Source organism: Stackebrandtia albiflava, from assembly GCF_007994225.1.
Lineage (GTDB): Bacteria > Actinomycetota > Actinomycetes > Mycobacteriales > Micromonosporaceae > Stackebrandtia > Stackebrandtia albiflava.
Window position 1 is genome coordinate 1,163,142 of the sequence record NZ_VLLL01000005.1, and the last position, 55,360, is coordinate 1,218,501.

Sequence of the window (55,360 nt, forward strand, 5' to 3'; positions counted from 1 at the left end):
CCGTATCCTCCGCCGAGGCGGGAGACGACGCCACCACCGGGACACCCGAACCCGTCGGCGGTTCCTGAACCCACGCCGGACGCCGCTGCGCGTCGCCCTTGTCTGGTGTCGGTGGTGGTGTCAGTGTCGGCTCAGGGCGGTGAAAGGACGGGCCTCGATAGTTGCGGACATGACGCACAACAACAACACCACCGCCATCCGGTTCTCCGACACCGAGAAGAACACCATCCGCATCGCCGCATACGGCGCCGTCACCCTCATGGCCGCCGCCACCACCGCGAACGGGTCACCCCACAAGACCGCCACCCGCGGCAGCATCGCCCTGGCCTCGACCACCGGCCCCATCGGACACGTCCTCGCCGCCCACCCCAAGGGCAAAGACCTCGCCGGTAAATCCGTCGCCGCCATCGCCGACCGGGTACTACCGGCCCTCACCGAATCCATCACCCTGCTGCACGCCAAAGACCCCCACCTCGCCGACAACCTCCGCACCGCCATCACCACCGCCCTGGCCACCGCACAAGGCGACCAACCGGCCACCCCCACCACCACCGACATGATCGACCAGATCACCACCGCACTCGACGCCTGACCCAACACCACCGTCGTGCCACGGACCCCGGGAAACCCGACCGTGGCACGACGGCGTTCACGACCGGTTCGACCTCGTAGTGTCAGAGTGGTGTCCGCAAGGGTCGGCCGGAGAGTCGTCCGGCGCCGAGGAGAGGGGACGACAGTGCTGAGGGGAACCGTGTGCAGGATGGACGGTTGGAGCGGTTACGCGGTGGAGGACTGGCGTGGCTACGTGGTCCTGCTGTCGGCGTCGCTGTACAACGAGGCGCCGACCGGCAACGTGTTGGTCGCACCGATCAGCCGCACGTCCGGAGGCGTCTACAGCGTGGAGCTGGGCGCGGACGACCCGGTCGAGGGCCACATCCGGCTGACCGACGTCTTCTCCGCTCCGCTGTCCGAGCTGACCGATCCGCTGGCACCGTTGTGTTCGGTGACCCAGGAGCTGACCGACATGGAACTGCGCCTGCTGCTGGACCTGTAGTCGCCCACCGGCAGCGTCGGGTTCCCCGGGAACCGCGGTCGTGGCGCCGGGCCGTCAACCGGAGCCGTTGAGGCGGCGTACCAGCTCGGGTGCGTGAGTGGTGCGCAACCGAAGCCGGACCGTCCCCTCCGATCCGGGGCGGAGTACGTCGAGCGCGCAGGAGAACTCCACACGATCCGCCCCTGCCAGGCGGACGTCGATGCGGCGACGGACCGGGTCCCGGTGCGTGACGTCGATCCGCGTGCTCCCGTTGACGAAGATCACCAGGCGCCGCGAGGTGACGGCGACGGCTCCCGTGGCGCCCTGAAGCGTGACGCGGTGCCGGACCCCCGGTGCCCGCCGGACGTGGACGCGTAGCGATCCGTCGAGTCCCTCGGCCACGAGGGCGTCGCCCTCGGTGGACAACCGGGCGCGTTCCGCCTCGTGGAAGAGCCCCGGGCCGTACATGGAGCGCCACAACGGATTCATGTGTCGAGTCTACGGTGGATAACCCGCCCGCGGCGGACGTCACGACCTGGAACCCGGTCGACAGTGGGGGATTTTCGCCGCGCCGGGCGTCCACCGGAGTCGGCACGTCATCCGGTTCCGGCTGGGCACGGTCGCCCGGCGGAGACCGGCGGGGCGGCCCGATCGGCCACCCCGCCTCACACGTTCCGGCCCGGAACACACCCGTGGCCGGGTATCCGTCAGCCTACGGCGGTGCCCTCGAGTTCGACCATCAGGCCGGGAACCGCCAGACGCGTCACCTCCAGCATGGTGGTGGGCGGCGCCACCCCGGCGGCGGCCAACCGGCCCGCCAACCTGCCGTAGTGCGGAAAGAGGCCATCGACGTCGGTGGTGTAGACGTTGAGCCGCACGAGGTTCGACAGGGACATGCCCGCCTCGTCGAGTACGGCCTCCAGATTGGCGACGGCCAGCGCCAACTGTGCGGCCATGTCACCGGGGTGTTGCGGTTCGCCGTCGGCGTTCATCGCGGTCTGTCCGGAGCAGTACAGGGTGCGGGAGTGCCCGGCGACGATTTCGCCCTGGTGGAATCCCATCTTCTCCGACCAGTTCCACGGGTTGACCGCCGTACGTTCGATTGTCACTTCGTCTCCATTCGGTTCTATCGGGGTCGCGTGAGTCCATCGATCGGTGGCCACCGGTGTCGACGTCGCGTGGTCACCCTCCCAGCCATTCATGACACCTCCTGTCACGTATTGGGTAGGGTTTTCGAATGCGTGCCGACCGGTTGGTCTCCCTGGTGCTGCTGCTCCGGCAACGCGGCCGGTTGTCGGCGACGACGCTCGCCCGTGAGCTGGAGGTGTCCACCCGTACCGTGCTGCGTGACATCGACGCGCTGTCGGCGGCCGGTGTCCCGGTGTACGCCGAACGCGGCCGGCACGGCGGCTTCTCACTGCTTCCCGGATTCCGCACCGAGCTCACCGGCTTGAACCACGACGAGGCGCTGGCCCTGCTCGTCGCCGGATCACGACGCGGCGCCCAGGCGTTCGGGCTGGGTTCGGCGCTCGCCTCGGCCATGCTCAAGGTGATCGACGCGTTGCCCGAGAGCCACCGGGACGCCGCTGCGGGACTGTCGGAACGGCTGCTCATCGACCCGGAGACCGACCTGCTCTCCCGCCGGGCGCCCGCCGATGAGGTGCCCGACGCCGTGGTGGCGGAGATCCGGCGCGCGGTGCTGGCCGGGCGCCGACTGCGTATCCGCTACGCGGCGGTGGACCGGCCCGCGAAATGGCGCACTGTGGACCCGATCGGCCTGGTCACGGTGCGCGACCGGGGTTACCTGCTGGCGACCAGATCAGGGGCCGACCGTACCTACCGACTGTCGCGAGTGTCCGCGGCGCAGACACTTCCCGAGGCCGCGCGGCGACCCGACCGGGTCGACCTCGACCGGACCTGGCGGGAACGCAGCACCCGATTCCGCACCGGCGGTGATCAGATCGCGGCGCTGGTGCGGATGGACCCGCTGCGACGGCGGGAGTTGGTGGACACCGCGTTGGCGGTCCTCGACGAGGAGACCGACGCGGACGGTCGGTTGCGGCTGGAGGTCACCTTCCAGGACGCCAGGCATGCCGAATGGGCGTTGTGGCAGCTGGCCACCGATGCGGAGGCGCTCGCACCGCAATGGCTGCGGGATTCCCTCCGGGACCGTGCCGTCACGATCGCGACGCGCTACGGCGCGGCCGTTTCGGTTGACGGGTGACCTCGGACCGTTCGGCACTGCGTGAACGAGGGTGCCGAGAACCTGCCGGAGCGCGGTGAGACGGATCTAGCCGGCCTGCCAGCCCTCGGCCTCGCACGCCGCCGTGAACGCGTCGGTGCCCGCCTCCCAGCCGTCCGACTTGATCATGCCCTCCAGTTCCCCGCCGGCGGTCGCGATCGACTCCACACTGCTCGACTTCGCGTTGTCCACCACCTCGGTCAGTACCAGCTCACGCTCCGACTCGGGGGCGCCCTCGTCCAGGAAGCCGGCGAGATCGTCGCACGCCGACTGGCCGTACCGGTCGAGTTCGCCCGACGGCTGCTCTCCGGAGCACGCCGACAGGGCCAGAACGGACAGGGCCATGACAACCACATAACGCATACCTGTAAGACGCACTCGGGGGACCTGATGGTTGCCTCCGTCCACAGACATCTATCCGAAAAGGTGTCCCGGATCGCCGGAGGAGGGCGGGCCTCGTCGGGATCCCCGTGGGCATCGGTCCACAAGCGAGGATCGCCGGTATGGGGCACCGCGGACGGGACGGCGCCGGCCCGATGCGGTTACGCGCCGGGCCCTGCGGTGCACGTCACGATGACACCGGCGGCCGTCACAGTTATCGTTTTCGGAGCGTCGCGTGCCGGTGGCGGACGGATCGTCAGGCATGGAGGCGCCGTACTGAAAGGGTGGCAACCGCCATCTCCATCACACGACCGAACATCTCAGATCGCATCACCGTATATCCGGCCGACGACCGCTTCGCCGGTCCCAGGCCGTCGATCCTCGTCCTTCCCGGTGGCGCGTACCGGGAACACCCGCCACACGAGGGCGAGGGTTACGCGCGTTGGCTCGCCGGGATCGGGCTGCACGCCTTCGTACTGCACTACCGGCTGTTGCCGGAACGGCTGCCCGCGCCCCTTGAGGACACCCGGGCCGGTCTCGCGTACATCCGCGACGGCGACCACGGCCTCGACACCGGTCCCGTCGGCGTCATCGGGTCGAGCGCCGGCGGGCATCTGGCCGGGCTCGTCATGACCGGCACCGTCCTCTCGACGGAGAACGGCGTCGTGGATCCGCCACGGCCGGACTTCGCGATCCTCGCCTACGCCCTGGCCGACCTGGACCTCCTGCCGCCGGTGGCGGTCGAGGGGCTGCTCGGCGACCTCGTCTCCCTCAAGGACGAGCTGTCACCCGCCCGGCACGTGGACGCGTCGGTGTGCCCGACGTTCGTGTGGGCGACCGCCCAGGACCCGCCGGGTCTGCCCAACGCCCTGGAGTGGGCGCGTGCTCTGGCCGAGGCCGGGGCGCCGGTCGAACTGCACGTCTATCCGCGCGGTGGGCACGGAATCGGCCTGGCGGACGGTGTCGAATACGGCGGTCGAGGGCACAAGGTCATCGCTCACGAGCCTCACACCGCGACCTGGACCGCCGCGTGCGAGGCGTGGTTGCGGGCGGAGGGGTTCCTGGCGGCGGAACCCGTCACCTAGACGTCCGGGTCCCGGCCCCTTCCACGGGGACGGGATCCGGACGACATCGGTCGGTCACCGTCACAGCGGCGCGATACGTGACCGGTGACGTCGTTCCCGTACATAAAGCCCGGTGCCGCGTGCCGGGGACTGCCGGAGTGGCGAACGGCCGTGTGATCCTAGGATCGGTGGCATGACCCACGCGCAGCACTCGCCCGACGACCTCCCCGGAGCGGTGCCCCCGCCGATGCCGCCGCTTCCGGGTGACGGCACGTCCCCCCCACCGGCGAGCGACATGCCCGGCCATGCCGCACCGCAGAACCCGTACGGTGCACCGCAACAACCCGGTGCCGGGATGCCGCCGCAGTCCTACGGCACCCCTCCGCCGCCCGGCGGGATGCCGCCGCCGCAGTACCCGGCCCCCGGGCAGCCCGGCGTGCCACCACCACCCACCGGGTGGAATGGACCGCCCCCGCAGCAGCCGGGGAAGGGCACGCCCGTCGGCCTCATCATCGGCATCGTCGCCCTGGTGGTCGTGCTGTTGGGTGGTGGTGTGGTGGGAGCCGTATACCTGTTCGACCAGTCCTCCGACTCCGATACGAGCGGTGACGACACCCCCACCGGAACCAGTGACGTGACCGCGGTGGAGCAGGGGTTGACCGAGGGCACCGGCGACGTCGAGGTCGTCGTCTACCTGGACTTCATGTGCACCCACTGTGCGGACTTCCACGAGGCCCACGCCCAGCGCCTGACCGAGGAGGCGGGACGGAACTCGATCATCGTGATATACCGCCCGGTGGCGCTGCTCGACAGCTGGTCCGCCGGTGGTGACTACTCCACCCGTGCGGCCGCCGCGTCGGCCTGCGCCGCCGAGGAGGACGGGTTCACGGAGTACGCCGCGGCACTGTTGGCGGACGTGCCGGCCGAGGGAACCGCCGGCCTCGACGACGCGGCCCTGGCGGCCCTCGGAGAGCAGACCGGGTTGGGTTCCGGATTCACCGACTGTGTCATGGCCGGTACCTATCGGGTCTGGGCACAGGACGTCACGGCGAGCGCCACGGAGGCGGGCGTGGCGGGGATCCCCCACGTGACCATCGACGGTGTGGTCGTCGACATGGCCGTCCAGGAATTCGGTACCGCACTCGACGCGGCACTCGCATAGGGAGCGCCGACCACCGCACGGTGCGCGTCCACCGTCGTGGACGCGCACCGTGCGCCGTCATGTGGTGGCCAGTGCCTCGGTGGGGGACAGGCGGGCCGCGCGGATCGCCGGATACAGGCCGGCGATCACGCCGATCAGGACCGTCGCGACCGCGCTGCCGACCGTGGCCCACGGCGGCACCGCCACCGGCCAGTCCTGCAGGGTGGCGTAGGCCGCCGTCACCGCGGTGCCCAGTAGCACCCCGCCGACGCCGCCCAACAGTGACAGCAGCACCGACTCGGCGGAGAACTGCAGCCGGATCTGGCCCCGAGTCGCCCCGAGTGAACGCCGCAGTCCCACCTCGGAGCGGCGTTCCAGCACCGAGATGACCATCGTGTTGGCGACGCCGACACCCCCCACCAGGAGTGCGACGCCACCCAGGCCCAGAAGCAGCGCGGTGAACGCCTCGTCGGTGGCCTGCCTGGCGGCCAACGCGTCGGACGGCCGGGACACCAGGACCGCACCCGGCTCCTGCGGGTTGGCGGTCGCCGGGAGTAGTTCCCGGACCTCTGTGACGTCCTCGTCGGACGACCGGGTGTACACGACGGTGGGATGCCCGTCGAAGCCCAGATGGCGTTGCGCGGCCTGCCAGCCGACCAACGCCGCCGTGTCCAGTTCGGGCGCCAACGGTGCGGGCCGCAGGATCCCCACGACCGTGAACCACTCGCCGCCGATCAGGACGCTGACCTCGTGCCGCGCGTGGGCGATGCCGAGGCGTTCGGCCGCACGCGCACCCAGTACGACCGCCGGATACTCCGCCAGCGCCGCGTTGAGCCAGGTACCCTCCGCCAGGCCGGCTCCGACGGTGGCGGCCACGCCCAGTTCCGCCGCGTAGACGGACATTCCGCCGGACTGCTCCTCGGGGATGAGATCGGTGCGGTACACCTTGGCGTCGGGGAGCCTGCCGATCGCGGCAGCCCGGTCGACGCCCGGGATCCGGTCGATCATCGACACCGATTCGACCGGTAGCGGGATCTCCTCGCCGTCGATGCCGGTGCCGGCGGTGACGGTCAGCAGGCCGGTGCCGAGTGCCGCGAGCTGCCGATCCAGTTGGAGCCTTCCCGAGGCGGAGATCCCCACGACGGCGATCATCGCGGCGATCCCGATCGCGATGCCCAACGCCGACAGGAACGCCCGCAGCGGGCGGGTCCGCAGCCCGGCCGAACCGACCCGGAACACGTCTGCCGGCCGCAACCGGTGGTGAGAGGGTGGCGGTGCCATCACACCACCCGCCCGTCTCGCACGGCGACCCTGCGGGGCAGTCCCGCCGCCAGGTCCCGGTCGTGCGTGATGATCAGGACGGTGGTGCCGCCGGAGTGCAGTTCCCTCAACAGCGCCATCACGCCGTCCCCCGACGCGGAGTCGAGATTGCCGGTAGGTTCGTCGGCCAGGAGCAGCCCCGGCGATCCGGCGACGGCGCGGGCGATGGCGACGCGTTGCCGTTCGCCGCCCGACAGTTCGGTCGGCATGTGGTCCAGCCGGTGGCCGAGTCCGACCCGTTCCAGCCACTCGGCGGCGAGGTCGCGCCGCCTCCGAAGCGGGAGGCCCCGGTACAGCAGGCCGTCGGCGACGTTGTCGAGTACCGGTGTCCCCGACGCCAGGTGGAACTGCTGGAACACGAACCCGATCCGGTGGGCCCGCAGCGCCGACAATCTCCGGTCGGACAGCACACCGACGTCGTGACCGTCGATGCGTACGGTCCCCCTCGACGGCCGGTCGAGCGTGCCGATCAGGTTGAGCATGGTCGACTTGCCGGAACCGGACGGTCCCACGATGGCCAGCAGTTCGCCGGGTTGGACGGTGAGATCGACGTCGCGGAGTGCCGTGACGTCGCCGGGGTAGGTCTTGCCGACCCCTTCGAGTTCCACGATGGTCACGACGGCATCCCCACCGTCATCCCCGGAGCCAGTCCCTCACCGGTCACCTCGACACGGCCGTCCGCGAACAGGCCGAGTTCCACCGGCAACAACCGGGTCCGTCCGTCCGTGACGACTTCCACGGCGTATCCACCCTCCGCCGACGCCAGTAGCGCCGCCACCGGAACCGTCAACACGTCCTCCCGCCGCGACACCGCGAAACCCACCGACAGGACCGCCTCGTCCAGTCCGGTCAGTGCCTCCTCGTCCACCGCGACGGTCACCCTCAGCACCGTGCGGTCCTGTTCGGAGTCGTCCTCGGCGGTGTCCACCACCGATTCGGCGTCGACCACCTTACCGGCTATCGTGGTGCCGTCGGGCAGTGTCACCTCCACCGCGGTTCCGGTCTCGGCGACGTCCCGGTCGGAGGTGTCGAGGTCGACCTCCACGACCCGGTCGGTGGCGGTGTAACCGAACAGCGCGGTACCCGTCGTCAGCAGGTCACCGACGGCGGCCTGATGTGCGCCGACACGGACCGCCCCTTCGGCGTAGACGATCCGGCCGGGATCGACGGTGCCCGTCCGCCGCCATCCGAGGTCGCGCTGCCACGCCGTCACCGCCGCGGCGGTCGCCCAGTCGAAGGTGTCGTCGACGGTGAACCACTCGTACCCCAATGCGGCCAGATTCTCCTCGAACTGTGCGACGTCGTCGCCCTCGACACCGGGTTCGAGCGTGCGATACGCCGGAAGCGAACCGTGGAGCAGGACCACCGGGGCGTCGTCGACGCTGTACATGGCCTCGCCTCGGTCGACCACGTCACCGACGTCGGGCAGGCCGGTCAGCGTGCCGTCGATGCGGGCCGTGGCGGTGGTGGTCTCGCCGAATCCGAGCCGGCCCGACTCGGTGCGGGTCTCCACCAACGTCTGCCGGGTCACCTCGGCGGTCTCGGCGGGCGGATCGGCGGCGGTGCCATCGGCGGTGTTCCCGGGTGAGGGCGTCAGGTCGACACCGGTGGCCGCGGCGGCGGCGCCGCCCAGTGCGACGACCACGGTGGCGGCCACCGCCACCTTCCTGCGCCGTCGTCCCGGGGATCTGCGGCGGCTCATTCGCCGGCCCCCGGACCGCCGTCGCCCGGCGTACCGGGCATGAGGTCCCGGCACACCTCCTCGGCGGCCATGATGGTCGGGTCGTCCGGCGGGAACTCGTCACCGTCCAACGCGAACCCGCCGTTCTCGTCCGGGTCGGGGAAGTCGGGCACCCCGTTCTCGCGCATGCACCGGGCGTACTCGTGCAGCGCCTCCAACACCTCCGGGTCGATCTTCGGCGGCTCGCCGCCGTGAGGCAGGAACTCCTTACAGGCCTCCTCCGCCGCGCGCAGTGTCTCGTCGTCCACGCCGTCGGGCAGCGAGATGTCCGCACCGCCCTCCTCGTCGAACGTCGGGTCGGGCATGTCCACGCCGTGTTCCCTCATGCATTCTGCGAACGCCAGCGCCATCTCGTCGGCGTTGTCGGGAGTGTCGGCGAGTTCACCGGTGGAGCCCTCACTCGGTTCGGGTTCACCGCCGCAGGCCGTCAGCGCGGCCAGTAGCAGGAATCCGGTCGCCATCGCGATCCTCGTTCTCACGGTTGCACCTCTCGTCAGCGGCCGGCGGATCCCGGCCGTGTGCGCACAGTCCACCCGTCGACGTGTTGCGTGGACGTAACCGAGAACGGTGACGCCGACGCAACATCGGGCCGGGCAGGATGAGGTGATGCGGATTCTGGTGGTCGAGGACGAGCGGCTGTTGGCGGACGCGGTCGCCGATTGGTTGCGCGCCGACGCGCACGCGGTCGACGTGGTGGACGACGGGGCAGCGGCGCTGGAGAGACTGGGGGTCAACGACTACGACGTCGTGGTTCTGGACCGCGACCTCCCCGGGGTCCACGGGGACCGGGTGTGCGCCGAGATCAACGCCGACGTGATGGGGCCCCGGGTCCTGATGCTGACGGCGGCGGCGGGTGTCGAGGACCGGGTGAGCGGTCTGAGCCTGGGCGCCGACGACTACCTCCCCAAGCCGTTCGCGTTCGCGGAGTTGTCGGCGCGGGTCACCGCGTTGGGTCGCCGTTCCCGCCCGGCGGTGCCGCCGGTGCTGGAGCGGTCCGGGATCCGGCTCGACCCGTACCGGCGGGAGGTGTATCGCGACGGCCGGTACGTCCCGTTGTCCCGCAAGGAGTTCGGGGTGTTGACCGAACTGTTGCGCGCCGACGGTGCGCCCGTGTCCGCTGAACACCTGATGGAGAAGGTGTGGGACGAACACGCCGACCCGTTCAGCCAGGCGGTGCGAATGGCGATCCTGAAACTACGTCGCAAACTCGGCGCACCGGACCTCATCGTGACCGACAACGGAGTGGGGTACCGGATCCGGTGAACGCGAGGCTGACGATCCGTGCCAGGCTCACCCTCGTCTACGGCGGGCTGCTCCTGGTGGCCGGCGTCGCCGTGCTGGGCATCACCTACGCGCTGGTGTCACGGCGTGATCCTGAGCCGTCGCTGAACTCCGTCGACTCGCCGGTCACCGGGGTGACCGGTCCCAAGCACGTCGACGAGAGCATCGAGGACACCTGGCGGGGCGCCATGGACGCGCTCATGACCCAGGGCGCGATCGCGGTGCTGCTGGTGAGCGCGGTCGCCGTGGCCGCCGGATGGGTGGTCGCCGGCAGGTTGCTGCGTCCGCTTCACCGGATCACCGAGACCGCCCGCCGGATAGCCGACGCCCCAGCCGCCGACCGCGGTCTGCACGAACGCATCGGTGCCGTCGGCCCGGCCGACGAGATCAAGGAGCTGGCCGACACCTTCGATCTCATGCTCGCCAGGCTCGATCAGTCGTTCGACGGGCAGCGCAGGTTCATCGGCAACGCCTCACACGAACTGCGGACCCCGCTGGCGGTCAACCGGGCGTTGTTGGAGCTGGCGCTCCGGCGGGAACCGGACTCCTCGTCGGCGGCGCGGTTGGCCGAGACCCTCCTGGAGGTCAACGGCAGGCACGAGCGCCTGATCCAGGGACTGCTGTTGTTGGTCCGGTCGGACCGGGAGGTCACAGAGCCGTCTTATGTGGACCTGGCAGACATCGTCGACCACGTCGTGGCGACCGTCTCCCCGAACGGCCCGCCGATCGACTGCCGGGTGGCGGAGGCCGCAACGACCGGTGACCCGGTGTTGCTGGAACACCTGGTGCGCAACCTCGTCGAGAACGCCGCCCGGTACAACCGGCCGGTGGACGGCTGGGTGACCGTCACGGGAGGCACCGACGCGGACGGACGCGCGGTGTTGACCGTGGAGAACCCCGGTCCGGTGGTGGCCCCGTCGGAGGTGGCCACACTGTTCGAACCGTTCCGTCGTCTGGACCGGAGCGACTCGTCCAACGCCGGACTCGGACTGTCCATCGTGCAGGCGATCGCACGGGCACATCGGGGCACCGTCACCGCCGAGGCCCGCACCGACGGGGGCGGCATGGTATTCACCGTGGTCCTACCCCCGCCGCCGCCCGAGTGACGGCGGCGCGGCCCGTCCGGGCGGCCCGGTTCCGATCGGGGATCGGCGGACGGTGCGGGACGGTGAGTGGATCGCCTGCGGCGCCGGGTGTGCCGGGTACACGAGAGGTCAGGCGCCGGGTACATCGCCGTGCAGGACGGCCGGGTGCCGGACGGCCGCCGCCGACACCTCTCGCATGCCCAGCCGCGCGTAGTACGGCAGGAGTCGCCGGTCGCACGACAGGTCCACCGAGTAGAGGTCGTCGCAGTGGGCGAGGATCCGTCGCATCAACTCCGTGCCGATCCCCCTGCCCTGCCAGTCCGGCAACACCTCCAGCCAGGGGATGAACGCGGTGAGCACCCCGTCGCTGATCATGTTGACGAAACCGACCACCCGCGCGGCCCCGGTGTCCACCGCCAGTACCGCGCGGTGGCTGCCCCGCAGCACCGCCAGGTGTTGCGCCGGCGACGGTGCGCTCGGCCAGCCGACGAAGAAGCCGGTCAACGCGCCCTCGTCGAGGGTCATGACGTCCTCGGTGTACTCGATCAACGGTTCCCCCTCGGGTCGGGTGGCGGCTCGCCACCGCGGGTTCGCCCGCAACGGGTGAGGGGGCCGCCCGATCGTACGGGAGCGAAGCGGTGTGAACGCGACGCCGCCGACCGAGATGCCGCCACGGTCGGCGAGGTAGGTTTCCCGAGGCGGCGACCGACGGCGCCCGCCTCCGGAAGGGAACACCGTGGACCCGATTCTCTCGCAGGACCGCGCGGAGTTCACCGCGCTGCTGGCGGCGACACTGCGGCACGCCACCGAGTACGTGGAGGGACTGGACACCGCGCCGGCGGTGGCGCCGGTTACGACGCCGGAACCCGAGCCGTTGCCCGAGCGGGGGTACGGCCTGGCCGGTGCGCTCGACGCCTTCGCGCGACGGTGGGCACCGGGTTTCTCGGCCAGTGCCGGTCCGCGTTACCTCGGGTTCGTCACGGGTGGTGCGACTCCGGCGGCCGTCGCCGGAGACTGGTTGACGAGCGTGTGCGACCAGAACGCCGCAGGTGACGGCCGGTCGTCGGCGAATGCGTTGGAGCGCCACACGACCGCCTGGCTCGCCGAGCTGCTCGGACTGGATCCGGCGTTCTCGGGCAGTTTCGTCACCGGGGCGACGATGTCCAACATGGTCGGACTGGCCATCGCCCGGGAATGGCTTGGTGAACGCATGGGGGTTTCGGTGGCCGAGGCGGGCGTCGCGGCCCTCGGCGCCGTGACGGTGTTGTCGGGCACACCACATTCGAGCGTCTACAAGGCACTGTCGATGTTGGGTCTCGGTCGTGACTCGCTGCGGGTCGTGCCGACCCTCCGGGATCGGGAGGCCGTGGACCCCACCGCGTTGCGCGCCGAACTGGAATCCCTCGGCGGACGCCCCGCCGTCGTCGTCGCCAACGCCGGAACCGTCAACACGGCGGACTTCGACGACCTCACCGCCGTCGCCGCGCTTCGCCGTGAGTACCCGTTCTGGCTGCACGTCGACGCGGCCTTCGGAGGGTTCGCGGCCGTCTCACCCACCTACGCGCATCTGGTGAACGGCCTCGACCAGGCGGACTCCGTCTGCGTGGACCTCCACAAGTGGTTGAACGTGCCCTACGACTCGGCCGTCCAGTTCACCCGCCGTCGCGACCTACAGACCAGGGTCTTCCAGAACCACGCCGCCTACCTCGGCGATCCGGGCGACTCGCCCGACTTCCTGCACCTCACGCCGGAGAACTCCCGACGGCTTCGTGCACTGGCCGCGTGGTTCACCCTCACCGCGTACGGCCGACAGGGACACCGGGAGATCGTCGAACGCAACATCTCGGCGGCCCACCGGTTGGGCGAACTGCTCACCGCGTCACCCCGGATGCGCCTGTTGGCGCCGGTCGGACTCCACACCGTGTGCTTCACGCTCGCCGAGAACCCGACCGAGGCGAGGATCGCCGCCGTGTTGCGGTCGGTGGCCGAATCGGCGGAGACCTTCCTGACACCGACGCATCATCTGGAGATTCCGGCGATACGTGGTGCCTTCAGCAATTGGCGCACCACCACGGCCGATGTCGACCGGATCGCCGCAGCCGTGCGACAGGCCGTCGACGACCTGTCCTGACCGGGTCACCGGCACGCGCGGTACCACCCGATGGGTGTTCCGTTCACCGTCACCGGCGAGACCACCAGGTCGACGGCGTCGCGGCGGTGAAGCCCAGCGATTCGTACAACGGCCGTCCCAACCGGGAGGCGGTCAGGGTGACGGGCACCCGGGCGAGGTGAGCGAGCGAACCGAGCATGACCGCCCGGCCGACGCCACGTGAGCGGAAGGCCGGTGGGGTACCCACCCAGTAGTGACTCCCGTAGCCCTCGTGGACCACGGTGACGCACGCACCCGCGACCTCGCCGTCGATGCGGGCGACGAACACGTCGACCCCTGGCTGCGTGATGAGCGACGGCGGGAACATCTCCCCGGGCCGGTGGGGCTCGAACCTGGCCAGTTCGAAGCCGGCGATGACGGCCTGCTCGGCCGCGTACAGGTCCGCGGAGTCGCGGACCCGGGTGACGTCCATCGTGGGCGCGGCGGCGGGACCGGCGGGACGCAGCATGACGGGCATCTGCCAGTGCCGCATTCCGAGGTGACTCAGGTCCGTCGCGCTGAACGGGTCCTCGGCGTCCACCGGCCCGGACGCGCGGTGGGCGAGTGCGGTGATCTCGGCGACGGTGTCGGCGTCGAGGCCGGGTTCCTGGATGAGGACGCGGAGCCCGGCCCGTGCGTCCCCGGCGACGGCGAGGTAACCCGGGCGGCGGATCACCTCGTGGCCACGTGCGATACCGGTCGCGGCCCAGAAGGCGGCCGAGTTCCCGGCCTGGCGCCTGGGCGCGTCGTGGAGGGCGGGGGCCGCGTCCGCGTCGGAGATCTCGATCGTCATGGGCGGGCCTCTCAGCGCTCAGGGGGTGGGTCTACGGGGGTGGTCGGTGAACCGGTGTCGATGTCGGCTGTCACTGCCGGTTGACAGGATGCCGCCTTCCACCGTCCCGTGTCACCTCGGTGAGGTGCCGTGTGACACGCGTCGCGACCGTGACCGCGTGCCCGCCTGGTCCCCGTCACGTCCTCTCAATCACGCATGAGCCATGACAAGACGGACACGTGTGAGCAGCCATGCGGCACCGGGCGGTCTGGGCAGGCGGGGAGGGCGCGGCCCGGTGCGGACGCGCCCTCGGTCGTCCACAGGAGACGCCTCGTTCAGTCGGCGCGGTGTCCTCGACGGGACCGGACGAGCGCGAACGCGCCGACCGCCAGTGCCGCCACGCTCAACACGGCGGCCAGGTACGCCCCACCCCGGCCGTTGCCGGTGCCGATGCCGGCGTCGGATGTCACCATCACGACGGTCGCGAGGGCGATCCCGATCGTCCCGGCGGTCACCGCCACGGCAGCGCCTCGTACCCCGGAGGCCACCCCGACCCGTGACCGGGGGCGCGTGACCGCCAGGACTCCCACCACGATCCCGGCCAGTCCCGAGGCCGCGGCCACGAACGCCCCGATCCTTCCGGCGCTCATCGTGAGCAGACCGGCCGCCGCCAACAGTTCCGTGGACTCCATCTCGTTCTCCTCCTCGCAGCCGCGACGCCCGACGCGCCGCAGTCCGATCATGTCGCCGCAGGAGGCCCCGGACCTCCTGCCACGGAACGGGAAACGGCCTGCCACGCCTGCCGTGGAGCCGTGCCGCCTTCGCGGTACACCCTGCGGGCACTACCGCGAGCGCGGTAGTGCCCGCTCATCCGCAGGCGCGATTCGCCGGCGTCCGTACGTGGCTAAGGTGCGCCCATGGACAGGAGACGATGGGCGATGTCCCCGGGCGTCACCGACTGGGTGGTCACCGGCGGTGTGACGGTGGTGCTGCTCGTCGTGGGCGTGTCCACCGGTCATTCCGCCGTCGGTGCGGGCCTGCCGGGGTACGCCCTGCTGGCCCTCAGCGGCCTGGTACTGGTACTGCGCCGACGGGCGCCCGTGATGGTCCTCGCAGTGACGGGTGCCTGTGCTGTCGGCTACCAGGCGGTGGGGTTCGACGTCCCGGCGGTCGCGTTCCTGTTCGCGGTGTACGCGGTGGTCCGCGCGGGTCATCGGGTCGTCGCGGTGATCGGGTCCGTGGTGGTGCTGGCCGCCCTGCCGCTCGCGATACTGGCGTCCCCCGACGACTGGGCGGTGGGGGAGGCGTTCGCCCACGCCCGGCGCGCGTTGGAGATCGCGTGGCTGGTGGCGGCCGGGGCCGCCGGTGAGGCGCTGCGGCAGGCCGAGCGGCGGGCCGAGGAGGCGGAACGTACCCGGGAGGAGGTCGCGCGCCGCCGCGCCGACGAGGAGCGCCTGCACATCGCCCGGGAGTTGCACGACTCGCTCATCCACCAGATATCGATCATCAAGGTGCAGGCCGAGGCCGTGGTGCACGTCGCCCGGCGACGGGGCGAACCGGTACCGGCGGCGGTGCTCGCCATCCAGAAGGCCGGGCGGGAGGCGAACCGGGAGTTGCGCGCCACATTGGAGGCGTTGCGGGACGACGGGACCTCGCCGCCCCGGGGGCTCGGCGACGTCCCGGAGCTCGTCGCGGATGCCAGGGGTACCGGTCTCGCCGTGGAGTTGACGACCACCGGAATCCGATGCGAGGTTCCGGCGGCCGTCGACCGCACCGCGTACCGCATCGTGCAGGAGTCGCTGACCAACGTGAACCGGCATGCCGGGGCGTCCGGCGCGTCCGTGCGGATCGACTACCGGACCGACGCCCTGGTGGTTCGTGTCGAGGACGACGGGCGGGCCACCCCGGACGTCGTGGTGACGCCGGGGGCGGGACTGCTGGGAATGCGAGAGCGGATCACCGCCCTGGGCGGCAGTCTGCGGGCCGGGCCACGTGACGGCGGCGGCTTCTCGGTCAGGGCCGAACTCCCGGTGCGTCACGGATGATCCGGGTCCTGCTGGTGGACGACCAGCCGTTGTTGCGCAGTGGTTTCCGTGCCCTGTTGGACATCGAGACCGACATCGAGGTGGTGGCGGAGGGCGCCGACGGTGAGGAGGGCGTCGCCCTGGCGAGGCGACTCCTGCCAGACGTCGCGCTCATCGACATCAGGATGCCCGTCGTCGACGGGATCGAGGCCACCCGGCGCATCGCCGCGGATCGCGCCCTGTCGGGCGTCCACGTCGTCATCCTCACCAACTACGGTTTCGACGAGTACGTCTTCCACGCGTTGCGCGCCGGGGCGGCCGGGTTCCTCGTCAAGGACATCCTGCCGGAGGACCTGGTGCACGCGGTGCGGGTGGCGGCGCGCGGGGACGCGCTGCTGGCGCCGTCGATCACCCGGAAACTGATCGGCAGGTACGTCAGCCGCCCGCCACTGGTACCGGCGGGTACGGCGCTGGGGACGCTCACCAACCGGGAGCGGGAGGCGGTCACCCTCGTCGCGCACGGTTTGTCGAACGACGAGGTCGCCGGGGCCATGGCGATAAGCCCGATGACCGCCAAGACCCATGTCAACCGGGCGATGTCCAAACTGCACGCCCGCGACCGGGCGCAACTGGTCGTCATCGCCTACGAGTCGGGTCTGGTGACCGCGCCGGAGGCGTGATCGTACTTCGCATGGAGGCGGTATCGGCCCGGTCGCCGGTGGACGCGTATGGATAACATCGACCCTTCCATGAGGGCCGATGTGTGGAGTGGATCGTGCGTTCCCCGTTGAGTAGAACCGTGCTGGTCGGACTCGTGACCGCCACGGCGTTCCTCTTGACGGGGTGCGGCGGCACTGACCAGGGGACGCCCGAGGCGACCACGGACGCCTGGCTCGCGGCGATGGCCGAAGGCGATCACGAGGCGGCCTGCCTGCTCGTCGTAGAGGACGACACGACTCCGGCGTCACCTGGTACGGCCTTCTTCGCCGAGTGCACGGCGGCCTTCATGGCGTTGACCGCCGGTCGCGACTCCGCGGATTTCGAGTCCATGGTGGACATGGAACCCGTCGTCGACCACCACGACGAGGATTCCGCCCGGTTGGAGTTCAACGACGGCGAGGACGTGGTGCAGCTGCGCCTGATCGGGGACCGGTGGTACATCTCGGCGGTCTCGTGACGGTTCTGGGCGTCGGTCGCGTTCCCGCCGTCTCACGGCTGTGCATCCGCAACGCCCCACCACACGATGAGGGCACGGTGTGCGTGAAACCCTCGCGATATCCGCCTTCATGCGATGCGGGTGCCGGGGCCGGCCGCTAGGACCACGGCACGAACGCTCCCCGCCGTGGCCCGACCCGGGGTTTCGCGCCGGTTTCTGCGACCATGGCGTCGGCGGTCCGTGCGAGCTCCGCCAGCCGCTCGCGTGGCAGAAGCCGCATCGCCCAGAGGAGGTCACCGACCTGTGTGGGGGGTTCGCGGTACCTCCATTCCGATGACCGCGGAGAGGCCGGTCGGTGGGACGTCGAGGACTGCGGAGAAGTCACCGAGGACGTCGGGTGTGACCTCCTTCAGCCCCCGGGCGATGAGTCCGTAGGTCGATGGCGACCAGATTCGTCCGGTGACCGCGCCGATCGTCTTCGGAATGACGGACCAGCTCTGGCCACGGTTGCGCAGTAGGCGCATGAGGATGGCACCGGGACCGTCCTCGTAGTGTTCGTGTCGGTAGGGAACCCTGGGAGGCGGTCGTCTGCCCGGCGCGGTCCGCACGCTTTCCCGCAACGTGTCTCGGTGCCGCTCCGGCAGTACGGCGGCCTGGCCGAGGATGTAGTGGACATCCCAGGAGACGGCGTCCTCGCCCGGTGCCAGGTCCTCCGGAAGGGCGTCACCTGCGACGGCGAACATGTCCGCCGCGTGCCAGCCCAGCGTCGGCGCCAACCCCCGTAGCAGTGCCGGTGCCGGTATAGCTCCGGCGAGGACCCCGTCCAGTTCGCGTGTCGTCACCTCGGCGCGGCACGCGGCCGCCGCCGCCTCCAGACCCTCACGGTCCAGGAGGCGGCCCAGGCGGGTCGAGAAGGTCTCCGTCATCCGGCGATCCTACGGAGCAGGGCTCCGGACGAGAAGTGTGGCGCCAGAACGGATTCCCGCCCGCACACGCGGATCGGCCGAGGCGGGAGTCGTGAGGGGGGTGCGGTGGTGGTCTCGCGGTGCCCTCCGGCGGTGTCGCGACGGATGTGTGCGGTGCGGGGCGGCGGCCAGCAAGCAATCTATTGACATTCGATAGGTAATTGGCGATACTCGATAAATGTTGACTACCAATCGCGCGGTCGCCGCTCTCCGGGTGTTCTTGGTGCTGCTGTTCGGCATCCTCGTCGTGTTCCAGACCCTCTCCATGCCGGGCCAGTTCGCCCACATGGCCGAGCAGAATCCCGACGCCGCACACCTGCGGTGGCCGCTCACCGCTCTGGCGGTGTACTGGATCCTGTGTGTACAGGTGGTGGTCGTCGCCACCTGGAAGCTGCTGACCCTCGTGAAGAAGGACCGCATCTTCACCGAGTCGTCCCTGAAATGGGTCAACGCCATCGTGTGGGCGATAGCCGCCGCCTGGCTCGTCCTGCTCGGCGTGTTCCTCTACGTCGGTTTCCGTGCCGACGACCCCGGCATGCCGCTTCTGCTGTTCCTGCTGCTGGTGGGCGTGACCGTGCTGGGCCTGCTGATGATCGTGATGCGCGCACTGCTGCGTCAGGCCACCACACTGCGCACCGACATGGAGGCGGTGATCTGATGCCCATCGTCGTGCGCATCGACGTCGAACTGGCCAAACGCAAGATGAGCGTCGGCGAGTTCGCCGAACGGGTGGGCCTCACCCCCGCCAACGTCGCCGTGTTGAAGAACGGCCGCGCCAAGGCCGTCCGGTTCAGCACCCTGGAGGCGATGTGCCGCGTCCTCGACTGCCAACCCGGTGACCTACTCGAATGGGTGGACGAATGACCCCCACGACCGACCCGTTCCGGCTCGGAAGGAGCACATCGTGAGACACCTACCGGCGGTCCTGGTGGCCGCGCCACTGACCGCGCTCGGCGCCCTGGCCGTGATGTACGGGGAGGCGGACGATTCCCCCGGCCTCCAACTGATCGGAGTCCTGCTCGCCGCCGCCGCGGTGGTGATCGTGGTGCGGTCGGTCAGGTCCGCGCGGTGACCCGTTCGGCGGCGGATTCGGGCATGGAAAAACCCGCGAGGTGAAGGAGACCGAGATCTCCTTCGTCGCGCTGGACTAGATCGCGACACTCGCGGGTCCGGTGGTCGCGTGGTATTCGCTCGCCGTCGAGAAGCCCTATGGGCCGCTCCGCCGTCGGCGGTAACCGCGCCGGTCCGTTGTCATGGAACGGTGCGCGACGACTAACGCGCAACCACCTCACGAGTCCTGAAAGACTTCACTCTCGGACCACCTCCTTTCACGTGTGCCACGAAGGTACGCCGAGAACGGCGGAACCGCCAGTGATTTACGCGACCGATCCGGCGGAGCCGGTCGGAGCGGCCTACCACGCTCAGTCGCGCCGCCTCGTGGCGAGCCGCCGTATCCCGTAGACGGCCGCGCCCGAGGCGACCACGATCGCGCCGGTGACGACCGAGGAGGGCGGCAACGCCACCGCCAGCAGCAGGCAGCCGAGGAGCCCGATCACCGGAATCGGACGGAACGGGCCGCCCTCGTGTCGTGGCAGCGTCCAGGCGGAGGCGTTGGCCACGGCGTAGTACACCAGCACGCCGAAGGACGAGAAACCGATGGCGGCGCGCAGATCCGCGGTCGCCGCCAACACCGCGACGACCACCCCGACCGCCAGGGCGGCGCGGTGCGGCACCGCGTGACGCGGGTGGACGGCCGCGAGCACACCCGGCAGGTGCCGGTCGCGGGCCATGGCGAGGACCGTCCGCGACACACCCAGGATCAACGCGAGCAGCGAACCCAGCGCCGCCGCGACGGCCGCGACCCGCACCACGGGCACCAGCCAATCCGCGCCGGCGGCCTCGGCCGCGACGGCGAGCGGGGCGTCGGTCTCGCCGAGCCGTTCGGGCCCCAGGACCGCCAGCACCGCCACGGTGACCGCACCGTAGACGACCAGGGTGACGCCGAGGGCCAGCCCGATCGCCCGTGGGATCGTGCGGCGCGGATCGCGTACCTCCTCGCCCAGTGTCGCGATCCTCGCGTAACCGGCGAACGCGAAGAACAGCAGACCCGCCGCCTCCGGTACGCCCCCCAGCCATCCGGTCCCGGTCGCGCCCCACGACCATTCACCGGGCGGCGGCGCGGCCGACAGCGCGGCGGCCACCAGTGCCGCCAGTGTCGTCAGGACGACCGCCACGACGGCCCTGGTCAGCCACGCGGACCGCTGCACGCCCGCGTAGTCGACGCCGGTCAGGACGACCACCGCGATCACCGCCACGACGTGCGCGTGTTCGGGCCACGCGTACGCGCCGACCGTGAGCGCCATCGCCGCGCAGGACGCGGACTTGCCGACCACGAAGGCCCACCCGGCCAGGTGTCCCCAGAACTCGCCGAGCCGTTCCCTCCCGTAGACGTAGGTGCCGCCGGACTCCGGATAGTGTGCGGCGAGCCGTGCGGAGGAGGTGGCGTTGCAGTACGCGACCACGGCCGCGACGACCAGGCCGGCGACGAGCCCGCCGCCCGCCGCGCGCGCGGCGGGCGCCATCGCGGTGAACACACCCGCCCCGATCATCGCCCCGAGTCCGATCACGACGGCGTCGAAGAGCCCGAGGTCGCGTCGAAGTCGTCCCGGGGCGCCGCCGGCGGCTGGCGAATTCATGGCGGCTCCTCGACCGGGTCACGACGTCACTGCCGATAGACGATAGATCGACCGGCCACGACGGACGGAGGCGACGTGTCGCATCGACCCGCGAGGCCGGTCGGGAGCCCGCGTCCACCTTGCGGAGGCGACGGTGGAACCGCTACCCGGACCGGCCCGGGCGGGGCGGCGTCTCGTCCGGTCGCGCACCGAAGAACGCGACCAGCGCCTCGCTCAACGCCGTGGGCGCCTCCTCGGCCATGTGGTGTCCACATTCGAGCCCGCCGCCCCGTACGTCGTCGGCCCAGGTCCGCCAGACCTCCACCGGGTCGCCGTACAGTTCCTCCAGGTCGTCCCACCTCGACCACATCACCAGCACCGGGAGGCGCAGTCGCGCTCCGGCGTGCCGGTCGGCCTCCTCGTGCGACTGGTCGACGGTCAAACCCGCGCGATAGTCCTCCAACATGGCGCGGACCACCTGCGGATTCCGGGTGGCACGCCGGAACTCGTCGTGGTTCTCCCGGCCCATCCGCTCCGGGTCACCGCGGTACCACGCGTCGGGGTCGGCGTTGATCACCCGCTCGGGGACACCGGGCTGGGCGAAGAAGAACCAGTGCCACCAACGGGTCGCGAACTCCGCGGTGATGCGGCGCAAGTGCTCGCTGACGGGCAGGCAGTCGAGCATCGCGGCGCGGACCACCGCCTCGGGATGGTCCATGGCCAGCCGGAACGCGACCGCACCACCACGGTCGTGCCCGGCCAGGGCGAAACGTTCGTGAGCCAGACGCCGCATGACGGTCACCATGTCCGAGGCCACCGCGCGTTTGGAGTATCCGGCGTGGTCGGCGGTGAACGCCGGCCCCCGGGACCGGCCGTACCCGCGAAGGTCCGGGCACACCACCGTGAACCCCGCGGCCACCAGCGCCGGCGCGACCCGGTGCCAGGTCGACGAGGTGCGTGGGTGGCCGTGCAGTAGCAGCACGGCGGGACCGGTACCGCCGTGACGGACGAAGACGCGTGCCTCGCCGGTGTCGATCACTTCCTCGGTGAAACCGGTGAACATGTGGGCGCTCCCTTCCCGGAGTACCGGGGGCGGATACCCCGGGTGGCGCGCCCTCAACCGCGTCGCGCGGGACCCGGGGCGACGCCGGAGTCCGGCCGGTGATGCAGTGGCCCCATGAGCTATGTCTTCGACGTCGCCGGTGAGACGGTGTGGAGTCCGGCGTCCAGAGTCGGGGCGCTGTTCGTGGCGTTGAGCGGTGTGTTCGCGGAATACGCCGGGACACCCGCCGGTCTGCACGCCGAGGCGCGAGACTGGTACGAGATCGAACCGGACGTGTTCGCCCGCCATGTCGCCGCGCTTCTGGACGGTCCGGGCCGGAACCACCCCGTCTACGGACTGCTCGCGGAGGGTTACCTGGTCACCTGCGTGGCCCTGGCGACGCGCGCCGGGGTGGCCGTGACACCGACCCCGGCCTTCCCGGACATACTCGCGGCGGCCGAGGAGTGTCAGCGGCGGATGCCGCGTTGACACGGCTCGCCGGGCGTCGACGGAGCCGCCCGTTCTGTCAACATGGAGTGCGATGAGCGATCAACGGAAGGCGCTTCGGGTCTGGCAACGCGTCGCACCCCGGTACGACCGGTCGATGCGTTTCCTGGAGAGGTGGCAGTTCGCGGGTGGACGGGAGTGGGTGTGTTCCCGTGCCACGGGAGAGGTGCTGGAGGTCGCGGTCGGCACCGGCCTGAACCTGCCGCACTACCCGGCCGGGATCCGGTTGACCGGCGTGGACTTCAGCCCGGCGATGCTGGAGCGTGCCGAGGCGCGTGCCGCCGCCCTGGGGCTGGAGGTGGAGTTGCGTCAGGCCGACGCACAGCGGCTCCCCTTCGAGGACCGCCGTTTCGACACCGTCGTGTGCACCCTGTCGTTGTGCGGGATCCCGGACCGGGCGGCGGCGATCGGGGAGATGCGGCGTGTGCTGCGTCCCGGTGGGAGACTGCTGCTGTTGGACCACATAGGAAGCTCCTGGCCGCCCGTGTGGCTGGTGCAGCGGCTCTTGGAGGCCGTCACCGTCCGCGCCGCGGGCGAGTACCAGACCCGCCGCCAGTTGGGGGCGGTGCGCGACGCGGGTTTCGCCGTCCAGGAGCGGGAACGCCTCAAGGCGGGCACCGTCGAACGGATCGCCGCGGTCAAACCGGTGGACCCGGACGCGCCGGCGGCGTGAGCGGACCGCCCCGTGCGGACCACCGTGGTGCGGATGTCCCGGCCCCGCCCGGTGTCTCCGGGCGGGGCCGGTCACGACGACGCCGTCATTCGGTGCGCAGTGCCACGGCGGTGCGGGTGCGTGCCGCCCATCCGGCCGGCAGCAGGGCACCCAGTACGGCGATGACCAGGCCGCCGAAGCCGAGCAGCACCAGCTCGCCGGTTCCGTAGACGTCGAGTACGGAGTCGGGCAGCCGGTAGCCCGCGCTCACCCCCATGTCGGACACGATCGTCCGCTGTAGATACACGCCGAGCGGCAGCCCGATCAGCCCGCCCACGACGCCGGTGACCGTCACCGACGCGATGACCATCGTGACCGTCTGCCGGGGAAGCATCCCCAAGGCCTTGTGGATTCCGAGGTCGTGGATCCGGTCCCGCGTCTCCAGCACGACCGTGTTGAGCACCCCGAGGGCCACCACGGCCACCAACAGCAGGGTGAGGAGCGCCGTCAGCGCGTTGATGACCAGGACGAAGTCCGCGGCCTCCTGCTCGGCCGGCGACGCGTGGGCGTTCAGGTCCGACAACGCCGGGTTCAGGGCGGACGAGTAGTCGGCCGGATCGGTGCCGGCGGCGACGGTGATCCGGTACTCCATCACCGGTGCCGGCCCCTCCGGTGTCGCCAGGGTCGCCGCGTCGGTGAGGAGTTGCATCCCTCGGCTCTCGGTGTTGAACACCTCGCCGACGATCCGGACGGTGACGGCGGTCCCCTGATGGTCGAGGACCAGGCTGTCGCCGACCGCCTTACCGGTCGCGGTGAGGAACGGGGTGGCGGCGACGATCTCGCCCGGGCCGGAGATCCAGTCGCCGGACACCATCCGGTATCCGTGAGTGGAGTCGTTCTCGGTGAACCCGAGGACCTCGACCGATTCGGTCAGACCCGCCACGGACATCTCCGACCGTGCGACACCGGTGTGGCTCACGGTGCCCGGCTGGGCGGTGATCGCCGCCGTCACCGCCGTGTCGTCCAAGCCGGTCGGGCGGCCGTCCTCCATCGGCGGCGGGCCCATCCGTGCCACGGTCACGTCGGCGAGGCCCACGCCGGCCTGTATCTGGCCGAGCGAACCGCTCAGCCCGACCGCGAAGGTCACGGCGGCGGCACCGAACGCCACGGCCGCCACCACCGAGGCCGCCCGGCCGGGCCTGGCGAACGGCTGCGCCAGGCCGAGCGTGACCGGTCGCGGCAACGGCAGCCGCGACGCCGCCCCGGCCAGGAGGCGTCCCCGTCCACCTCGGCGGGTCCTTCCCATGGCGAGCGCGTCCACGGCACGCATCCGTCCCGCCCGGGAGGCGGCGATCAGCGCGGTGACGGCGACGACGACGAGGGAACCCGCGACCGCGAGTGCGTCGATCCACCACACCACCCCGGAATCGGACGTGCCGTACAACCGGTTCGTCTCGGCCAGCACGGGAACGGTCAACAGGTTCCCCGCGACCGTCCCCAGAGCCGCGCCCACCGCCGCGGGGATGACCGCCTGCGCCACGTGCGCCCACACGACCTGGGCCGGTGTGAACCCGAGCGCCTTCAACACCCCGATGCGCCTGGTGGACGACCCGACCGCGCCGGTGACGACGGTGGCGACGATGAGCACCGCCAACGTCACCCCGAGGACGCCGAACGCGATGAGGAACGGCACGAGCAGGCTCGCCTCCGCCGATGCGGCCTCTCGGGTGGTGAGCCAGGAGACGCTTCCCGAGACGGCGTCGCGCGGCAGCGCCGAGGTGACCGCGGCGAGTCCACTCTCCATGTCGGCGGTGGTGTCGGCGGAACCGAACCGGTAGAGCATCTGGTAGGCGTCCACCCGTCCGGACGGGGAGAGCGACGTGATCTGGTCGGGCCACACCCAGGCGCCCGCCGTGCCGCTGACCGATTCGGCCAGTCCCACCACGGTCAGCGTCGGGCCGTCCGGTAGGTCGGGGAACCGCACGGTCTCACCCAGCGGTGATCCCGTTCCCCGGTCGGCGTGGAACCCGGTCAGCACTATCTCACCGGGGCCGGTGACCCACCTGCCCTCGGAGAGGGTGACGGCGTCGACGTCCACACCGGGGTCGGCACGCCCCACGACGGTCAGCATCGACATGCGGTTGACCCGGCCGATCGTCGGCGCCGCGACGGTCGACGGGAACGGCCCGGCCGACGCGGTGACGCCCGAGGCACCGGCGGTCGCCGTCAACTCGGCCTCGGTCACCTCCGCGGCGTCGTACTGGACGGTCAGGTGCGCACCGCTCTGCTGGGCGAACGCCCGATCGAAGGGGGCGTCGGACGCGACCACGAGTGTCGTCCCGAGGACCACCGAGGCCGTCGCGATCAGCACGACCAGTCCGATGACCACGGTCTGGACCCGGCGTCGTCCCACACCGGACCCGACGACCCTCCCGACCGCGCTCATCGGACCGGCTCCGCGGCCGTGTCGGAGTCGATCCTGCCGTCGCGCAACCGGACGGTGCGGGTGGCGCAGGATTCGGCGAGGGCGTCGTCGTGAGTGACGAGCACTATCGTCTGGCCCTCGTCGTGAAGCTCGTTGAGCAGCTTCCGCACGTCCTCGCCCGAGGCGGTGTCCAACGCCCCGGTGGGTTCGTCGGCGAGCAGCAGGGCGGGCCGGTTCATCAGCGCCCTGGCCACGGCGACGCGCTGCCGTTCCCCGCCGGACAACCGGCCGGGGTGGGCACGGGCGTGCCGTGAGACGCCCAGGGCGTCCAGCAGTTCGGCCGCGCGGTGGCGCGCCGCCGTCCGGCTCATACCGCTCAGCCGGGCGGGCAGCATGACGTTGTCGGTGACGTCGAGGTCTTCGAGCAGGTGGAAGAACTGGAACACCATGCCGATCCGCGCCCGCCGGTACCGGGCGGCTCCGGCCTCCGACAGTGTGTCCACCCGCACCCCGTCCACGGTGACGGTGCCGCCGCTGGGCCGGTCGAGACCCGCCATCAGGTTGAGCATCGTGGACTTGCCGCTGCCGGACGGCCCGAGCACCGCCACGGACTCGCCGGCGGTGATGTCCAGGGACACCTCGTCGAGGGCGGGCGGGCCGCCGTCGTATCTGCGGCTGACACCGCGCAACTCGATCACCGGGGTGTTCATCGTGTCTCCTTCGTCCGTCGAGTCGGTCGGTGCGACGTTATGGCCGGTGCGGCCGGTCGCGCGTCGGCGGACGGAGGCATTTCCGGTACCGTGACCGGCGCGATCGCGACGGCCGGTAGTCCCCGCGGCGTAGTCCGGTGGTGTACCGGATGGGGCGTTCGGGCGGATGCCGGCGGCCCCGCCGTCCACGAGAATGAACGGGTGCGCAAGGTGTTCGCGGGACGGGATCCCGTCGCGGAGCTGGTCGGGTCGCTGCGGCCGTCCGGTCCGCCCCCGAGACCGACGGTGAGAGGCCGGCTGTTCGACGTCTCGGTGGCCGTGGTCCTGTGGCTGCTGGCGGTTCTGGCGGCGGAGGAGGACGACGCGCCGCAGCGGGTCGAGGGCGCCGACGCGCCTTCCGAGGTCCACACCGGTCGCCCGGAGCCGTTCCTTCCGATCGAGGAGGGGCCGACGGGCTGGCCTCTCCTCATGGTGGCGGTCGTCGCGCCCTTGGTGTTGCGGCGGCGACTTCCACTGGCGATGCTGTGGACGGTCATGGCGGTGGCGCCGTTCGTCGCCGACTACGACGCCGTCCTGCGGTTGTCGTTCTACTGCTGCGTCGTCACGGCGTACAGCGCGGCCGTGTACAGTCCACACCGGATCCCCGCGTTGCTGAGCCTCCCCCTGGCGGCGTTCCTCTACACCCGGACCGGGGAGTCGGCGGTGCCGACCATCCCCGACGACACCGTGCCGTTCCTGATCCTGGTGCCGATCGCGGTCGCGGCGGACGGCCTCCGTCGCTGGCGGAGACGCGCCGACACCCACCGGGAACGCCTCACGGCGATGGAACGTGACCGGGAGGCCGCGTTGCGGGCGGCGGCCGAGCAGGAGCGGGCCCGCATCGCCAGGGAGTTGCACGACGTGGTCACCCACAGCGTCAGCGTCATGGTGATCCAGGCCGGCGCGGCACGCAAGGTCATGGACACCACCCCGGACCGCGCGCGAGAGGCGTTGCTGGCGGTCGAGGCCGGCGGCAGGGCCGCCATGTCGGAGTTGCGGCACGTGATGGGGCTGCTGACGGCCGTCCCCGGCGAGGACGACTCCCGCGAGTTGTCGCCGCAACCCGACCTGAACCGGCTCACCGGCCTGGCCGCCCGGGTGCGGGAGGCCGGTACCCCGGTCGAACTGCTGGTCACCGGGGAACGACGCAGGCTTCCGCCGGGAGTGGAGCTGGCCGGATACCGCGTGGTGCAGGAGGCGTTGACCAACACCGTGAAACACGCCGCCGGCGCGGAGGCGCGGGTCGTGGTCGACTACGGTGCCGACCGTCTCCGGTTGGAGGTCACGGATTCCGGCGGCGACACCGCGACCGACGTCAAGCGGGGCGACGGGCGTGGGCTGCTCGGCCTGTCGGAGCGGCTGGGCGTCTATGGTGGCACCCTGGCCGCCGGCCCGCGTCCCCTGGGCGGTTACCGGGTCGAGGCCGTGATCCCCTTGGAGGTGCCGTGACCGGCAGCCGCGACGCGGGGCCGCCCCCGGCGGACGACCCTGTCGGCGGGACCCCGATGCGGGTGGTCGTCGCCGACGACCAGGCCCTGGTCCGGACCGGGTTCCGGATGATCCTTGCCGCCGACGGCATCGAGGTGGTGGGGGAGGCCTCCGACGGGGTCGAGGCGGTCGCCTCGGTGCGGCGCAGCCGGCCGGACGTGGTGTTGATGGACATCCGGATGCCCGAGATGGACGGCCTGGAGGCGGCCCGGCGCATCCTCGCCGACGGCGGCCCCACCAGGGTCGTCATGTTGACCACGTTCGACCTGGACCACTACGTGTACGCGGCACTGTCGGCCGGGGCGAGCGGATTCCTGTTGAAGGACGTGTCACCGGAACACCTGATCGCGGCGGTGCGCATGATCCGGGCGGGTGACGCGTTGTTGGCGCCATCCATCACGCGACGGCTGGTGGAGCGGTTCGTGGGTCGGGCGGCGGACGGCGCCCCGCTCCACCGTGACCTGGCCGCCCTCACACCACGGGAACGCGAGGTGCTTCGCCTGCTGGCCACCGGACTGAGCAACGCCGAACTCGCCGCGCACCTGCACCTGTCGGAGGCGACGGTGAAGACCCACGTGGCGCGGATCCTCGCCAAGTTGGGGTTGCGGGACCGGGTGCAGGCGGTCATCGCCGCCTACGAGACCGGGCTCGTGGCACCGGCCGCACGCCGGGACGGATGACCGTCACGGCGACCGCACCCGGCCTGTGGTTCCGCGACTTCCTGCTCAAGCGCGCGGCGGTGCGACGGATGCCGGTGTCGAGTACCGGCGCCCCGGCCACCGACGCGGGACTGCCGGTGTACGAGGACGCGACACGGTCGTGACCGCCGCCTCGGGTCGTCCGCGCGGTCCGCCCACCGAGCCGCGGCCGCGTGACCGGAACCGCCACGGTGAGACCCACGACGGTCGGACCGGGACGGGGAAACGGCTGGTAGGTTCGGGCGGTAACCGTTGTCATCCCCCTCTTTGGAGCGAACGGCATGTCACCCTCGGAGACCGTCGTCCACATCATCACCGAAGTGCTGCGCGTCGATGAGGTCGACACCACCGCCGACTTCTACGACCTGGGCGGTAGCTCGCTCCAGGCGATGCGGATCTGCCTCAGGATCACTCAGGAGCTCGGGGTGGAGGTGAGCCCCGAGGCGTTGCTCGACTGCGACGACATCGACGCGTTCATCGCGGGGCTCCCCGCTGCGGTGGCGTCCACCGATGCCGTCTGACGACTGGAACACCGCGCTCATCCACGAGGCGTTCTCCCACCGCGCGGCGCGGGATCCGGAGGCGGTCGCGGTGCGGCACGGCGCCGAACGGTTCACGTACCGTCGCCTGGAGTCCACAGCGGACCATTACGCCGCCCGGTTGGCGGGCCTCGGCGCGGGACGCGGCCGGGTCGTTCCGGTGTTGTTGGAGAAGTCGCCCACCCTCGTCGCGGCCCTGTTGGCGGTGTTGAAGACCGGAGCCGCGTACGCGGCACTGGATCCGCGCTGGCCGCGCGCCCGCGTCGCCGGGATACTCGACCAGATCCGGGCGCCGTTCGTGATCGCCGAGGATACCCCCGACCACCCGGTGCCGGCCTGGAACCCGTTCCACGAGACCGTTCCCGCCGTCGTCGATCCGGCACCCCGGGTCGGGGTCACCCCCGGCGAGGCGGCGTCGGTGTTCTTCACCTCGGGCTCCGGCGGCGTCCCCAAGGGTGTGATCTCCCCACATCGCGGCACCACCAGGCTCTTCCCCGGCGACTTCGCCGACTTCGGTCCCGGTCGGGTGATGGCCCAGACCTCGCCGGTGGCGTGGGACGGCTTCTCGTTGGAGGTGTGGGGGATGCTGACCACGGGTGGACGCTGCGTGATCCCCGAGGGCACCTACTTCATGCCCGACCGGCTGCGCCGCATGGTGACCGAGGACGGCCTGGACACGCTGTTCCTGACGACCTCGTTGTTCAACCTGTTCGTCGCGGAGGACCCGGAGTGCTTCACGGGGCTCAGGCAGGTCCTCACCGGCGGTGAGCGCGCCTCGGCGACCGCGTTCGCGGCGTTCCTGCGGACACATCCGGGCGTCGCGTTGATCCACTGCTACGGCCCGGCGGAGGCGACCGTGTTCACCACCACCCACCGGGTGACCGCGTCGGATCCGGCGCATCCGCTCGGCGTCCCCCTCGGGACGGCCGTACCGGAGACCGCCGTGCACCTCCTCGACGGCGAGATCTGCGTCTCCGGCAGCGGGCTGGGGATCGGCTACCTGGCAGACCCGGAGTTGACCGCCCGACGGTTCGGCACCGTGACGATCGCCGGTGAACCGGTGCGGATCTACCGGACGGGGGATCTGGGGGTGCGCGACCACTCCGGCACCCTCCACTTCCGGGGCCGAGTGGACCGTCAGGTCAAGATCGCCGGTCACCGCATCGAACCGGGAGACGTCGAGGACGCCGCGGCGAGGGTCCCCGGAGTGGAGGCGTGCGCGGTGCTGCCCGAAAGCGACGACACCGGGCGGCACACCGGGCTGGTGCTGTGCTGCGTCATCGACGGATCGACCACCCCGGCGGCCGTGCGACGGTCGCTGGCCGATGTGCTTCCCCGGTACCTCGTCCCCGACCGGGTGCTGCCGGTGGCGGCGATCCCGCTCAACCCCAACGGAAAAGTAGATCACGTGGCGCTGGCGCACATCGTCGCCGCCACGGGGAGGTGACGTGACCGAACACCCCATGTCGGCCGAGCAGGAGTCGATCTGGCTAAACGACCAGTTCGACGGGACGGCGTCGCGTTACGTCGAATCCTGGAACCACCGATTCGACGGCAGATTGGACGCCGACGCCGTGGCGGCCGCCCTCGACGGGATCGTGGCCCGGCACGAGTCACTGCGCAGCACCTTGACGTTGCGGGACGGGCGGCCGGTGCAGCGGGTGATGCCGCCCATGCCGGTGCCGCTGCGGGTCCGCGAGGTGACGGTGGACGGCGTCGACGCCGCGATGACCGAGGCCGTGAGCACGGCCGTCCCGTTGGACGAGGCGCCACTGCTGCGGGCCACGATGCTGCACGTCGACGACGGGCAGACGGTCCTGCTGGTGACGATCCACCACGCGGTGGTGGACGGTTGGTGCTTCCGGCTCCTCGACGAGGAGTTCGGCGAACGGTACCGCGCTCACCTGGAGGGGCGGGATCCCGGGATCCCGCCGCTGCCGGTGACGTTCGGCGAGTACGCCCGCCGGCAACGCGCCACCCCGCCCAGGCCCGAGGACGTCGACTACTGGCGGGAACGCATGGCGGGCGCACCGGCGGAATCCGCCGTGCCCGGCGACCGGCCCCGGCCGGTCGTGTTGAGCCACCACGGCGGTCGGGTCACGTTCCGGGTGCCGCCCAAACGGGTCGAGGCCGTGCGGCGGTTGTGCCGATCCGTGAAGGTGACTCCCTTCGTGGTGTACGCGGCGGTACTGAGCGTGCTGGTGGCCCGGTCCTCCGGTCAGGACGACGTGGTGATCGGCACGCCGGTCTCCCGGCGGGACGAACCCGACCTGCAGGACGTGATCGCCTGCCTCACCGACGTCATGCCGGTGCGGCAGCGGATGGCCGACGGGGACCGGTTCCGCGACGTCCTGGCGCGCACCAAGGCGGCGATGCGGGAGGCCATGCGGCACAAGGCGGTCCCCGGCATCACGTTGGTCCGCATGCAGGACGCGCCCCGGTCGCGGTCGATGTTCCCGATGTTCCAGGTGGTGTTGACGGTCGACGACGCCGACTCTCCCGGCCCGGGGCTGCCGGGACTCACCGCCGAACGGGTCCAGGTACACGGCGGAACGGCCAAGTTCGACCTGTTCTTCAACCTCGTTCCCGCCGGTGACGGGATGACGGGACTCCTGGAGTACTCCACCGACCTGTACGACCCGGCGACCGCCCGACGGATCGCCGACCGTTTCATCCACTTGCTGGAAGTGGCGGTCGCCTCGCCGGACGCGCCGGTGCGAAGCCTCGCGATCCTCCCGGAGTCGGAGTCGGTGACACTCGACGCGTGGGGCCGCGGCGACCCGGCGGGAACGGCGGCCCCGCTGCCGGAGACGGTGCGTGCGGTGGCGCGACGGCGGCCGGAGGCGGTCGCGGTCCGCCACGGTGACGTGGCGGTGACGTACCGGGAGTTCGACGCGGCGGTACGGCAGGTGGCGGCGGCGCTGCACGCCGGGGGCTTCACGGGGCGCCGGATCGGAGTCCACCTGGGACGTTCCGTCGACGCCGTGGTGGCCGTGGCGGGGGTGATGGCCGCCGGAGCGTGCGTGGTCCCGCTGGACCCCGGGTACCCCGCCGACCGGATCCGGTTCATGTCCCGCGACGCGGACCTGGCGTTGACCATCTCGGAGGACGTACCGGCCGACCGGCCGTCCGGGGACGCGCCGGTGTGGACGATGAAGGAACTGGCGGACGCGGTGGGGGACGAGCCGCCCGCGGTCGCCCCGGAGGACCCGGCGTACCTGGTGTACACCTCGGGTTCGACCGGTGTCCCCAAGGGGGTGCCGGTGTCCCACCGGCTGTTGTCGAACGTCGCGGACTGGCAGGGCCGGGTCTCGTCCCCCGAGGGTTCCGGCGTCACCGCGCAGTTCGCCCCGTTGAGTTTCGACGTCGCCTTCCAGGAGACGTACGCGACGTGGGCGGCCGGCGGGACCCTGGTCCTGGTCGACGAGTCGTCTCGCCGGGACCCGCGCCGGCTGTTCGCGCTGCTGAACCGGCACCGGGTGGCGAGACTGTTCCTGCCCTACGTGGCCCTGCAGCACATCGCGGAGTACGCGGCGGTGCACCGGTTGGAGTGCCCGACGTTGCGTGAGGTGGTGTGCGCGGGCGAACAGCTCTTCGTCACCCCGGCGATCCGCCGGTTCTTCGTCGCGCATCCGGAGGCGACGCTGGAGAACCAGTACGGTCCGTCGGAGACGCACGTCGTCACCCGGCACCGGTTGACCGGGTCCCCTCTCCGGTGGCCCGACCGGCCGCCGATCGGACGGCCCGTCCCGGGGGCACGGGTCCGGATCCTCGCCGAGGACCTGTCGCCGGTCCCGATCGGGACGACGGGCGAGTTGTGCCTCTCCGTGCCGGGCATGGCGGCGGGATACCTGCGATCCACGGCCGAGTCGGCCGGGCGGTTCTTCACCGACGGAGAGGGGAACCGCTGGTACCGCAGTGGCGACTTCGGACGGTACGGACCGGACGGCTTGATCGAGTTCGCCGGGCGGCGCGACCGGCAGGTGAAGATCCGCGGACACCGCGTCGAACCGGGGGAGGTGGAGTCGGCGGTGCGGGCACAGCCGGGCGTGTCGGAGGCCGCGGTGGTGGTCGAGGCGGGCACCGAACCGTCGGACGGCAGGCTCGTCGCGTACTTCGTGCCCGACGGTACGGCCGGCCCCGACGGCCGCGCGTTGCGCGCGAGACTGCGGGACGTCCTTCCCGGCTACCTGGTGCCGGCGCTGTGCGTGCCCATCGACGCCATGCCGTTGACCCCCAGTGGCAAGGTGGACCGCGCCGCCCTCCCGGGGACCCGCACCGTCCCGTCGTCGTCTCCCGCCGACCGGGCGGAGCCCCGCTGGACGGCGACGAGGTCGGCCGTCGCGGCGATGTGGACGGAACTGTTGGGCGGTTCGGACTACGGGCTCGACGACGACTTCTTCACGGTGGGCGGCGACTCGTTGTCGGCGGTGCGGCTCCTGGTGCGTCTCCGGGAGGCGTACGGCGTCCAGATCGGACTCGACGCGGTGTTCGCGTCGCCGACCGTCGCCCGGCTCGCCGACTTGGTGGACGGCCTCGGCGGCACCGCCGCGCACGACCCGGTGCCGGTGCCGGTGCTGGACCGGCGGGTCGTGCCGGCCGCCGACGTCCGGCACGGCACCGGGTGTGAGTCGGTGCTGCTGACCGGCGCCACCGGTTTCCTCGGCGCCTACCTGCTGCGCGACCTGCTGCGAAGCACCGACGCCGTCGTCCACTGCCTGGTCAGGGCCGCCGACGGGACGGAGGGAGTCGGCCGGTTGCGCGCCAACCTGTCCCGGTACGGGCTGTGGGACGACGCGACGGCCGATCGGGTCCGGGTCGTCACCGGCGACCTCGCCTCCCCGGCGTTCGGGCTGCCCGACGAGGAATGGCACCGGCTGACCGACGGCGTGGACCTGGTCGTCCACTCCGGAGCGGCGGTGAATCTGGTGCACTCCGATTCCCGGCTTCGCGCCGCGAACGTCTCGGGTACCGCCGAGGTGTTGCGGCTCGCCGCCGAGCGGCGCACGGTACCGGTGCATCACGTGTCGACCGTCGGGGTCTACGGGCACCGGTCGGGGAACGTGACCGACGGCGACCCGATCGCCGACGGCGGTGGACTGCGCAACGGATACGCGCGGACCAAGTGGGCCGCCGAACGACTAGTCTCGCAGGCGCGTTCCCGTGGCCTGCCGGTCTCGGTGTACCGGCCGACCCGCATCAGTGGGGACACCCTCGGTGGCGCCGGTCCGACCGGCGACTACCTGTGGTTGCTGCTGAAGGGCTGCCTACAGGTGGGAGCCGTCCCCGAGGGGCTGGGCGGCCGGTTCGACCTCGTGCCGGTGGACCACGTCAGCGGCGCGATCGTGTCCCTGGCGACCGGAACCGTTCCCGCCGGCCGGGACTGGCTGCTCTCGGGCCGGCGAACCGTCTGGTTCGACGAGATCGTCGACCTGACCCGCGAACTGGGCCACCGCCCCCGGACCGTCCCGCCGTCGCGATGGCGCCGCATGGTGGAGGCCGATCCGCGGAACGCGGCGTACCCGCTGCTCGGTGTCATCAGCGAAGGTGGCGGCGACGGGCCGCTGTTCGAGTCCGACGCCACCGCCCGGGCACTCTCGGGGACCGGGATCCCGGATCCCGTCGTCGGCACCGAACTGCTCAGGCGGTACCTCCGGACCTACACCGCCGACGGGTTCCTGCCCGCCGCGCCGTGACCTCCGGTCACGGGGATCGGCCGGCCACCGATAGGGTGCGGTGGGAGGCGAGATGGAACTGGGTGACTACATCGCGGCGGTGCCGGACTTTCCGGTACCGGGGGTGGCCTTCAAGGACATCACCCCGCTGCTGGCCGAGCCCGAGGCGTTCCGGCGGTCGGTGGACGGACTGCTCGAGCTGTGCCGTGACTGGCCGGTGGACCGCATCGCCGCGTTCGACGCCCGCGGTTTCCTGTGGGGCGCGCCGATGGCGTACCTGCGCGGTGTGCCGCTGGTGCCCGTCCGTAAGACCGGCAGGCTGCCACGTGCCACGGTCGGGGAGTCCTACCAGGGCGAATACGCGCCCGAGACGGTGGAGATACACGACGACGCGGTGACGGCGGGTGACTCGGTGCTGCTGGTCGACGACGTCATCGCGACCGGGGGCGCGATGCGCGCCGGTGTCCGGTTGGTCGAGCGGTTGGGCGGCACGGTGGTGGGCTGTGTGTCGGTGGTCCGGTTGACCGGGCTCGGGGCGGCGGAACAGTTGTCCGGGTACCGGGTCGCCTCGCTACGCGAGTATCGAGCGCCGCGCGGGTGACCCGCTGCGCCGCACGCACCGTCGCCGCCGTGATGTGCGAGTACGGCGCCTGCTGCCGGGGTGTCGGTGTCGTCCGGCGACGACCGGTCGAGGTGGTCGCGGGGTCGCCTTGGGTGGCCGTGAGCCCATCGACATGCCTCGAATAAGCCTGTATGACCGGATTTTTCCGGGCCTCAGACCACCCAAGCCGGGCCTCAGACCACCCAAGGCCGGGTACCGTCCCCGTCACGCCGGATCGGCGGGCGTCGGAGGCGGATGCACCGGCCCGGGCACCAGCCTGCCGGACTCCAGTGCGGTCTCGTCGAGGTCCACCAGCGTCGACGTGCCGTCGGCGTCGATCAACCGCCAGTACGGATTCACCGCCTCCTCGTGTGGAATCAGCGCGGAGGTGCCGACCTTGCGGCACAGGGTCGCGGCGACGGTCAGCTCGTCCCGCCCGCCGTTGCGTTGCGCGAATTCGTCACCGGCGCTGAGTACGCAGCCGAAGTGCGGGTCGTCCGCCGCCGGCCCGGTGATCAGCACCAGCGGCGGCGCTCCTCCCGCACGTGGCAGTGACGCGGACTCGACCACGACCTCGGTCGCCGCCACGCCGAACTCGTCCGCCAACGCCGCGACCAGCTCCCCGGGCCGGGTCGGGCTGGCGAAGTGGATCTCGTAGTCCATGGCAGGCTCCTAACGCCGGAAGTCCGGATGGCGGCGGAAGACCCGTAGCGCGGCGTCCCAGTCGGATCCCGTGATACCGGGCTCGAAGTCGGCGCGTCGCTCCGCCTCCGCCAGATCGCCGCGGTGCCGGATCATGATGAGCAGCGCCTTGTACTCCGGACGGCTCATCGGTTGGAGGCCCGGCCCATCCACGGGGAACGTCCGCCCGCCGTCCTTGGTGCCGTATCGGCGGCCGTTCACGGTGTGCGTGCGGCTCTGCGCGTCCCATTCGGACTCCCCGTCGCGGATCCGTGCCATGTCGGAATCGACGTCGACACCCGGAAGTATGACCGTATTGTGCCGTTTGGGCGCGTCCTTGGGTTGGATCTTCGCCAGCGTGTGGCGGCGGTGGGGCCGCCGCACGTCACGCGGGACCGCCGTCGCGGCCCTAATGGGCGGCACCACCGTGACGGTCGGTGGAACGGCGGTTAATCCCTGCGCCGATATCGCGATGCTGCGGGCCTCTGCGGCGGCCGCGGCGACGAGTGCCAGCCCGTTCACCGCGTCGGCGAGCCGGGAGTTGGCGGTGTCGATGGTCTTGACGGCCCCGAAGGCCGTGATGCCGTGCAACGTCTCGGAGGTCGAGTCGCCGGTCCGTCTGGCGGCGGCCAGTGAGAACCGGGTCGCCTCCACGGCCTTGAGCGCGTTGTCGATCGTGGCGACGTAGTCTTCGATACTGGTCATGTGGATCGGCCCCTCGTGCGGCGTGCGACCCCACCGTCATCCACTATAGGCCGCCCGGCCGTCGTTCGCACGCCGCCGAGTCGCGGGCCCGATGCCGGGAGTCACCGCGGGGTTCCCTGTGACGGCGGGATGTGGTGCCGGTATGGACCGGGCTGGCACGCTGTGCGGCCGTCACGAGAAAAGGAGACGTCATGCGGATGACCCGTGCCCTCGCCCTGTTGGGCGACGCGATGCTGGACCGCCTGGTACCCAAGACGACCGCCGCCGCGGCCTGTGTGTCCTGTGGGAACCCCGGCCCCTGCGGCGGAGCCGTGCGGGAGTCGGCCTGCTTCGGCGGCCGCTACCACGAACGTTGCTGCCTCTACGGCGGTGCGTGCGGCTCGTACAGTTGCGGTGCCTGGAAGTACTGCGGGGGTCTTTGCTGACATCCGCTCCACGGCGGCCGTCCGATGACGCCGACGGCCGCCGTCTCGTCTATCGTGGCCGGAGGTACCCGACCGTCGACGTGATGGGGATTCCCGATGGCCAGCATTGAAGACTTCGTGGCGGCGATCGACGCGGCGATCAGCGCCGTGAACGACGCCAAGAGCAGTATGGAGGCCGCCAAGAGCACCGGCGAGGAGACCGTCACCACCTTGCAGGGCGCCTCGGCGTACGGCCGTGCCGACATCATCGGCTCCGCGATCGGGAAACTCGACGAGGTGTTGGGGCAACTGGTCGCCGCCAACACCACCGCCGAGGAGACCAAGAACATCGCACTGTCCGCTCAGGAGTGAGCTGCGTCGTCTCGCCCGGGGTGCGACGGTCGCGGCCGGTCCCGGGCGGCACACCGGTGCTCCGGTGGAGCCACCTTCCGGTGGCGCGGTGACCTCACCGGTGCGGCATACCCCGTCGCCCGTCAGCCGAGTCGGCTGATCCGGCGCTCCGCGGCGGGAGCGCCGGTCGACGCCGAGTCGCCGTGCCACACCCTGACCCGCCATTCACGTCCGTCGGCGAGCGTCTCCATGAGCGCCAGGTCGTCGCACAGCTCCGCCGGCTCCCGGGTGTCGGAGACCGGTTCGTCGGCGACGACCGTCTCCCAGGTGTCCGTCTCGCGTGCCTGGCGCTCGATCCTGACCGTGTAGGTCGTCAACCGCCCCACCCCCTTCGTCGTGGTGTTACCCCGGTGCGGGTTGTGGAAACCGGTCAGGCCAGGCGCGCGCGCATCCGGGTGAGGGTGCGGTTGAGCATCCGGGACACGTGCATCTGGGACACCCCGATCCGCGCGGCGATCTGTGACTGGCTCATGTTGTGGAAGAAGCGCAGGTACAGCACGCAGCGCTGCTTGTACGGGAGGTCGGCCAGCATCCGGCGGACCGTCACCCTGCCGTCGGCGGCTTCCAGCGCGTCGTCGAGGGCCGGGACGAGGTCCCCGACCTCCACTTCGGTGGTCCCGTCCTGGGAGACCGGCTTGTTGGTGGACCGCAGCTGGTAGAGCTGGTCGGCGTGCATCGCCGTGTGGACCTCCGGTATGGGCAGCTCCACCTCCTCGGCGATGTCGTCGGCCGTGGGGGTGCGGTGAAGTCGTTGGGCGAGTTCGGGTTGGACGGCCTGGACGCGCAGTCGTGCCTCCTGGACGCGCCGGGGGACCCTGATCGCCCAGCCCTTGTCCCGGAAGTGCCGCTTCAGTTCGCCGTGGATGGTGGGTATCGCGTAGGCGGCGAAGGGACGTCCCATCGAGGGGTCGAATCCGTCCACGGCCTTCACCAGGCCGAGCCGGGCGACCTGGCGCAGGTCGTCGAGCGGTTCGCCGGAGTTCTCGTAGCGTCTCGCCAACCGGTCGGCCATCGGGATGCCGGCCTCGATGGCGTCGTTCCTGGCGGTTTCGCGTTCGTCGGGTCCGGCGTCGTCCGGTAGGTCGAGCAGCCGTTCCAGGTGTGCGGTGGTGTCCCTGATCGGGGGTGCGGAGGTCATCGTGACTCCCAAGGGGTTGTCGTCTCTCTGCCCTGCCGTGGCCCGCTTCATGAGCCGGTCGCCGCCCGGCGGAGTGCCCGACGACTCCGGGAGTCATACCGCGTGTCCCGGGCTTCTAAACATGCACGTGGGGTTAACGAGACGTACGGGTCGGTCTCGTCGGGACGTCCGAGCCGGTGGAGCATGCGCTCGGCGGCCGACAGGAGGGAGCCCGGTGCCACCGGATCGGTGCCGGAGCCCGGATGGAGGCGGGTGGCGCGGATGCCGGCGAGCCGGGACGACACCGTCGCCGTGTCCTCGGGGCCGGGAACGGTGTCGGGGTAGTCGTCGAGCAGGTCGGCGATCTCGTCGAGCAGGTCGGCGAAGTCGGCGGCGAAGTCGTCGGGGACGCCAGGGCGCCCGGAACGGAACAGGAGGTCGAGGGTCTCCACGATCGGCAACGTCTGATTCGAGACGGCGGCGAGCACGTCGAGTTCCGCCTGCCGGGATCCCGGTTCCGGTTCGGTGCGGTGTTCCGAGAGCCGCCAGCGCGGATTGAACCGGACGCTCTCCCGCTCGTGTGCGGCGGTGTCCTCCGCCCGGCGGAGGGAGTCCACCAGTTCACGTCTGTCGCGCCGCCACCGCGCGACGTCGGCGGTGTCGGGGTCGCGCAGTCCGGCGGCGACTCCGCGCAGGAGGCCGGTCAGGTTCTCGGCGGCCCGCGCGGTGAGGCGCCGAGTGCCCCTGACCGAGAGCGGGGGGAACACGAACACGTTGACGGCGGCGCCGATGCTCACGCCCACCAGGCTCTCCACCACTCGGAAGAACAGGTAGCCCGGGTCGTCGGCCGTGCCCGAGGTGATCATGAGCAGTGCGACCGCGCCCACCCATATGCCGCTGTCACCCAGGCGCCACCAGGTGCCCACCAGCATGCCGACGAACACGGCCAGGAAGAGCTGGAACACCGGGGAGGGGACGGTCGTCGCCACCGGATACGCGAGCAGCACGCCCATCGTCACGGCGGTGAGCTGCTGGAACAGGCTCACCAGTGAGCGGTAGACCGTGGTGGCGATGACGAACACGGCGGCGTAGGGCGCGATGAACGACTGCGGGGCGTGGATGTGCTCGGCGACGATCCAGGCGATGAGCGCCGCGACGGCCATCTTGGCCGCCTGCACGACGGTCTCCCGGTCGGGTCCGCGGTCGCGCAGTCCGTGCCACGCGCGGACCACCGGGGCGAAGCGGGACGGGGTGCGCATGGACTCCTCCACCGGACGTGGTCACCGTCGGTGGATACCCGTGGCCTCCTTGTTCACACATCCGGCGGCGCGCGTCACGTCTCGGGCTCGACGAGGGTCGCCTCGATGGGATAGAGTTAATAAACCGACCGTCGGTTTATTAACTGGGAGGTGTCATGCCGCGTCCCTTCGACGAGGCGGCCCACGCCCGGCGCCGCGACGGCTTCCTCGACGCCGCACAGCACCTGCTGCAGACCGTGGGCTTCGACGCCATGTCCGTACAGGACGTGCTGGCGCGGACCGGGGCCTCCAAGGGCGCCTTCTACCACTACTTCGATTCCAAGAGCGACCTGCTGGACGCCGTCCTCGACCGGATGTTCGAGGAGATGCTGGCCTCCGCCGCGCCCGCGATCCGGGACTCGGAACTCTCGGCGCTGGAGCGCCTCAACCGGTTCTTCGCCGGACAGGGCGCCTGGAAGACGGCCCGCCGCCCGCTCGTCCTGGCCGCCGCCCGCGCCTGGTACGGCGACGCCAACGCGGTGGCGCGCGTCAGGATGCGCAGGCGCAGCGCCGAGGAGTTCGCGAGACTGCTCACCGACGTGGTCCGGCTCGGCGTGGCGGAGGGCGTCTTCGACGTCGACGACCCGCGGGTAGCCGCACGGATGGTCTACGCGCTGCTCCAGGACTTCCACGACGGCCTCATCGACTGGTTCACCACTGACAGGCGCGCCACCCCCGAACAGGTCGCCGAGGTGATCGACGCCGTCGCCGGATACCAGACCGGGATGGAGCGCGTGCTCGCCGCTCCGCGCGGCGCGATCCACCTCGTCGACGCCGACACCATGCGCGACTGGCTCACCTGAACGACCACCACCCTCCCGAGGAGTTGAACTCCATGTCCTCGATCCCACTGCACCTTCCATTCGACTCGCCGGACGCGACCCTGGAGAACGCCGGCGGCAAGGGCGCCGCGCTCGCCGAACTCGCCCGCGCCGGACTGCCGGTACCGGGCGGATTCCACCTCACGACCGGCGCGTACCGCAGGTTCGTCACCGAGACCGGCGCCGCCGACCGGATAGCCGCCGTCCTGGCCTCGACGGACCCCGCCGACCCGGAGGCGACTCGACACGCGGGAGCCGCCATCCGCCCGTTGTTCGGCGACACCGCCGCGCTACCGGCCGACGTCCGCTCCGCGATCGCCGCGGGCCTGGCGGGACTGCCGCCCCGGGCGGCCGTCGCGGTCAGGTCCTCCGCCACCGCCGAGGACCTGCCCGACGCCTCCTTCGCGGGACAGATGGAGTCCCATCTGAACGTCCGCGGCGCCGAAGCGGTGGAGGCCGCCGTGCTCGGCTGCTGGGCGTCACTGTGGACGGACCGGGCGATCGCCTACCGGGCACGCCGTTCGCGGCCCGGCACCGACGACGTCGCCTCGGCCGTCGTGATCCAGCTCATGGCCGACGCCACCGCGAGCGGAGTCGCCTTCACCGCCGACCCCGTCACCGGCCGCCGGGACCGCACCGTCGTCAATGCCACGTGGGGGCTCGGTGAATCGCTCGTGGGCGGCGCGGTGACCCCGGACCAGTACGTATTGGACGGAGCCACCGGAGCCGTGGTCTCCCGCACGATCGGGGACAAGGCGGTCGAGACGGTGCGCACCCGCACCGGCACCGAGGAACGCCCGATCTCCGATCGCCGCCGCCGTGCCGTGGTCCTCGACGACACCGCGCTCAGCGAACTCCATCGGTTGACGACCCGTGTCGCGCGACTCCACGACCGCCCCGTGGACGTGGAGTGGACTCGGCACGATGGTGGGTTCCAGATCGTGCAGGCCCGGCCGATCACCAACCTTCCGGAACCACCTCCCGCGCGGGAGGAGTGGAACGACAGCCTCCTCGGCGACCACCTGTGGACGTCGGCCAACCTGGGCGAGGCGATACCGAGCGTCATGACCCCCATGACCTGGTCGTTCGTCCAGATATTCATGAGCGAGGCGATGTCGCTGTCGCACGTCGGACCGTACCGGCTCAGCGGCAACATCGGAGGCAGGTTCTACCTGAACCTGTCGGTCTCCAACGCGGTCGCCGACGCACTCGGCCTGAGCGGCATGGTCCGCACCGGTTCCGTTCAGGCGTTCGGGCGGTTCCCCGGCGGGGTCACCGCCCCGCCGTTGCCGCTGTCGCGATGGCGGATACTGCGGCTGGCCATGCCGTCGATGACCCGGTTCGTACGTGGCGTCGCCCGGTACCAACGGAACTTCGACGCCATGGTCGCCGCCTTCCCCGACCGCTGCCGCACCACTCACGCCCGCATCGCCGCCACCGACCGACCGGGGGAGCTGCGCGGCCTGTGGGACGACGAGATCCGGCCGCTGCTGGTCGACGGCGCGAAGCTGTTGGCCGCCGGCAGCCGGCTCAAGGGCGCCGCCCAGTTCCGGGTGCGCGCCTGGCTGTCCCGGCTCGTCGACGAGGCCGACACACATGCCCTGACGACCGGCGTCCACACCGACACCGACGGGCTGGCCAGCCTGGGACCGCTGTTGGGGCTTCGGCAACTGGTCGACGGGGTGATCGACAGGGAGACCTTCGACCGCACCTGGGGACACCGCTGCCCCGACGAGTTCGAGGTCTCCGTGCCGCGACCGGCCGAGGACCCGGCCTGGGTGGACCGTGCCCTGGCGGGAATGCGGGACGCGCCACCGGTGACGGAACTGCTGAACCGGCAGGCGACCGCGCGGGAGGAGGCGATGCGCCGGTTCGCGGCCCGGCATCCCCGCAAGGTCGCGACACTGCGGCGCCGGTTGGCCGCGGCGGCCGTGAGCGCCCGGGGAAGGGAGACCGGCAGGTCGGAGGTGATCCGGGCGTTCTGGGTGCTGCGACGCTTCGTGCTGCGCGCCGCCGAACTCACCGGTGCCGGTGACCGGGTCTTCCACCTGCGGCTGTCCGAACTGCTGGCACTGCTGGAGGGCGACGAATCCGTCCTCGACCGGGTTCCGGCCCGTGAGGCCGCCTACCGGCACTACCGCGCGCTACCGGTGTACCCGACCTTCATCAGGGGCGCGTTCGACCCCGACTCGTGGGCGGCCGATCCCGGCCGGCGGGCCGACCTTGCCGACGCCACCGGTGAGGCCGTCGTCTCCGACGGCGAGATCACCGGCGCGGCCGGTTCACCGGGCAAGGCGGAGGGTGTCGCCCGCATCGTCGAATCGGTGGACGACGCCGGGCGCGTCGCGGTGGGGGAGATCCTGGTGACCAAGGTGACCAACATCGGCTGGACACCGGTGTTCCCGCGCGTGGCGGCCGTCGTCACCGACGTCGGAGCGGCACTGTCACACGCCGCGATCGTGGCACGGGAACTCGGCATCCCGGCGGTCGTCGGCTGCGGAGACGCGACCACCCGGCTGCGCGACGGCGACCGGATCAGGGTGGACGGCGACCAGGGCACCGTGGTGGTACTCGGCGAGCCCGGCGCTCCGGACCCTTCGTGACCGCGCCGCCGGGCCGTGTCGCGTCCCGGCGGCGCGCGATGATCCCGGTCACCGTCCACCCCGCGACCGGCCGATTCACCTACACCGGTCGCGGGACCGGGTTGCCGATCCGGCCGGTGACCGCGCAGGATGATTCGGTGCGCCGATTCCACCCCGTACCGACCGGGCCGCGGACCACCCACCGACCCACCGGTCGACGTGGTGCCGGTGGCGTGACATGCCCGCACCACGGCACGTGCCGGCGAGTGGGAGGTTGACTCGGATGCGTGTGCTGCTCATCGACAACCACGACTCCTACACCTACAACCTCTACCAGTTGCTCGCGACCGAACTCGGCTGCACGCCGGTCGTCATGACCCACGACGACCCGCGACTCCTCACCGACTCGGTGGCGGCGTTCGACGTGGTCGTGGTGTCGCCGGGACCCGGCCGGCCGCAACGTCCCTCGGACCTGGGACACGTGCGCCACGTCCTCGACGCGCATCCGGGCCTGCCGACACTCGGTGTGTGCCTGGGGCACCAGGCGCTCGCCCACCTCGCCGGTGCCCGGGTGGTGACCACCCGCCCACGCCACGGACACCCCGCCCGGGTGTACCACGACGGCACCGGACTGTTCCGCGGCGTTCCGGACGGATTCACCGCGATCCGCTACCACTCGCTACACGTCGCCAGGCCGCTGCCCGAACCGCTGCGGGAGATCGCGGTCGCCGACGACGACACGGTCATGGCCGTGCGGCACCTCGGACTACCCCGGTGGGGCGTGCAGTTCCATCCCGAGTCGGTCGCCACCGAGCACGGCGCGCGGCTCGTCCGCAACTTCGCCGACCTCGCCGCGCCGGGTCGCCGACCCGCCACCATTCCGGCGCCCCGCAGCGGTTCCGCACCCCGTCGGGAACGGGCGGCCGGGCGGGAACCAGTGCTCGCCGTCGCCACGCTGGACCGTGCGGTGTCCACGCCGGAGCTGTTCCGGCGTCGGTTCGGCGACTCCAGTCACGCGTTCTGGCTCGACAGCAGCCTCGCCGAACCGGGCCGGGCGCGGTTCTCCTTCCTGGGCGACACGGGAGGCCCGCTGGGGCAGGTGCTGCGGTACCGCGTCGGAAGCGGTGCCGTCCAGGTCACCGACGCCGCCGGCACCCGTGACGAACCGGGGGACGTCTTCCAGGCGATCCGGCGTCGCCTGGAACGGTTCCGGCACACCGGTTCCCACCTGCCCTTCGACCTGACCACCGGCATGGTCGGTTACTTCGGTTACGAGCTCAAGGCCGACTGCGGCGGCGACACGGCCCACGCCGCCTCCACTCCGGACGCGATGTGGCTCCTGGCCGACCGGCTCGTCGCCGTCGACCACCAGGAGGACCGCACCTATGTGGTCGCACTGTCTACACCGGACCCGGACGCCCGCCGGATCGCGACCGACTGGACCACCCGCACCGCCGCCGCGCTCACCGAACTGCCCGATCCCGCCCCGTCCGCGCCACCGCCGGTGTCCGCCGCCGGAGACCGTGCGCCGGTTCTGGCCCGAGAGGAGGCCGGTTACCTGGCCGACGTCGAGTCCTGCCTCGCGGAACTGCGCGCCGGCGAGAGCTACGAGATCTGCCTGACCAACCGGGTCACCCTGGACCCGGTCGCCGACCCGCTCGACTACCACCTGGCGCTCCGGCGCCGGAATCCGGCACCGTACGCGGCCTACCTGCGGCTGGGGGAGTTCGCGGTGATGAGTTCGTCCCCCGAGCGGTTCATCCGGGTCCACACCGACGGGACGGTGGAGAGCCGTCCCATCAAGGGGACCGTCGCACGCCATCCCGACCCCGTCCTCGACGAGGCGGGCCGCGCCTCACTGACCGCCTCGGCCAAGACGCGCGCGGAGAACCTGATGATCGTGGACCTGCTGCGTAACGACCTGGGACGGGTGTGCGATCCGGGTTCGGTGACCGTGCCGGAGTTCCTGGTCACCGAGACCTACGCGACGGTCCACCAGCTGGTGTCCACGGTGCGCGGTCGGCTGCCCGGGCACGTCAGCCCGGTGGACTGCGTGCGGGCGTGCTTCCCGGGCGGCTCCATGACGGGCGCCCCGAAGCTGCGGACCATGCGGATCATCGACCGCCTGGAGGGCCGGGCCAGAGGCGTCTACTCCGGCGCGCTCGGCTACTTCGGTTTCGGCGGTGGCGCGGACCTGAGCATCGTCATCCGTACCGCGGTCTGGGAAGGTTCCGAATTGACCGTCGGCACCGGCGGCGCCGTCGTCCTCGACTCCGATCCTGCGGAGGAGTTCGCCGAGACGATGGTGAAGGCGGCGGCACTCGTGGCCGCCAGAGAGGACCTGCGGACGGCGGTCACACCCGAGACCGCGACGTCGACACACTGACACCGGACCGGAACCCGCGCCGTCATCCCGGCCATCGCGACCCGGCCGCGGGCCGGCTATTTCACCCGGCCTCGGGCTGGCTATTGCACCCCGGCCGCGGGCCGGCTATTGCATTTCGCCCGCCGAGTACATAACGTTACGGAATGGACACCTGTTCACCGTTCGCGCAGGTGAACGGGGGACCTTCACCGTGCCGGGTTCCCCGTTGCGCCGGCGGGCCGGGTACCGGCGGCCTCCATCCGCCCGGACCCGACCCACACCCGGTCACCTGATCAGTCCGGTACGGAAGGCGATCGCCACCGCGTGGGCGCGATCGTGCGCGCCGAGTTTGCGGTAGAGCATCCTGGCGCGGGTCTTGACGGTGTCCTCGGAAATCGACAGTTCCGCCCCGATCTGGAGGTTCGTCATTCCCAGGCTCATCCGCTCACACACGTCGAGTTCCGCCTGGCTCAGCCGGAAGCACAGCGGCTTCGGCCTGGGGCGCCGCGGCACGGGCGGCGTGACGCGGATCCCGACGGCCGCCAGCGCCTCCAGAAGCAGGCCGGTGGTGTGGTTGAGCTGCCCGACGCGCCGGTCGCGGGCGGCCTCCCGGCAGATCCACGCCGCCGAGTCGCCCACGACCCGCCACGCGGTCGTGGGTGAGGACAGGTCCGGCTTGGCGACGACCACCCCGGGGACGGCCGATTCGCGGCGTTGTCGGATCACTGTGGTCATGATGGGCTCCTGTCTGTCATGCCGCGAACCGCGGCGATCGACCGCGTCCGACGCCTCACCCCGGCGCCGGAAACGGAACCACCCGACGCCTCCGGTCGGGTGCGGTGAATCGAACCTCTCCGGCGGGCACCGACGGAACTCCCCGTCCGTCGCGTGTCACCGGTGCGAGACGGCGAGCGACACCCACCCGGGAACCGGTGTCGCCTCCACCGACCCGGATCACGGTCGGTGTGCCCGCCGTATCCATTCCAGCAGGCCGGATACGGGCGGGCCAGAACAGTTTTGTGACATCCATGTGACACATCGGGTGCCACGGGCGCGACGGGATGCATCATGAGTCAGGCAGGGAGGTAGTCATGGCCGCCGATCCGAACGCCGGTCTGGCACGACGGCGAAAGGCCATGGGGCTCACCCAGGAGGCTTTGGCCGAGCTGTTGTCGGTCGACCGGGTGTCGGTGTCACGTTGGGAGCGTGGCGTCACCGAACCGCAACCGTATCTGCGCGCCGATCTCGCGTCCGCGCTCCGGTTGACACCCGCCGAACTGGAGTCCCTGCTGGTGGCCGCGAAACCGTTGCCGCCCCCCGAGAGGCGACGGCACCCGGCCGTCGGCCCACATGACGAAGGTGACCATATGCTCAGGCGCGACATCCTGCGACTGGCCGCGGTGACCGCCGCGGCCATCGCCACCCCGAGATCCGCCCCGGTACACGACGTCCGGGATCTGGACGCGCAACACGCCGTCGGCGAACACCTGTGGCGGGCCTACGGCCGCACCCACTCCAAGGCCGCCATGTACCCGGTGGTCGGCGACCACCTCGACGCGGTACGCGAGGGACTGAGGCTTCCACAGTCGACGGAGTCCTTCCGTGCCCGGTGCCGCCTCGCGGCGGGGGCGTTCCAACTCGCCGGAGAGATCCTGTTCGACTCCTCGGCGCACGCCGACGCGATCTCCTGCTACACCCTGGCGGCCGACGCCGCCAGGCAGGCCGGGGACGACGACCTGTGGGCGTGCGCGATGCTGCGGCACGCCCTGGTCCACCTGGTCGCCGGGCGTCCTCACGAGGCGGAGGAGCTGGCCGCCGCCGCGGTGGCGGTCGCGCGGCGGGGTGACCCCGGCCTGACCACCGGTTACTGGGCGGCGGCGGTGCGTGCCGAGGCGCTGGCGGGGATGGGTGAGAAGGACGCCTGCCTGCGGGAGCTCGACCGGGCGGAGGAGGTCGATCGCCGGAACGTCACCGGCAACGGTGGATGGTTGCGGTTCGACGGCGCCCGGATCCCGGAACAGCGCGGCGCCTGCCTGATGGCGCTCGGTGACCACGCCGGCGCGTCCGACGCGCTGGAGGCGGCGGCGGCCGTGGCGGTGACACCGCGGCGCAGTGCGGCGGTACACACGGACCTTGCGGTCCTGGCGGTGCGTGCGGGTGACCTCGACAGGTTGGCCGGTCACGTGGAGACGGTGGTGGAGCTGGAGCGGCACAACGACTCCGGGTACATCAGGCACAAGTTGCGGTCGCTGCGCCAGCGCATCGGCGAGCCGGGCGGGAACCGCCGGTTGGCCTGGATAGTGGAGCGCCTGGACGAGGTCGCCTGGAACCCGGGGCCGGCGGTGTGACCCGGCGGCCCCGGGGTCGTCTCCGGTGACTCGCGGCGACTCTCCTGAGGGGCCTCGGGAGGGAAGCGTTGTGTAGAGTCACCATGACGATCGGACGAGTCACCGTCGTCGGCTCCGCGCGGTGGCGTGCCGGGGCGTCCGCGATCGGCACCGGACCGCTCCCGGGCCGCCGGTGACGGGCGGCGGCGCCCGAGGCCGTGGTCACCGAAACGTGACGGCAATGCCGTTATGGACGGTGTGACCGCGGCGCGACGTGGGACTCGCGCGGCAATTATCCCGGGTACACGATTCGCGATCCGGTGTCAATGGTTTGCGGCTCCGAGAATTCGACAGAGAATTCATATATGCGAGCCCGTAACTAAAATCCGTCTCATTCGTATGCACATTGCACGCTGTCGTATCTGGTCAGCTATACGGTTTACCGGATATGGTGGTATGCGCTCGTGGGACGATTCTTCCGACGATGAAGGCCGTGACGATCCGGCATTTCCACCGGTGGCCGCGACCCGACTCACCAGTACACAGCCGGCCGATTGTGATGCACCACATGCCGCCAATGCGAACAAGCAGGTCAGCGCGCGGGGCCTCCAGCCGCGAACACCGGGATTCGTGGCTGGTTATGCTGTCCCCCAACAAAGTCCGCCACGGCTCCCGGTCGTGGCGGATCGTGATGATACCGTTTCCTGGCAGACACGGCTCGTAGGATCAGCTCACTCACTCGCATTCTCGTCCGCTGTGGAATCACCCATCCTTAAAGGAGGACCAGCCCTTCCATGTCCGATACGATACGGAATGCACCGACAGGTTTGCAGTTCCTGCTCGATGGACTGATCTCGCAAGTCGCCGGAGTTCAATGTGCGCTTCTGGTGTCGGCCGATGGACTGAAGAAGGACATCAGCAGCGGCCTCGACAACGACCGGGCCGACCAGCTCGCCGCCGTGGCGTCCGGTCTGTTCTCGCTGGCGCGCAACACCGGCGGTGGCGGAGTCCGTCAGGTGGTCGCCGAACTCGACGACCACATCGTATTCGTCTCCAGTGGCGGGAGTCAGACCCGCCTCGTGGTGGTCGCCGGCAACGACACCGACGTGAGCGTGCTGGCATTCGAAATGGCTCAACTCATCAAGGGCGTGGCGCATCACACCGCCACCCCGGCTCGATCGGACGTGGTCGCCTAACCATGACTCAGCAATGGTCGCGGCCGGCGGAGCAGCCGGCCGGTCACAACGTGCCCCAACCCCATCCCGCGGCCACCGCCGGGTCCGGTACGAACGGAGTCGTGTGGACTCCGGTCGCCGTCACCCTGGTGGCGGGTGCGGCGATGACCGTCCACCTGTTGGCCAACGTGGACTCCCCGCTGTTGATGCCGGTCGGTGTCGCGATCACCGTGGCGGGGCTGGCGGGTGTCGCGATATCGGCCGTACTCGCCCGTCGTAAGTTGGCCGCCGTCCTCGAGGCCGGTGAGCGTGAGGCGAACCGACTCGGCCAGCAGGCCGGGATGTATCTCGACGACATCCAGTACGCGGCCGGAGAGATCGCCGCCGGCCGGCCGGCCAGCGCGAACCCGCTTCCCGCCCCCGCCGGTGGCGACGGCGGCCCGGTGAGTGCCCTCGCTCAGCGGCTCTACTACCAGCACCAGCAGACCCGGCAGGCGTTGCAGTCGTTGACCGCGCCGCCGTCTCCGCCGCCTCGCGTGGTGGAGCCGGAGGCCGTCGAGCCGGTCCCGTCGATCGAGCCGCTGTCCAGGGACCCGCAGGACGACGGCTGGCTCAAACAGCTCGCCGGACGGATGCAGTCCTCGGCCCACCGGATCATCCGGAGCCTGGACGACCTCGAAAGCGGTGTGGAGGACCCGGACGTCCTCAAGGGACTGTTCGCGGTCGACCACCTCGCGACGATCTCGCGGCGGTACGCCGACAGCCTCGCCGTCCTCGGCGGCGCCAAGTCACGCCGCCGCTGGAGCCAGCCGGTCAACCTCGCCGAGATCATCCGCTCGGCGATGTCGGAGACACCCAAGTACTCGATGGTGGGTCTCACCCGTCCCATCAAGGGCATGTTGCACGGGCATGTCGCCGCCGACGTCATCCACCTGCTCGCCGAGCTCATCGACAACGCCACCAAGTTCTCACCACCGGACAAGCGCGTGATGGTGCGGGTCTCGGACGTGTCGGCGGGCGTCGCGATCGAGATCGAGGACGCCGGTCTCGGCATGAACGCGGAGGACCAGCACCGCATCAACCAGATGCTGGAGACCCCCGACGAGGTCGACCGGGTGGCGCTGCTCAACGACGGCCGGATCGGGCTCGTCGTCGTGGCGATCCTCGCCCACCGTCACCGCGTGGCGGTGCAGCTCCGCCGGAGCGTGTACGGCGGTACCCAGGCGACGGTGGTACTCCCCGCCACCCTGCTGGCCACCGTCGGCACCGGCGCCATCGAACCGGTGACCGCGCAGATTCCGGTGTCGGCCGCCCCGGCCTCGCCCGCGGCTCCCGCACCCCGGCCCGCGGCGTCCGGATCGGCGAGGGTCCGGCAGGTCCCCACCACCGGGGAGGGCACCGCCACCGCGGAGCACCTGATCGTTCCGGTGGCGCGGCAACCGTTCGCGGAGGAACCGTCACGTCCGCCGCAGCCTGTGCAGTCCGCGCCTTCTCCGGTGTCGAAGCCCGCGCTGCCACAGCGTCAACGGCAGGCGAACCTGGCCCCCGAGTTGCGCGGCGACGCCGAACCGCGGGTGTCCCAGATCGCTGACTCATCCCTCATGAGTGCCTTCCAGTCGGGTTTCCGGCAGGGCTCCGTCGCTCCCACCCCGGGTGAATCCGATGCCGATCGGCCCGACGGCCGATCCTGACACTCCGGTGAGGAGGCGGTCGCCTGATGCCGCGACTCGAAGAAGAGCAGTGGTACGACGACGATGCCGGACGCCTGGTGAGGCCGTTCCTGGTCACCCGGGGCCGTACCGCGCCCACCGTGGAACTGGACCTGCTGTCGTTGGTGCAGTCCACCGGTGCCGTCGAACCCACGAAGCTGGACCTCGACCACGCCCACGCGTTGCAGTTGTGCACGATGAAGATCTCGGTGGCGGAGGTCGCCGGTCTCATGCGGCTGCCCGCCACCGTGACCAAGGTCCTGCTCGCCGACCTGATCGACGCAGGTGCGCTCCTCGCGCACGAACCCCTTCCCGCCGCCGATCCAGAAGATCTCAAGATGCTAGAGGCACTATTGCATGGCCTACAACAACGATTCTGATTCCCGCTCCGCCCCGGTGGGGATCAAGCTGCTCATCGCCGGCGGCTTCGGGGTGGGTAAGACCACCTTCGTCGGCGCGGTCAGCGAGATCACGCCGGTCACCACCGAGGAGACCCTGACCGTCGCCAGCATCGGCACCGACGATCTGCGCGACATCAAGGACAAGACGACCACCACGGTGGCGATGGACTTCGGGCGGCTGACACTGGACGACTCGTACGTGCTGTACCTGTTCGGGATGCCGGGCCAGGAGCGATTCTGGTCGATGTGGAACGAGATGTCCGACGGCGCGCTGGCCGCGGTCGTGCTCACCGACACCCGTCGGCTGGGCGACTGCTTCTCGGCGATCGACTTCTTCGAGCACCGCCGGATCCCGTTCATCGTCGCGCTGAACAGCTTCGACGACGCCCCGGTGTACGAGATCGCCGAAGTCCGTGCCGCCCTCGACCTGCCGTCCCACGTGCCGGTGGTGCACTGCGACGCGCGTGAATCGCGCTCGTCGGCCCAGGTGTTGGTTTCACTGGTGCGTTACCTGCTGACCTCGGCCACTCACATGTCCCGTTCGACGACTTCGCTTGGAGCCGGTCAATGACCTATGAGGATGAACGCCTGTTGATGACGCCCACCGATCACGAGATGGGGGCGCGGATGGAACGGTTCCGCCAACTCGGTATCGGGGACCGTCCGGACGTGGTGTTCGACGACTTCGCCCACCGGTTGGCCCAGATCACCGGTGCGCCCTACGCGATGGTGAACTTCATCGGTGAGGAGCAGTACTTCGCCGGGCTGCACGCCCCCGAACCGCAGGCGGCGGCGATGTCGCAGGACGGCGTCGTGGCCGGACCGGGACGGGTCATGGCCAAGGACCACGGCTACTGCCCGCACGTGGTGAAGCGGCGTAAGGCGTTGCCGCTGGAGGACGTCTGCGCGTACCCCCGGTTCGCGGGTAACCCGGTCATGGACGAGCTCGGGATCCGGGCGTATCTCGGTGCGCCCCTGATCGACCACACCGGAACGGTCCTGGGAACGGTGTGCGTCGTCGACACCGAACCACACGACTGGGGCAGGGAGGGGCTGCAGCGGATCAAGGCGATAGCGGCCGACGTGGTCGCCGAGATCAACCGCCGCGACGGCGTGCGCTGACCGTTCGGGGCGCCGGTCTCGGTGGAGTCCGGCGCCCCGGCGGTTCAGCCGGCGAACGCCAGATTGTGCGCGGCGTGGCGTTCGCTCCACTGGGTGGGTTTGTTGGTGCCGAGGCGGTTTTCGGCGAGGCGGAGGCGTTGGATGTCGCTGGTGCCCGCGGGGGCGAAGATGTGGTGGGCGTCGCGTAGGTAGCGTTCGATGCGGTGGTGTTGGGTGGACAGGCCTGCGGCGGCGTGGATTTCCATGGCGTTGCGTGCGGAGTCGAGGCAGGTTTCGACGCCGACGAGTTTGGCGTTCATGAGTTCGGGGTCGCAGGCGCGTCCTTGGTCGAGTGCGTGGACGGCGTGGTAGGCCAGGATCGTGGCGGTCATGAGGCGGGATTCCATGTCGCCGAGTTTCAACTTGATGTTGTCGAGGGCGTGGAGTGGTTTCCCGTAGAGGTGCCGGTTGTGGGTGTAGTGGGCGGTGTCTTCGACCAGGGCGCGGTGGATGCCGAGGGCTACGGCGGTGAGGTTGGGGCGGCCGTAGGTGATGGAGGAGGAGTAGGCCACGGCGAGTCCGTCGCCTTCGTCGCCCAGGCGGTTGGCGGCGGGGATGCGGGCGTTGTCGAAGACGAGTTCACCGAAGGAGAATCCGTGTAGGCCCAGGGTGTCCTGTTGGGGGGCCAGTGAGAATCCGGGGGTGTGGGATTCGACGAGGAACGCCGTCAGGCCCTTGGAACCGGGGCCGGTGCGGGCGATGACGCCGTGGAGGTCACCGACGTGGGAGTTGCCGACGAACACCTTGCGGCCGTTGAGGACGTAGTCGTCGCCGACACGGGTGGCGGTGGTCTCCATGCCCAGGACGTGGCCACCGGACTGTGGTTCGGTGACGGCGATGGTGGGCAGGCAGTCGCCCGAGGCGATCGCCGGCAGCCAGGTCTTGCGTTGCTCGTCGTCGCCGTAGTGGATGATCTTGGCGACCCCCAGCTGCGACGCCTGCACCATCGCACCCATCGCGCCCGACACACGCGACAGTTCCTCGATGATGATGGTCTTGGCCACGTGCCCGGCACCCATACCGCCGTACTCGGCGTCGATCGTGGCACCGATCCAACCCTGCCGCGCGATCAACCGCGACAACTCACCATGAACCCGCCGCGACGCCTCCATCTCCGCCACCCGAGGCCACACCTCAGACAACGCAAACTCACGAACCCGAGCACGCAGGCGAGTGTGTGCCTCGGACATTGCATAGCCGTGCATGATGTAACTCCTTGCGAGGGGTGGGGTGTCGACACGTGGGGGTGCCGGCGCATGTGCGAGTCGGGTGGGACGACTGCACGTGCATTTCCCATTCGCAGGGATCAGCTTCACTCGCGGGGCAGAGTATCAATCCGGTGACGCCGTGACAAGGTGCCAGATCACCGCGGGCGGCATGATCATGCCGTGAAGTGCGCAATCAGTGGATAAGTCGGAATGGCGCGTTTGGTCACGGTCCGTCTCGGCGCCCGTCAGGGCCGCCGCCAGTCGTCCGTCGTCGTGGCGTGTGCGCCCTGCGGCCCCATCAGGAGCATCCCGCCGTCCACCGGGATGGAGGCGCCGGTGATGTAGGACGCCGCCGGCGTCGCGAGGAACGCCACGAGTGCCGCGACCTCGGCGGCGTGGCCTGGGCGGCCGAGGGGGATACCCGGGCGCGGTGACTCGGTCGGGTCCTCGTCGGTCTGGCCCGTCATCGGCGTGGCGATCTCGCCGGGTGCCACCGCGTTGACGGTGATGCCGTGCGGTGCCAGTTCGACCGCCAGCACCTTGGTCAGACCACCCAGCCCCGCCTTCGCGGCGGCGTACGGGGCGTAACCCACCTTGGGGGCGTGCTCGTGGACGCTGGTGACGTTCACGATGCGGCCCCCGTTGCCGTGCGAGACCATCCGGCGTGCGGCGCGCTGTGCGCAGAGGAAGGCGCCGTTGAGGTCGACGTCCATGACCCGGCACCACGTCTCGTAGTCCATGTCCACCGCCGCGACGCCGCTACCGGTTCCCGCGCAGTTGACCAGGACGTCCACCCCGCCTAGTTCGTCGGCGAGCTCGTCGATCACGTCGGCCGCCTCCGGCAGGCCGGTCAGGTCGAGGCGGCGCACCACGGCGGAGACGCCGCGTTCCCGCACGAGGTCGGCGGTGGCCTCGGCGCCCTCCCGGTCCGAGTGGTAAGTGACGCCGACGTCGAGGCCGCCCCCGGCGAAGGCCACCGCGATGGCCCGGCCGATCCCGGAGTCGGATCCGGTCACGATCGCGTGCCGGGGGGCGACGGTGTCCTGGGGGAGTGGTGCGGGCGTGGTCATGCCGGTCTCCTTTCCGCTTCCGGCGCCGGAGTCGTCCGCGGCCACCGGTGTGGTCGCCGCCCGGGGCGGCCCGGAAGTGGCGCGGGCCGGTTGGTGCCCGGATCGGCTGGACGGCCTCACGTTACCGACGCGCGGGGGCCGCCACGCCGATTCGCCCGATCCGGTCGGCCGCCGAAGTTCCGGTTTGGCCTCCGCCGTCTTCCGGGTAGCCGGTTCGGGAACAGACACATACGGCGAACCGCACGGAGGTATGCGATGAACCGGGTATACGAGAAGTCGGTCGAGGTTGACGTACCTGTCAGCACCGCCTACAACCAGTGGACGCAGTTCGAGTCGTTCCCGTACTTCATGACCGGTGTCGAGGCGGTCACCCAGATCAACGACACCCGCACGCACTGGACCACCGAGATCGCGGGCGTGACGCGGGAGTTCGACGCGGAGATCGACGAGCAGCTTCCGGACCGGAAGGTCTCGTGGCACGCCGTCGACGGTCCGGACCACACCGGTGAGGTGACCTTCG

General features: G+C 70.8%; 58 protein-coding genes (1 of these 58 running past the window's edge). 35 read left to right on the forward strand and 23 right to left on the reverse strand.

All coding sequences use genetic code 11. The features are described from left to right. Positions 1-169: 169 nt before the first annotated feature. The gene (locus LX16_RS06140) at positions 170-592 is read left to right on the forward strand and encodes a hypothetical protein (RefSeq protein WP_147134373.1); all 423 of its coding nucleotides are present in this window, start codon (positions 170-172) and stop codon (positions 590-592) included. 144 nt (positions 593-736) lie between these two features. Beyond that, positions 737-1,054, forward strand: a complete 318-nt coding sequence (locus tag LX16_RS06145) for a hypothetical protein (RefSeq protein ID WP_147134376.1) — start codon at positions 737-739, stop codon at positions 1,052-1,054. A 54-nt stretch (positions 1,055-1,108) separates the two neighbouring features. On the opposite strand, the gene LX16_RS06150 is transcribed toward LX16_RS06145, so the two are convergent. Beyond that, positions 1,109-1,522 carry a hypothetical protein gene (locus LX16_RS06150; RefSeq protein WP_147134378.1) on the reverse strand — a complete coding sequence of 138 codons (414 nt, stop codon included), beginning with the start codon at positions 1,520-1,522 and terminating at the stop codon, positions 1,109-1,111. 218 nt (positions 1,523-1,740) lie between these two features. Then, positions 1,741-2,142 carry a RidA family protein gene (locus LX16_RS06155; RefSeq protein ID WP_147134381.1) on the reverse strand — a complete coding sequence of 134 codons (402 nt, stop codon included), beginning with the start codon at positions 2,140-2,142 and terminating at the stop codon, positions 1,741-1,743. Positions 2,143-2,270: 128 nt separating this feature from the next. On the opposite strand from LX16_RS06155, the gene LX16_RS06160 reads away from it, so the two are divergent. Further along, positions 2,271-3,257: a helix-turn-helix transcriptional regulator gene (locus LX16_RS06160; protein WP_147134384.1), complete on the forward strand. Its 987-nt coding sequence runs from the start codon at positions 2,271-2,273 to the stop codon at positions 3,255-3,257. 66 nt (positions 3,258-3,323) lie between these two features. Here the strand turns inward: LX16_RS06160 and LX16_RS06165 are convergent, their stop codons facing one another. After that, complete coding sequence (locus LX16_RS06165; RefSeq protein WP_147134387.1) at positions 3,324-3,620, reverse strand: hypothetical protein; 297 nt, start codon at positions 3,618-3,620, stop codon at positions 3,324-3,326. Positions 3,621-3,940: 320 nt separating this feature from the next. Here LX16_RS06165 and LX16_RS06170 point away from each other — a divergent pair, with 320 nt between their 5' ends. Together LX16_RS06170 and LX16_RS06175 are read left to right on the forward strand one after the other, a co-directional pair. Beyond that, positions 3,941-4,741 (forward strand): alpha/beta hydrolase, encoded by an 801-nt coding sequence (locus LX16_RS06170; protein ID WP_211354307.1) that lies wholly within the window; start codon positions 3,941-3,943, stop codon positions 4,739-4,741. Between the two features lie 172 nt (positions 4,742-4,913). Beyond that, positions 4,914-5,882, forward strand: coding sequence for a DsbA family protein (locus LX16_RS06175; protein ID WP_147134390.1), 969 nt, complete (start codon positions 4,914-4,916; stop codon positions 5,880-5,882). Positions 5,883-5,939: 57 nt separating this feature from the next. Here the strand turns inward: LX16_RS06175 and LX16_RS06180 are convergent, their stop codons facing one another. The 4 genes from LX16_RS06180 to LX16_RS06195 are packed head-to-tail and all read right to left on the reverse strand — an operon-like array spanning position 5,940 to position 9,401. After that, entirely contained in the window at positions 5,940-7,142 is a 1,203-nt protein-coding gene (locus tag LX16_RS06180; protein WP_147134392.1) for an ABC transporter permease, read from the reverse strand. Further along, complete coding sequence (locus LX16_RS06185; RefSeq protein WP_147137120.1) at positions 7,142-7,792, reverse strand: ATP-binding cassette domain-containing protein; 651 nt, start codon at positions 7,790-7,792, stop codon at positions 7,142-7,144. The genes LX16_RS06180 and LX16_RS06185 overlap by 1 nt, the downstream gene beginning before the upstream one ends. Positions 7,793-7,794: 2 nt before the next feature. After that, the gene (locus LX16_RS06190; RefSeq protein ID WP_147134395.1) at positions 7,795-8,883 is read right to left on the reverse strand and encodes an efflux RND transporter periplasmic adaptor subunit; all 1,089 of its coding nucleotides are present in this window, start codon (positions 8,881-8,883) and stop codon (positions 7,795-7,797) included. After that, positions 8,880-9,401 (reverse strand): hypothetical protein, encoded by a 522-nt coding sequence (locus LX16_RS06195; RefSeq protein ID WP_147134398.1) that lies wholly within the window; start codon positions 9,399-9,401, stop codon positions 8,880-8,882. The genes LX16_RS06190 and LX16_RS06195 overlap by 4 nt, the downstream gene beginning before the upstream one ends. Before the next feature lie 127 nt (positions 9,402-9,528). On the opposite strand from LX16_RS06195, the gene LX16_RS06200 reads away from it, so the two are divergent. Then, entirely contained in the window at positions 9,529-10,185 is a 657-nt protein-coding gene (locus LX16_RS06200) for a response regulator transcription factor (protein WP_147134401.1), read from the forward strand. Continuing rightward, positions 10,182-11,309, forward strand: coding sequence for a sensor histidine kinase (locus LX16_RS06205; protein ID WP_147134403.1), 1,128 nt, complete (start codon positions 10,182-10,184; stop codon positions 11,307-11,309). The genes LX16_RS06200 and LX16_RS06205 overlap by 4 nt, the downstream gene beginning before the upstream one ends. 108 nt (positions 11,310-11,417) lie before the next feature. Here the strand turns inward: LX16_RS06205 and LX16_RS06210 are convergent, their stop codons facing one another. Then, complete coding sequence (locus tag LX16_RS06210; protein WP_211354308.1) at positions 11,418-11,837, reverse strand: GNAT family N-acetyltransferase; 420 nt, start codon at positions 11,835-11,837, stop codon at positions 11,418-11,420. 187 nt (positions 11,838-12,024) lie between these two features. Between LX16_RS06210 and LX16_RS06215 the strand changes: the two genes are divergently transcribed. Further along, a complete protein-coding gene (locus tag LX16_RS06215; protein WP_147134406.1) occupies positions 12,025-13,419 on the forward strand; it encodes a pyridoxal phosphate-dependent decarboxylase family protein in 1,395 nt (464 codons plus the stop codon). Between the two features lie 49 nt (positions 13,420-13,468). Here LX16_RS06215 and LX16_RS06220 read toward each other — a convergent pair whose 3' ends face one another. Continuing rightward, positions 13,469-14,230: a GNAT family N-acetyltransferase gene (locus tag LX16_RS06220; protein ID WP_147134409.1), complete on the reverse strand. Its 762-nt coding sequence runs from the start codon at positions 14,228-14,230 to the stop codon at positions 13,469-13,471. A gap of 314 nt (positions 14,231-14,544) precedes the next feature. Further along, positions 14,545-15,006 carry a DUF6223 family protein gene (locus LX16_RS06225; protein WP_211354309.1) on the reverse strand — a complete coding sequence of 154 codons (462 nt, stop codon included), beginning with the start codon at positions 15,004-15,006 and terminating at the stop codon, positions 14,545-14,547. A gap of 120 nt (positions 15,007-15,126) precedes the next feature. On the opposite strand from LX16_RS06225, the gene LX16_RS06230 reads away from it, so the two are divergent. The 3 genes from LX16_RS06230 (at position 15,127) to LX16_RS06240 (ending at position 17,410) form a co-directional block, all read left to right on the forward strand. Continuing rightward, positions 15,127-16,254: a sensor histidine kinase gene (locus LX16_RS06230; protein ID WP_147134412.1), complete on the forward strand. Its 1,128-nt coding sequence runs from the start codon at positions 15,127-15,129 to the stop codon at positions 16,252-16,254. After that, positions 16,251-16,913, forward strand: coding sequence for a response regulator (locus LX16_RS06235; protein ID WP_147134415.1), 663 nt, complete (start codon positions 16,251-16,253; stop codon positions 16,911-16,913). Before LX16_RS06230 ends, LX16_RS06235 begins: the two co-directional genes overlap by 4 nt. Positions 16,914-17,008: 95 nt before the next feature. Then, positions 17,009-17,410, forward strand: coding sequence for a nuclear transport factor 2 family protein (locus LX16_RS06240; protein ID WP_147134418.1), 402 nt, complete (start codon positions 17,009-17,011; stop codon positions 17,408-17,410). 272 nt (positions 17,411-17,682) lie between these two features. Here the strand turns inward: LX16_RS06240 and LX16_RS06245 are convergent, their stop codons facing one another. After that, positions 17,683-18,315, reverse strand: coding sequence for a hypothetical protein (locus tag LX16_RS06245; RefSeq protein WP_147134421.1), 633 nt, complete (start codon positions 18,313-18,315; stop codon positions 17,683-17,685). A gap of 217 nt (positions 18,316-18,532) precedes the next feature. On the opposite strand from LX16_RS06245, the gene LX16_RS06250 reads away from it, so the two are divergent. Genes LX16_RS06250 through LX16_RS26875 form a run of 3 tightly spaced genes read left to right on the forward strand, consistent with a single transcriptional unit; the run spans position 18,533 to position 19,426 of the window. Further along, positions 18,533-19,012, forward strand: a complete 480-nt coding sequence (locus LX16_RS06250) for a DUF2975 domain-containing protein (protein WP_147134424.1) — start codon at positions 18,533-18,535, stop codon at positions 19,010-19,012. Then, on the forward strand, positions 19,012-19,218 hold the full coding sequence (locus tag LX16_RS06255) for a helix-turn-helix domain-containing protein (protein ID WP_026874506.1): 207 nt from the start codon (positions 19,012-19,014) through the stop codon (positions 19,216-19,218). Before LX16_RS06250 ends, LX16_RS06255 begins: the two co-directional genes overlap by 1 nt. Positions 19,219-19,258: 40 nt before the next feature. Beyond that, positions 19,259-19,426, forward strand: a complete 168-nt coding sequence (locus tag LX16_RS26875) for a hypothetical protein (RefSeq protein WP_170283847.1) — start codon at positions 19,259-19,261, stop codon at positions 19,424-19,426. A 349-nt stretch (positions 19,427-19,775) separates the two neighbouring features. On the opposite strand, the gene LX16_RS06260 is transcribed toward LX16_RS26875, so the two are convergent. Beyond that, the gene (locus LX16_RS06260) at positions 19,776-21,050 is read right to left on the reverse strand and encodes an APC family permease (protein WP_147134427.1); all 1,275 of its coding nucleotides are present in this window, start codon (positions 21,048-21,050) and stop codon (positions 19,776-19,778) included. Between the two features lie 142 nt (positions 21,051-21,192). Continuing rightward, positions 21,193-22,092, reverse strand: coding sequence for an alpha/beta fold hydrolase (locus tag LX16_RS06265; protein WP_147134430.1), 900 nt, complete (start codon positions 22,090-22,092; stop codon positions 21,193-21,195). 114 nt (positions 22,093-22,206) lie between these two features. Between LX16_RS06265 and LX16_RS06270 the strand changes: the two genes are divergently transcribed. Both LX16_RS06270 and LX16_RS06275 read left to right on the forward strand, forming a co-directional pair. Next, positions 22,207-22,560, forward strand: a complete 354-nt coding sequence (locus LX16_RS06270; protein ID WP_147134433.1) for a DUF6086 family protein — start codon at positions 22,207-22,209, stop codon at positions 22,558-22,560. A 52-nt stretch (positions 22,561-22,612) separates the two neighbouring features. Further along, entirely contained in the window at positions 22,613-23,251 is a 639-nt protein-coding gene (locus LX16_RS06275; RefSeq protein WP_147134437.1) for a class I SAM-dependent methyltransferase, read from the forward strand. 85 nt (positions 23,252-23,336) lie between these two features. Here the strand turns inward: LX16_RS06275 and LX16_RS06280 are convergent, their stop codons facing one another. Beyond that, on the reverse strand, positions 23,337-25,676 hold the full coding sequence (locus LX16_RS06280; protein ID WP_147134440.1) for an ABC transporter permease: 2,340 nt from the start codon (positions 25,674-25,676) through the stop codon (positions 23,337-23,339). After that, positions 25,673-26,365, reverse strand: coding sequence for an ABC transporter ATP-binding protein (locus LX16_RS06285; protein ID WP_147134443.1), 693 nt, complete (start codon positions 26,363-26,365; stop codon positions 25,673-25,675). The genes LX16_RS06280 and LX16_RS06285 overlap by 4 nt, the downstream gene beginning before the upstream one ends. Positions 26,366-26,566: 201 nt before the next feature. Here LX16_RS06285 and LX16_RS06290 point away from each other — a divergent pair, with 201 nt between their 5' ends. The 7 genes from LX16_RS06290 (at position 26,567) to LX16_RS06315 (ending at position 35,405) form a co-directional block, all read left to right on the forward strand. Then, positions 26,567-27,853 (forward strand): sensor histidine kinase, encoded by a 1,287-nt coding sequence (locus LX16_RS06290; protein WP_211354310.1) that lies wholly within the window; start codon positions 26,567-26,569, stop codon positions 27,851-27,853. 56 nt (positions 27,854-27,909) lie between these two features. Continuing rightward, on the forward strand, positions 27,910-28,572 hold the full coding sequence (locus LX16_RS06295; RefSeq protein WP_147137128.1) for a response regulator: 663 nt from the start codon (positions 27,910-27,912) through the stop codon (positions 28,570-28,572). Then, a complete protein-coding gene (locus tag LX16_RS26510; RefSeq protein ID WP_158645502.1) occupies positions 28,569-28,715 on the forward strand; it encodes a hypothetical protein in 147 nt (48 codons plus the stop codon). The genes LX16_RS06295 and LX16_RS26510 overlap by 4 nt, the downstream gene beginning before the upstream one ends. Positions 28,716-28,871: 156 nt before the next feature. After that, complete coding sequence (locus tag LX16_RS06300; RefSeq protein ID WP_147134449.1) at positions 28,872-29,111, forward strand: acyl carrier protein; 240 nt, start codon at positions 28,872-28,874, stop codon at positions 29,109-29,111. Further along, positions 29,101-30,576 carry an AMP-binding protein gene (locus LX16_RS06305; RefSeq protein ID WP_147134452.1) on the forward strand — a complete coding sequence of 492 codons (1,476 nt, stop codon included), beginning with the start codon at positions 29,101-29,103 and terminating at the stop codon, positions 30,574-30,576. Before LX16_RS06300 ends, LX16_RS06305 begins: the two co-directional genes overlap by 11 nt. Position 30,577: 1 nt before the next feature. Next, entirely contained in the window at positions 30,578-34,825 is a 4,248-nt protein-coding gene (locus LX16_RS06310; RefSeq protein WP_147134455.1) for a non-ribosomal peptide synthetase, read from the forward strand. A 52-nt stretch (positions 34,826-34,877) separates the two neighbouring features. Continuing rightward, entirely contained in the window at positions 34,878-35,405 is a 528-nt protein-coding gene (locus tag LX16_RS06315) for an adenine phosphoribosyltransferase (RefSeq protein WP_147134458.1), read from the forward strand. A 225-nt stretch (positions 35,406-35,630) separates the two neighbouring features. On the opposite strand, the gene LX16_RS06320 is transcribed toward LX16_RS06315, so the two are convergent. Then, on the reverse strand, positions 35,631-36,068 hold the full coding sequence (locus tag LX16_RS06320) for a hypothetical protein (RefSeq protein WP_147134462.1): 438 nt from the start codon (positions 36,066-36,068) through the stop codon (positions 35,631-35,633). Positions 36,069-36,077: 9 nt separating this feature from the next. Then, a complete protein-coding gene (locus LX16_RS06325; protein WP_147134465.1) occupies positions 36,078-36,791 on the reverse strand; it encodes a hypothetical protein in 714 nt (237 codons plus the stop codon). 191 nt (positions 36,792-36,982) lie between these two features. Here LX16_RS06325 and LX16_RS06330 point away from each other — a divergent pair, with 191 nt between their 5' ends. Together LX16_RS06330 and LX16_RS06335 are read left to right on the forward strand one after the other, a co-directional pair. Continuing rightward, a complete protein-coding gene (locus LX16_RS06330) occupies positions 36,983-37,216 on the forward strand; it encodes a hypothetical protein (protein WP_147134468.1) in 234 nt (77 codons plus the stop codon). Positions 37,217-37,312: 96 nt separating this feature from the next. Then, positions 37,313-37,567: a hypothetical protein gene (locus LX16_RS06335; protein WP_147134471.1), complete on the forward strand. Its 255-nt coding sequence runs from the start codon at positions 37,313-37,315 to the stop codon at positions 37,565-37,567. Positions 37,568-37,689: 122 nt separating this feature from the next. On the opposite strand, the gene LX16_RS06340 is transcribed toward LX16_RS06335, so the two are convergent. From LX16_RS06340 to LX16_RS06350, 3 genes are read right to left on the reverse strand one after another with little or no spacing between them, the layout of a single operon-like run. Next, the gene (locus LX16_RS06340) at positions 37,690-37,923 is read right to left on the reverse strand and encodes a hypothetical protein (protein ID WP_147134474.1); all 234 of its coding nucleotides are present in this window, start codon (positions 37,921-37,923) and stop codon (positions 37,690-37,692) included. A 53-nt stretch (positions 37,924-37,976) separates the two neighbouring features. After that, positions 37,977-38,744, reverse strand: a complete 768-nt coding sequence (locus LX16_RS06345) for a SigB/SigF/SigG family RNA polymerase sigma factor (protein WP_158645503.1) — start codon at positions 38,742-38,744, stop codon at positions 37,977-37,979. Positions 38,745-38,791: 47 nt separating this feature from the next. After that, positions 38,792-39,982 carry an FUSC family protein gene (locus LX16_RS06350; protein ID WP_147134480.1) on the reverse strand — a complete coding sequence of 397 codons (1,191 nt, stop codon included), beginning with the start codon at positions 39,980-39,982 and terminating at the stop codon, positions 38,792-38,794. Between the two features lie 155 nt (positions 39,983-40,137). On the opposite strand from LX16_RS06350, the gene LX16_RS06355 reads away from it, so the two are divergent. The 3 genes from LX16_RS06355 (at position 40,138) to pabB (ending at position 45,810) form a co-directional block, all read left to right on the forward strand. Next, the gene (locus tag LX16_RS06355) at positions 40,138-40,824 is read left to right on the forward strand and encodes a TetR/AcrR family transcriptional regulator (RefSeq protein ID WP_147134484.1); all 687 of its coding nucleotides are present in this window, start codon (positions 40,138-40,140) and stop codon (positions 40,822-40,824) included. Between the two features lie 32 nt (positions 40,825-40,856). Then, positions 40,857-43,445 (forward strand): PEP/pyruvate-binding domain-containing protein, encoded by a 2,589-nt coding sequence (locus tag LX16_RS06360; RefSeq protein ID WP_147134487.1) that lies wholly within the window; start codon positions 40,857-40,859, stop codon positions 43,443-43,445. A 262-nt stretch (positions 43,446-43,707) separates the two neighbouring features. Beyond that, positions 43,708-45,810, forward strand: a complete 2,103-nt coding sequence (gene pabB, locus LX16_RS06365) for an aminodeoxychorismate synthase component I (RefSeq protein WP_147134491.1) — start codon at positions 43,708-43,710, stop codon at positions 45,808-45,810. A 264-nt stretch (positions 45,811-46,074) separates the two neighbouring features. Here the strand turns inward: pabB and LX16_RS28185 are convergent, their stop codons facing one another. Further along, positions 46,075-46,524: a response regulator transcription factor gene (locus tag LX16_RS28185; RefSeq protein WP_147134494.1), complete on the reverse strand. Its 450-nt coding sequence runs from the start codon at positions 46,522-46,524 to the stop codon at positions 46,075-46,077. A 356-nt stretch (positions 46,525-46,880) separates the two neighbouring features. Here LX16_RS28185 and LX16_RS06375 point away from each other — a divergent pair, with 356 nt between their 5' ends. From LX16_RS06375 to LX16_RS06400, 6 genes are all read left to right on the forward strand, one after another. Next, positions 46,881-48,137, forward strand: coding sequence for a helix-turn-helix domain-containing protein (locus LX16_RS06375; protein WP_158645504.1), 1,257 nt, complete (start codon positions 46,881-46,883; stop codon positions 48,135-48,137). Positions 48,138-48,910: 773 nt separating this feature from the next. Then, positions 48,911-49,312: a roadblock/LC7 domain-containing protein gene (locus tag LX16_RS06380; RefSeq protein WP_147134500.1), complete on the forward strand. Its 402-nt coding sequence runs from the start codon at positions 48,911-48,913 to the stop codon at positions 49,310-49,312. A gap of 101 nt (positions 49,313-49,413) precedes the next feature. Continuing rightward, entirely contained in the window at positions 49,414-50,982 is a 1,569-nt protein-coding gene (locus LX16_RS06385) for an ATP-binding protein (RefSeq protein ID WP_158645505.1), read from the forward strand. A 26-nt stretch (positions 50,983-51,008) separates the two neighbouring features. Beyond that, entirely contained in the window at positions 51,009-51,380 is a 372-nt protein-coding gene (locus LX16_RS06390) for a DUF742 domain-containing protein (RefSeq protein ID WP_147134507.1), read from the forward strand. After that, entirely contained in the window at positions 51,358-51,972 is a 615-nt protein-coding gene (locus LX16_RS06395) for a GTP-binding protein (RefSeq protein ID WP_147134510.1), read from the forward strand. The genes LX16_RS06390 and LX16_RS06395 overlap by 23 nt, the downstream gene beginning before the upstream one ends. After that, positions 51,969-52,523, forward strand: a complete 555-nt coding sequence (locus LX16_RS06400) for a GAF domain-containing protein (protein ID WP_147134513.1) — start codon at positions 51,969-51,971, stop codon at positions 52,521-52,523. The genes LX16_RS06395 and LX16_RS06400 overlap by 4 nt, the downstream gene beginning before the upstream one ends. Positions 52,524-52,567: 44 nt before the next feature. Here the strand turns inward: LX16_RS06400 and LX16_RS06405 are convergent, their stop codons facing one another. Both LX16_RS06405 and LX16_RS06410 read right to left on the reverse strand, forming a co-directional pair. Then, positions 52,568-53,767, reverse strand: a complete 1,200-nt coding sequence (locus tag LX16_RS06405) for an acyl-CoA dehydrogenase family protein (RefSeq protein WP_147134516.1) — start codon at positions 53,765-53,767, stop codon at positions 52,568-52,570. A gap of 248 nt (positions 53,768-54,015) precedes the next feature. Beyond that, positions 54,016-54,840: an SDR family oxidoreductase gene (locus tag LX16_RS06410; protein WP_147134519.1), complete on the reverse strand. Its 825-nt coding sequence runs from the start codon at positions 54,838-54,840 to the stop codon at positions 54,016-54,018. A 255-nt stretch (positions 54,841-55,095) separates the two neighbouring features. Between LX16_RS06410 and LX16_RS06415 the strand changes: the two genes are divergently transcribed. Further along, positions 55,096-55,360 carry the 5' portion of an SRPBCC family protein gene (locus tag LX16_RS06415; RefSeq protein WP_147134522.1) on the forward strand. It continues 212 nt past the right edge of the window, so the window shows 265 of its 477 coding nt (coding positions 1-265); the start codon lies at positions 55,096-55,098; its stop codon lies off the right edge, out of view.

Excerpts from the sequence above, each read along its gene's own strand:
- LX16_RS06140 (WP_147134373.1), top strand. The coding sequence starts at position 170 with ATGACGCACAACAACAACACCACCGCCATCCGGTTCTCCGACACCGAG.
- LX16_RS06150 (WP_147134378.1), bottom strand. The coding sequence starts at position 1,522 with ATGAATCCGTTGTGGCGCTCCATGTACGGCCCGGGGCTCTTCCACGAG.
- LX16_RS06160 (WP_147134384.1), top strand. The coding sequence starts at position 2,271 with ATGCGTGCCGACCGGTTGGTCTCCCTGGTGCTGCTGCTCCGGCAACGC.
- LX16_RS06165 (WP_147134387.1), bottom strand. The coding sequence starts at position 3,620 with ATGGCCCTGTCCGTTCTGGCCCTGTCGGCGTGCTCCGGAGAGCAGCCG.
- LX16_RS06175 (WP_147134390.1), top strand. The coding sequence starts at position 4,914 with ATGACCCACGCGCAGCACTCGCCCGACGACCTCCCCGGAGCGGTGCCC.
- LX16_RS06180 (WP_147134392.1), bottom strand. The coding sequence starts at position 7,142 with ATGGCACCGCCACCCTCTCACCACCGGTTGCGGCCGGCAGACGTGTTC.
- LX16_RS06190 (WP_147134395.1), bottom strand. The coding sequence starts at position 8,883 with ATGAGCCGCCGCAGATCCCCGGGACGACGGCGCAGGAAGGTGGCGGTG.
- LX16_RS06200 (WP_147134401.1), top strand. The coding sequence starts at position 9,529 with ATGCGGATTCTGGTGGTCGAGGACGAGCGGCTGTTGGCGGACGCGGTC.
- LX16_RS06220 (WP_147134409.1), bottom strand. The coding sequence starts at position 14,230 with ATGACGATCGAGATCTCCGACGCGGACGCGGCCCCCGCCCTCCACGAC.
- LX16_RS06230 (WP_147134412.1), top strand. The coding sequence starts at position 15,127 with ATGGACAGGAGACGATGGGCGATGTCCCCGGGCGTCACCGACTGGGTG.
- LX16_RS06235 (WP_147134415.1), top strand. The coding sequence starts at position 16,251 with ATGATCCGGGTCCTGCTGGTGGACGACCAGCCGTTGTTGCGCAGTGGT.
- LX16_RS06245 (WP_147134421.1), bottom strand. The coding sequence starts at position 18,315 with ATGACGGAGACCTTCTCGACCCGCCTGGGCCGCCTCCTGGACCGTGAG.
- LX16_RS06250 (WP_147134424.1), top strand. The coding sequence starts at position 18,533 with ATGTTGACTACCAATCGCGCGGTCGCCGCTCTCCGGGTGTTCTTGGTG.
- LX16_RS06255 (WP_026874506.1), top strand. The coding sequence starts at position 19,012 with ATGCCCATCGTCGTGCGCATCGACGTCGAACTGGCCAAACGCAAGATG.
- LX16_RS06260 (WP_147134427.1), bottom strand. The coding sequence starts at position 21,050 with ATGAATTCGCCAGCCGCCGGCGGCGCCCCGGGACGACTTCGACGCGAC.
- LX16_RS06265 (WP_147134430.1), bottom strand. The coding sequence starts at position 22,092 with ATGTTCACCGGTTTCACCGAGGAAGTGATCGACACCGGCGAGGCACGC.
- LX16_RS06270 (WP_147134433.1), top strand. The coding sequence starts at position 22,207 with ATGAGCTATGTCTTCGACGTCGCCGGTGAGACGGTGTGGAGTCCGGCG.
- LX16_RS06275 (WP_147134437.1), top strand. The coding sequence starts at position 22,613 with ATGAGCGATCAACGGAAGGCGCTTCGGGTCTGGCAACGCGTCGCACCC.
- LX16_RS06280 (WP_147134440.1), bottom strand. The coding sequence starts at position 25,676 with ATGAGCGCGGTCGGGAGGGTCGTCGGGTCCGGTGTGGGACGACGCCGG.
- LX16_RS06285 (WP_147134443.1), bottom strand. The coding sequence starts at position 26,365 with ATGAACACCCCGGTGATCGAGTTGCGCGGTGTCAGCCGCAGATACGAC.
- LX16_RS06295 (WP_147137128.1), top strand. The coding sequence starts at position 27,910 with ATGCGGGTGGTCGTCGCCGACGACCAGGCCCTGGTCCGGACCGGGTTC.
- LX16_RS26510 (WP_158645502.1), top strand. The coding sequence starts at position 28,569 with ATGACCGTCACGGCGACCGCACCCGGCCTGTGGTTCCGCGACTTCCTG.
- LX16_RS06300 (WP_147134449.1), top strand. The coding sequence starts at position 28,872 with ATGTCACCCTCGGAGACCGTCGTCCACATCATCACCGAAGTGCTGCGC.
- LX16_RS06305 (WP_147134452.1), top strand. The coding sequence starts at position 29,101 with ATGCCGTCTGACGACTGGAACACCGCGCTCATCCACGAGGCGTTCTCC.
- LX16_RS06315 (WP_147134458.1), top strand. The coding sequence starts at position 34,878 with ATGGAACTGGGTGACTACATCGCGGCGGTGCCGGACTTTCCGGTACCG.
- LX16_RS06320 (WP_147134462.1), bottom strand. The coding sequence starts at position 36,068 with ATGGACTACGAGATCCACTTCGCCAGCCCGACCCGGCCCGGGGAGCTG.
- LX16_RS06325 (WP_147134465.1), bottom strand. The coding sequence starts at position 36,791 with ATGACCAGTATCGAAGACTACGTCGCCACGATCGACAACGCGCTCAAG.
- LX16_RS06330 (WP_147134468.1), top strand. The coding sequence starts at position 36,983 with ATGCGGATGACCCGTGCCCTCGCCCTGTTGGGCGACGCGATGCTGGAC.
- LX16_RS06335 (WP_147134471.1), top strand. The coding sequence starts at position 37,313 with ATGGCCAGCATTGAAGACTTCGTGGCGGCGATCGACGCGGCGATCAGC.
- LX16_RS06345 (WP_158645503.1), bottom strand. The coding sequence starts at position 38,744 with ATGACCTCCGCACCCCCGATCAGGGACACCACCGCACACCTGGAACGG.
- LX16_RS06350 (WP_147134480.1), bottom strand. The coding sequence starts at position 39,982 with ATGCGCACCCCGTCCCGCTTCGCCCCGGTGGTCCGCGCGTGGCACGGA.
- LX16_RS06355 (WP_147134484.1), top strand. The coding sequence starts at position 40,138 with ATGCCGCGTCCCTTCGACGAGGCGGCCCACGCCCGGCGCCGCGACGGC.
- LX16_RS06360 (WP_147134487.1), top strand. The coding sequence starts at position 40,857 with ATGTCCTCGATCCCACTGCACCTTCCATTCGACTCGCCGGACGCGACC.
- pabB (WP_147134491.1), top strand. The coding sequence starts at position 43,708 with ATGCGTGTGCTGCTCATCGACAACCACGACTCCTACACCTACAACCTC.
- LX16_RS28185 (WP_147134494.1), bottom strand. The coding sequence starts at position 46,524 with ATGACCACAGTGATCCGACAACGCCGCGAATCGGCCGTCCCCGGGGTG.
- LX16_RS06375 (WP_158645504.1), top strand. The coding sequence starts at position 46,881 with ATGGCCGCCGATCCGAACGCCGGTCTGGCACGACGGCGAAAGGCCATG.
- LX16_RS06380 (WP_147134500.1), top strand. The coding sequence starts at position 48,911 with ATGTCCGATACGATACGGAATGCACCGACAGGTTTGCAGTTCCTGCTC.
- LX16_RS06390 (WP_147134507.1), top strand. The coding sequence starts at position 51,009 with ATGCCGCGACTCGAAGAAGAGCAGTGGTACGACGACGATGCCGGACGC.
- LX16_RS06395 (WP_147134510.1), top strand. The coding sequence starts at position 51,358 with ATGGCCTACAACAACGATTCTGATTCCCGCTCCGCCCCGGTGGGGATC.
- LX16_RS06400 (WP_147134513.1), top strand. The coding sequence starts at position 51,969 with ATGACCTATGAGGATGAACGCCTGTTGATGACGCCCACCGATCACGAG.
- LX16_RS06405 (WP_147134516.1), bottom strand. The coding sequence starts at position 53,767 with ATGCACGGCTATGCAATGTCCGAGGCACACACTCGCCTGCGTGCTCGG.
- LX16_RS06410 (WP_147134519.1), bottom strand. The coding sequence starts at position 54,840 with ATGACCACGCCCGCACCACTCCCCCAGGACACCGTCGCCCCCCGGCAC.